Here is a 54,479-nt window from a genome sequence, read left to right as displayed (position 1 = left end):
GGGACACGGTGGAGAAGCTGCCCAGCGGCACGCCATCCTGCGAGATGTCGCGCAGCGTGTATTCCTGCCCCGAATACTGCGTCATGCCCGATGCCACGTTGAAGCTGCCCAGGTTGAGCTGGATGGTCTGGGCGCCCTGGCCGAAATCAGCGGCGAAGCTGACCACGGCCGGATCGCCGGATACGGCCGCGCTGCCCGTGAGGCCCGCGGCGGTGCCGAAGGACCCGATCGTTCCCGCCGGGGTGGCGGGGCTGGCCGCCGTGCCGAAATTCACCTCGATGGTACGGGTGGTAACGCCGGATGTGTCGTCCGGAATGTCCATGGACAGCTGCCACTGGTTGGTGCCCGTGTTGGTCCAGGTCATGTCCACCGCGTGCAGCCGGCCCAGGCTGTCATAGATCTGGATCTGCGCCGTCACGGGCACGGTGGTGGAATCCGCGGGCAGATTGGCAGAGAGGTTCACATTGCCTGTCGCGACGGGGTTGTAGACCGACTGATCCACGCGCAGCGGCTTGATGGTGGAACGGTCCGGATTGCCTTCGGAATCCGCGCCCCATCCCTGCAGGTAATAGCCCTGGCCGTTCACCAGATAGCCATCCGTGTTCATCTTGAAGTCGCCGGCGCGCGTGTAATAGGTGCGCGCGTCGAAGGTCGGCAGCCCGTTCTCCGCGCCGCGCGGCATGGCCACGGCGAACATGCCCTGCCCCGCGATCGCCATGGCCAGCGGGTTGTCGGATTGCTGCACCGTGCCCTGCACGGTGTTGGTGTAGTCCGGCCGCGCCGCCACCGATCCGGGCTGGTTCACGTGCAGGGTGGAACGCGTGACATAGGACACGAAGTTGGTGTCCGTGCGCTTGAAGCCGGTGGTCTGGCTGTTCGCCACATTGTCCGCCACATGCCCGAGTGCGCGGGACTGCGCGGCCAGGCCGCTGATGGCCGTGTTCATCGAGGCGTAGAGCGACATGCCGGGCTCCGTTGCGGGTTGGTGCCCCGGTCCGGGCGCAACCCCCATGCCAGCACCGCCGCCAGCGCCGGGGGGCCTGGGGTGCCGGGATGCGGCAAGGCTTGCCGCCCTGTCGGCGATGGATGCCGCCCCTGGCCCGGCCCGGGCTGGCAGGGCGCTTGCGCGGCGGCGCCCGCCCCGTGGCAGCACGGGCAAGCAGCCGGAGCAGAGCATGGACCCGCTGGGGATGCCGCCGATCACCCTGTCGCCGCGCGGTGCCGCCGCGACGGTCCCGCCCGGCGCCTTCGCCATGGCCATGGATGCGGCGACGGGCATCCTGCCCGCAGACCTCGCCCTGGTGGAGGCCGGCGCGTTGGAGGCCGCCATGCCGGGCGCCGCCCCGCCGGCGCGGCCCGCAGCGGGCCCCGTGCCGCCCTCGCCCCGGCCCGCGATCCCCGCCATGCCCGGAATGTTCGAGGAGGCCAGCCTCCCCGGTGCCGCGCCCCTCGCGACGGCCCCTATCCCCGCACCGGCCACGCAGCAGCCGGCACCGGCGCCGGCCTCCATCGCCGCCGCGCCGGATGCGGAAGCGGAGGAAGGCAGGGGGGATTCGGAGCCCCTCGCCGGGAAAGAGCCAACTCCGATGCCCACCCCCGCCGATATGGCCGCGCCACCCGCCTCCATCCTGGCAGGCGCGGCCCCCTCCCTTCTGCCTCCGCCCGAGCTGGCAGTGGGTATCCAGGCGCCGCCGGATGCGAGCCGCGAAGCCGGCGCATCACCTGCGGGCCTTCCGCTCGCGTCGCCTCCCGCCGCCGCGCCAGTGCAGCAAGCCGCGGCGGGATCGGCGGAAGCCGGGGAGCTGGTCCAGGAGCCGCCATCCCCCGTCACGGGGAGGCAGGCCGGGGCGGCGCCGGCGGCACGGGAAGCCCGTGCGCCGGCCCGGACCGCGCCGGCCGCCTCGCCGTCTGCCCCATTCCCCACGCCCGATGCCCAGGCCTCGCCGGAACCTCCCGGCGGCAAGCGGCTCCTCGCCTCGCTCGCCCCCAGCCACAAGCCGGACCTTCCGCAGGACAGGCTGGAGAGCACCGGTCCCGGCGGAGTAGCCATGCCCGGTGCGGAATCGCTCCTCTCCGGATCCTTTCAGCCCAGTCCGGCAGCGGATGGCATTCGGGCCCTGCTCCCTCATCCGGCAGCACCGCCCGCCCCTGCCCGCCCTGCGCCGCGGGCCATCCCGGCGGAGCAGGTGGCGCCTGTCGCCATCGCCCTCGCGCTCGGTGGCGGCGCGGAGGGGAGGATCTCGATCAGCCTGGATCCGGTGGAGCTGGGCCGGGTGGAGGTGGTCGTGGAGCGCCTGGGCGACGCCGCGCATGTCCAGGTGGCGGCCGAGCGCCCGGAAACCCTCGCCCTTCTGGCGCGCGACGGCGCGACGCTGGACCGCGCCCTGGGAGGCGCCGGGATCGGCGGCGAGGGCGGGCGCAGCCTCAGCTTCTCCCTGCTCGGTGGCGATGCCGGGGGCTCTGCCGGCGGGGCCATGGGCGACCAGGGCGAACGCCCGCGCGGCGGTGGCCAGGGCGCTTGGCGAGGCCCCGCTTCCGCCGGTGGGGAAGCGCCGGCCCGCCGCCACGCCCTTCTCGGCCTTCTCGACATCGCGATCTGAGGGAACCCAGCCATGGCCATTGCCGGTACCAGCAGCGCCACCGCGGGCAGCGAAACCGCCACGGGCGGCGCCCGCGCGCGGCTCGTGGGGAATTTCGACACCTTCCTCACCTTGCTAACGACGCAGCTGAAGAACCAGTCGCCCACCGATCCGCTGGATACGAACCAGATGACCGCGCAGCTCGTGCAGTTCGCCTCCGTCGAGCAGCAGATCGCGATGAACGCCAATCTGGGGCAGATGGTCTCGCTGCAGCAGACCGCCCAGCTCACGGCCGCCTCCCCCATGCTGGGGCGGCGCGTGGAGGTGGAGGGTGATGTCCTGCCCCTGCAGAACGGCAGTGCGACGGTCCGCCTGCCGGCTGCAGGCACGGCCCGGGTGGCACGCGTGGCCATCCTGGACAGCAATGGAAAGATGCTGCGCGAGGCGCAGGTCACGCTGGGCACGGAGAGCAAGGACTGGGTCTGGAACGGGCGCGACTCCACCGGGAAGCAACTGCCCGACGGCGCCTACCGCATTGCCGTCACCGGGGCGGGAGCGGATGGGGACGCGGTGCCGGCCAGCTTCAGCGTGGTGGGCACGGCGACGGCGGCGGAGCGCGTGGATGGCGCGCTGCGCCTGCGCATGGGAGCCGCGAGCTACGGCTTCGACAAGGTGCGCTCCGTCACCGCGGGCAGCTGAGCCGGGGCGGGTAACGCGCCCTTAACCCCTCCCGGCAAGGATTGCCGGGCCGGCAGGAGGCCGGCCTGAGGGGAAGGCACGATGCCAGAGCGCTTCATGGAAAAGGGCGCCATGCGGCAGGGAACAACCTGGCCGGGCGTGACCGCGCGGCCGGCGGGAAGCGGCCGCTAGATGGGCGCCTTCCTGGCCCAGCTCCGCGCCTTCGGCCCTGCCCGGCTCGGTGCCATGGCCGCCACCGCGCTCGCCGTGCTCGGGCTGCTTGCCTGGTTCGGCATGCGGGCGGGGCAGCCCGGCATGGCCGTGCTCTATTCCGAGCTGGACCCGCGCGATGCCGGGGCCGTGGTGGCCTCGCTGGAGCGGCAGAAGGTCGCCTATCGCCTCGGAACGAATGGCGGAACCGTGCTCGTGCCCGAGGAGCTGGTGCCACGGCTCCGCCTCTCCCTGGCGCGCGAGGGGCTGCCCGCCGGAGGTCATGTCGGCTGGGAGATCTTCGACCGCGGCGAGAGCCTGACCACCACCCCCTTCCAGCAGGACGTGAACCGGCTGCGCGCGATGGAGGGCGAGCTCTCCCGCACCATCCGCGGCCTCGCCGGGGTGCGGGCGGCGCGCGTTCATCTCGTGCTGCCGCGGCGGGAGGCGTTTTCGCGCCAGCCCGCCGAGGCGCAGGCGAGCGTGGTGCTGACCATGCAGGGCGTGCAGCGGCTGGACCGGGAGGGCGTGCAGGCCGTCCTGCATCTCGTCGCCACCGCCGTGCCGGGGCTGCAGGCGCGCAGCATCTCGATCGTGGACAGCCGGGGCGAGTTGCTGGCGCGCGGCGGCCAGGCGCTTTCCGGCCCTGCCGCGGCCGCGACGCAGGAGGAGTTGCGCCGCGCGGAGGCCCTGCGGATTGCCCGAGCCGTGGAGGAGATGCTGGAGCGCAGCCTGGGCGCAGGCCGCGTGCGGGCCGAGGCGGCGGTGGAGATGGATTTCGACCGCGTGCAGACCACCGAGGAGCGCTTCGACGCCGAGAACCAGGTACCGCGCAGCGTGCAGAGCAGCCAGGAGCAGTCGCGCGGGGCGGAAGGCGGGAATGTCTCGGTGGCCAACCAGCTTCCGGGCGCCGAGCCGCCGGGCGGCGCCGCCTCGCAGGAGAGCAAGTCGGAGGAGACGACGAATTACGAGATCGGCAAGACCGTGCGGAGCACGTTGCGCGAACATCCCGTGCTGCGCCGGCTCTCGGTCGCTGTTCTTGTGGATGGGGTCTGGGAAGGCACGCCGCCCGCCTTCCGCGAGCGCAGCGCGGAGGAGCTGGCCCGTATCGCCACCCTCGTCCGCAGCGCCATCGGCTTCGACGAGCGGCGCGGGGACCGGGTGGAGGTGGTTTCCATGCGCTTCGCCCAGCCCGAAGGCGGGGACAACCCGGCCGATGCCGGCCTGCTGGGGCTGGGCGTCGGCCCGGCCACACTGGCCCGCCTGGCGGAATCCGCGATCTACGCGCTGGTGGCGCTGATCGCCATCCTGCTGGTGATGCGTCCCATGGCGAGCCGGCTGACAGCGGTGCTGGTTCCGCAGCCCGCGCTGGCCGGCGGCGGCAGCGCGGCCACGGCGTTGCCCGGCGGCGCGGCCGGCACCACGGCCGCGCTGGCCGGTACCGCCGGTGTTGCCGGTATCGCCGCCCTGCCCGGCCCGGAGGGCGGGGCTGGCGCCGATGAGATGGTGAGCCTGGACAATGTGCAGGGCCAGCTCCGCGCCTCCTCCGTGGCGAAGGTGAACGCGTTGATGGACGCGCATCCGGATGAGGGCCTGGCCGTGATCCGCCGCTGGCTGGCGCCGGAGGAGGATTGAGCATGAAGCTGACCGGGCCGCAGAAGGCGGCGATCCTCATCCTCACCCTGGGCGACGCCCATTCGGAACGCCTCTTCTCCCGCCTGCATGAGGACGAGATCAAGGATGTCTCGGCGGCGATGGCCACGCTGGGGGCGGTCGATGCATCCGTGGTCGAGGACCTGTGCAAGGAGTTCTCCGACAGCCTCGGCGCCACGGGCAAGCTCATCGGCTCCTACGAGACGACGGAGCGGATGCTGCTGAAGACGCTTCCGCCCGATCGCGTGGCGCAGATCATGGAGGAGATCCGCGGCCCGGCCGGGCGCACCATGTGGGACAAGCTCGGCAATGTTTCGGAGGCCGTGCTCGCGAACTACCTGAAGAACGAATACCCGCAGACCGTGGCGGTCGTGCTCTCCAAGGTGCGGCCGGACCATGCGGCGCGCGTGCTCGCCCTCCTGCCGGAAGGCTTCGCCATGGAAGTGGTGATGCGGATGCTGCGCATGGAGACGGTGCAGAAGGAGGCGCTGGAAGGCGTGGAGCGCACGCTGAAGATGGAGTTCATGAGCAACCTGGCCCGCGCCAGCCGCCAGGACAGCCATGAGGTGATGGCCGAGATCTTCAACAACCTGGACCGCGCGGCCGAGGGGCGCATCATGGCCGCGCTGGAGGAGCGCAACCATGAGAGCGCGGAGCGCATCCGCGCGCTGATGTTCACCTTCGACGATCTCGGCCGGCTGGATGGCCCGGGCGTGCAGCTCCTGCTGCGCAGCGTGGACAAGGATAAGCTCGCGCTCGCCCTGAAGGGTGCGAGCGACACGCTGAAGGACCTGTTCTTCCGCAACTTGTCCGAACGCGCGGCGAAGATGCTGAAGGACGATATCGCGGCGCTCGGCGCCGTGCGGCTGCGCGACGTGGATGAGGCGCAGGCGATGATGGTGGCGATGGCCAAGGACCTCGCCGCCTCCGGCCAGATCCAGCTGGAGGACGGCCAGGAGCCGATGATCGCCTGATGTCCCTCCTCCTCAGCGGCCTTCGTGGCCTCGCCCTTCCCGATCTCGATGCACCGGTCGCGCCTCCGCCCGAGCCGCCGGCCTCGCCTGGCCTGGAGGACATGCTTGAGGCCGCTCGGCGGGAGGGCCATGCGGCGGGGCTGCGCGAGGGCGAGGCGCGCGGCCGTGCCGCCGAGCAGGCATCCCGCGATGCGCTGGCGGAGGAGGCACTCCGCATCGCGCTCACCCAGTTCGATGGCGCGGCCGCCGTGGCGCGCGACGTGGCGGCCCGGAACGCGCGCGCCCTGGCCGAGCTGCTGGTGGGCATGGTGGATGCCGCCCTGCCCGGAGCCGCCGCGCGGGAGGCACCGGCCCTGCTGGAGACTTTGATGCGCGGCCTCGGCCCGGTTGAGGACGCGCCCGCCGGCGCCACGCTGCGCGTGCCGCCTGCCCTGCTCGCGCATGCCCAGGCCCGCTTCGGCGCATTCGGGCTTCCGATCGAGGCGGATGCGGGGTTGCCGGAAGGCGATGCGCGCATCGTCTGGCGGAATGGCGGCCTCGATCTCGATCTGTCCCGCCGCCGTGCCGCCATCCGGGAAGCGCTGGCGGCGCTTCGGCTTCCCCTGGAGGATGATGCATGAGCAGCAGCGGCTTCGAGCCTGTGGCGGCCAATGAGGCCGGCGAGCCACGCCCGCCCGGCAGCAGCCAGGGGCTGGACGCGGTCTATGACATTCCGGTGCAGGTGAGCGCGGTGCTGGGCCGCGCGACGCTGCAGGTGAGCCAGCTGCTGAAGCTCGGCCGCGGCGCCGTGGTGGAGCTTGACCGCAAGCTGGGCGAGGCGGTGGACATCTATGTCAACAACCGCCTGGTCGCGCGCGGGGAGGTGGTGATGGTCGAGGACAACCGCCTCGGCGTCACCATGACGGAAATCGTCAAGGCGGACCGCGCGGGATGACGCGCCTCCTGATCATCGGCAGCCTGGAGGCGGAGCTGGGCCATGCGGCGCGGATCGCCACCTCCCGCGGGGCGCGGCTGCGCCAGGCGGATGGGGTGACATCCGGCATGGCGCTGGCGCGGAGCGAGGGCTTCGACCTCATCCTGTGCGACGTGCTGCATGACGTCTCCTGGCTCGTCTCCTCGCTTGAGGCGGAGCGCATCGCGTGCCCCGTGGTGGCCTGCGGGCGGAACGCGGATGCGGCGGCGGCGGTGCGCGCCATCCAGGCCGGCGCGAAGGAGTTCCTGCCCCTCCCCCCCGATGCCGAGCTGATCGCCGCCATGCTCCAGGCCGCCGCCGGCGAGGCCGAAGGGCCGGTCCACCGCGACCCCGCCATGGCCGCCGTTCTGCGCCGGGCCGAGGGTGTGGCGCGGGCGGAGGCAAGCGTGCTCATCACCGGCGAGAGCGGCACGGGGAAGGAGGTACTGGCGCGCTACATCCACGCGCATTCGCGCCGCGCGAACGGCCCCTTCGTCGCGCTGAACTGCGCGGCGCTGCCGGAGGCGCTGCTGGAAAGCGAGCTGTTCGGCCATGAGAAGGGCGCCTTCTCCGGCGCGGTGGCGGCGCGGCGCGGCAAGTTCGAGCAGGCCGATGGCGGCACGCTGCTGCTCGACGAGATCGGGGAGATGGACCCGCGCCTGCAGGCCAAGATCCTGCGCGCCCTGCAGGAACGCGAGATCGATCGCCTGGGCGGCGCCGGACCGGTGAGGGTGGATGTGCGCATCCTCGCCGCCACCAACCGGGATCTGGCCGCCGAGGTGGCGGCGGGGCGCTTCCGCGAGGACCTGTTCTTCCGCCTCAACGTCGTCGCGCTCCGCATTCCCGCCCTGCGGGACAGGCCCGACGACATCCTGCCCATCGCCGAGCGTTTCGCCCGCCGCTACGCGGAGGCGAACGGCCTGCCCCTGCGCCGCTTCGCCGCCGCCGCCCGCGCCGCCCTGCTTTCCCATTCCTGGCCCGGCAATGTGCGGGAACTGGAGAACACCGTGCATCGCGCCGTGCTGTTGGCGGAGGGCGAGGAGATCGGGGCCGAGGCGGTGGAGCTGCACGTTCCCGTCCCCCGTGCCCCCGGCGCCGCCCAGGCCAGCATGGCCGAGCCCCAGCCCGCGCGCCCCATCGGGGTGGCGGCGCTGGTCGGGCGCCGGATGGAGGATGTGGAGCGGGACCTGATCCTCGAGACCCTCACCCATTGCCTGGGCAACCGCACCCGGGCGGCGGAGATCCTCGGCATTTCCATCCGCACGCTGCGGAACAAGCTGCATGAGTACCGGGCGGCGGGAACGCCGGTGCCCGTCGCCCCCGGGCAGATGCCCGTGGCGCCCTTCCCCTATGCCGCCATGGGCTAGCGGCGCATGGAACTGCCCCCCTGGCTGCGAAATCTCGGCGGTTCCACGGATGTGGCGCTGGCGGTCGGCGTCGGGCTGCTCATCGTGCTGCTGGTGGTGCCGCTGCCCGTGCCGCTGCTGGATGCGGGTCTGGCGCTCTCCGTCACCCTGTCCGTGCTCGTGCTGATGACGGCGCTGTTCCTGCAACGCCCGCTCGACTTCACCTCCTTTCCCACCATCCTGCTGCTGACCACCCTGCTGCGCTTGGCGCTGAACGTGGCCACCACGCGCACCATCCTTACCCATGGGCATGAGGGGCCGCAGGCGGCCGGGCATGTGGTCTCGGCCTTCGGCGGCTTCCTGATGGGTGGCGACGTACTGGTGGGCATGATCGTCTTCGCCATCCTGCTCGTCGTGAACTTCATGGTGGTCACGAAGGGCTCGGGCCGCATCGCGGAGGTGGCGGCGCGCTTCAGCCTGGATGCCATGCCAGGCAAGCAGATGGCCATCGATGCCGACCTTTCCTCCGGCCTCATCGACGACAAGGTGGCGCGGCAGCGGCGCATCGACCTGGAGGCGGAGAGCGGCTTCTACGGCGCCATGGATGGCGCGGCGAAATTCGTGCGCGGCGATGCCATCGCCGGGCTGATCGTCACCGGCATCAACCTCCTCGGCGGCATCGCCATCGGCGCGGGGCGGCACGGGCTGCCCTTCATGGAGGCGATCTCCACCTTTGCCTCGCTCACCGTGGGCGATGGCCTCGTCTCGCAGATCCCGGCCCTGCTCACCTCGGTGGCCGCCGGCATCGTGGTGACCAAGGGGGGCACGGAGGGCACGGCGGACAAGGCGCTGGTGAAGCAGCTGGGCCTGGCCAAGCCGCTCTGGATCGTGTCGGGTGCCGCGGCGATGCTGGGCTTCCTGCCCGGCATGCCGCTGATCCCCTTCCTGCTGCTCTCGGCGGGCTTCGCCGCCGGGGCCCGGAGCCGCGGCAAGGCCGACGGGGCGGCCGAGTCCGCCGCGGCCGCCCCGCCGGCCATCGCACCCGAGACGCCGATCACCGAGACGCTGCGGATCGACCTGCTGCGGGTGGAGCTGGGCTACGGCCTGCTCTCCCTGGCCGCCGGCGAGGGGCCGCGCCTGACCGAGCAGATCCGCAACCTGCGCAGGACCATCGCGCAGGAGATGGGCTTCGTGCTGCCCAGCGTGCGGCTGCAGGACAACCTGCACCTGCGCCCGCATGAATACGTGGTGCGGGTAAAGGAGATCGAGGCCGGGCGCGGGGAGCTGCGCATCCCGATGCAGCTGGCCATCGATCCCTCGGGCAACCGACCGGACATGCCGGGCGAACCCTGCGAGGAGCCCACCTTCGGCCTCCCCGCCCTATGGATCGAGGAGCACCGGAAGGAGGAGGCGCTGGCGCGCGGCTGCACCGTGGTGGATGGGGCCGGCGTGCTGGCGACGCATCTCACCGAGATCGTGCGCGAGAACATGCCGGAGCTGCTGAGCCATGCGGAGGCGCAGAAGCTGCTGGACGACCTGCCGCAGGAGCATGCCAAGCTGCTGGCGGACCTGATCCCGAACCAGATCACCACCGGCGGCGTGCAGCGCGTGCTACAGGCATTGCTGGCCGAGCGCGTTTCCATCCGCGATCTTCCCACCATCCTGGAAGGCATCCAGGAGGGGCTTTCCTCCGGTGCGCGGGGCGTGCCGGCCCTGGTAGCGGTGGTGCGCACGCGGCTCGCGCGCCAGCTTTCCGATGCGGCGCGCGGCCCCGCCGGCTACGTGCCCCTGATCGCGCTCTCGGCCGAATGGGAACAGGCCTTCGCGGAGGCGCTGATCGGGCCGGGCGAGGAGCGCCAGCTCGCCATGGCCCCGTCCCGGCTGCATGACTTCATGAACCGGGTGCGGGACGCCTTTGACCGCGCGACCGCGCAGGGCGAATCCCCCGTGCTGGTCTGCAGCCCCGCGCTGCGGGCCCATGTTCGCGCCATCGTCGAGCGCTTCCGCCCCGCGACCGCGGTGATGGCGCAAACCGAGATCCACCCCCGCGCGCGCATCCGCACGGTGGGGGCAGTGTGAACTTCACCTTCCGTTAACCCGCGCGGGCCAGCATTCATCCATGCGGCTTCGAGTCTTCCGTGCAGCCAGGATGGCCGATGCCATGGCGGAATGCCGCCAGGCGCTGGGCCCTGACGCGCTGATCCTCTCCACCCGGCGCACCGCTGCCGGGGTCGAGGTCACGGCCGCGCTTGAGCCGGCGGAGGAACCGCCGCCGCCCCCGCCCCTGCCCCCGAGTATCCCTGCCTCCGATCCGCTGGCACGGCACAACATGCCCGCCGCCTTGCGCGCGCGCCTTGGCGGGGGCGGCGCGACCGCCCTGGCGGCGGCGCTTCGCTTCGCAGCCCTGCCGGATGCGGCGCGGCAGCCCCTGGCCCTGGTGGGACCGCCCGGGGCGGGAAAGACCCTCAGCTGCGCCAAGCTCGCCACGCGGCTGGTGCTGGGCGGCGCTGCGCCGCTTGTCGCCACCGCCGATTCCCAGCGGGCCGGGGCGGCGGAGCAGATGGCGGCTTTCACGCGGGTCCTCGGCGTGCCGCTGGCCTCCGCGGCAAGCGGGGCCCAGTTGGCGGCGGCGCTGGCCCGCCGGGTGCCTGGCCAGCCCATGCTGCTGGACACGGCGGGCTGCGACCCCTTCGACCCGCCCCAGGCCGAGCAGCTCCTGGCGCTTCTCCGCGTCACGGAGGCCACGCCGCTGCTCATCCTGCCTGCCGGGCTGGATCCGGAGGAGGCGGCGGAAACCGCCCGCGCCTTTGCGGCGCTCGGTGCCCGGCACCTCCTGCCCACGCGGCTGGACGCGGCGCGGCGGCTGGGCAGCGTGCTCGCGGCCGCCCTTGCCGGCCCCCTCGCTCTGACCGAGGCCGGCACCGGCCCCGGCGCCGCGGATGGCCTCACCCCCCTCACCCCCGCCTGGCTCGCGGAACGCCTGACCGGCCCCGCCCGCCCCGCGCAGGAAGCCGCATGAGAAAGCCGCGTCTGATCGGTGTCGCCTCGGGCAAGGGAGGGGTGGGCAAGACCGTGCTGGCCATCGGGCTGGCCCAGGCCTTGGCGCGGCAGGGGCGGCGCGTGCTGCTGGCGGATGGCGATCTCGGCCTGGCCAATGTGGATGTGCAGCTCGGTCTGGATGCACGGCACGACCTGATGGCCGTGCTGAACCGGGAGGTGACATTGGCGGAGGCGGCGATCGCGGCGCAAGGCGGGTTCGACGTGCTTCCTGGCCGCTCCGGCTCCGGTGCCCTGGCGGCACTCGATCCTGGCTGGATCGAACGCTTCCTCCAGCTTCTGCGCGGCGCCCCGCAGGATGACGTGGTGCTGGATATCGGCGCGGGGCTGGACCCCGTGCCGCGTCGCCTCTCCGCCGCCTGCGACCTGCTGCTGGTGGTCGCGACCGACGAGCCCACAAGCCTCACCGATGCCTATGCCGTGCTGAAGCTGCACGCGCGGGATGCGCCGGCGGCGGATGCGCGGGTGGTGGTGAACATGGCGGCGGATGCCGCCGGCGGGGCCCGCACCCATGCGGCGCTGGACCGGGCCTGCCGCGGATTTCTCGGGCGCGGCGCCGCCCTGGCCGGGGTGGTGCGGCGGGACGCGCGGGTGCGGGACGCCATCCGGCATCAGGCGCCCCTGCTCACCCGCCATCCCGGCTGCAACGCGGCGCGCGATATCGAGGCGCTGGCGGATGCGCTGCTGGTTGCACGCGCTGCGGCTTAGTCCCCGCCGCGCGGGATCAGCGCGGCGGAAGCCCGCTCCGCCTCGCGCCCGCTGGCGGCCAGGCCTTCGGCCACGCCGGCGCGGTCCTCTGCATTGCGGTTCTGGCTCATCTTGCGCTTGCCCTCCAGCCGCACGATCGGCAGGCGCAGCCCGACAATGCCGCGAAGCTGGGCGCGGATGAAGCTTTCCGGCGCATCCGACACCGCCCAGGGCTCCGCGCGCGGGCTTTCATGAAGATCCGTCAGGCGCGTGACCACCTGCAGGAGCCGTTCCGCATCATCGAAGAACTCGGCCGGGCCATAGGCATGGACGGCGACATAGTTCCAGGTGGGCACCACCTTCCCCGTCTCGCGCTTCGTCGCGTACCAGGAGGGCGAGACATAGGCATCCGGCCCCATGAAGATGGCCATGGCATCGCCGGTGGCGGCCGCCTTCCATTGCGGATTGGCGCGGGCGACATGGCCGTAGAGCACGCCCATCTCGCCTTCCGTCTCGTCCAGGAACAGGGGCAGCGGCGTCGCCAGCAGCCCGTCCGGGGTGGCGGTGACGAGACTCGCCAGGCGCGCCTCGCGCATCACCGCGTGAAGAAGGGTGGGGTCCTCCTCGCGGAAGGCGGGCGGGATGTACATGGCGGCTTCCTCCTGCCCCCCCAATCTGCGGCCTAATCCCGGCGGAGCACCAGCAGCGTTCCGGCCACGGGTGCCCCGCGTTCCTCGCGCAGCGCCACCTCCTCCCGCTCCACCGGACTCAGGCGCGTGGCGGCGGCGAGGGAGAGCACATGGGCGGGATCGTGGCGGTAGCGCATGCCCTCGCCCAGCGCGTAGGGCGCGCCCTGTCCGGTCTCCAGGCTGAAGGCGGCATGGCCGCCGGGGCGCAGGGAGGCGGCCATGGCGTTCAGCGCCGGGGCGAGGTCGCCCAGGTAGTTCAGCACGTCGGACGCCGCGACGAGGTCATAGGTCCCGCGATGCGCGGCCAGGTGGGTGACCAGCTCCGCCTCCTCCAGCGCCTCGTAGATGCCGCGCTGGCGAGCCACGTCCAGCATGCGGGGGGAGAGGTCCACGCCCACCATGTGCCGCGCCCAGGGGCGCAGCGCCTGGCCGGAAAGCCCGGTGCCGCAACCCGCGTCCAGCACGTCCAGCCGGCCCTCCGGCTCCAGCCCGGCCCGGCGCAGCAGCGCGGCCAGGGCATCGGGCGTCTGGTAGCCCAGCGTGCCCGTCAGCTCCGCCTCGAAACGCGGGGCGTAATTGTCGAACAGGGTTCGCACATAGTCCTGGGGCGGGCGGGCGGGCGCCTTGCCCTCCCCCAGCGAGGCCAGGAGGAAGCGGGCCTGCGCCGCCACCTCCCCGCCGGCGGACAGCGCGCGGCGGGCGGCCTCGGCCGCCGCGGCATGCGCGCCGCCCTCCCGCAGCCCATGCGCCAGGGCGAGCTGCGCCTCCGGATCCTGCGGCGTCAGCGCCACGGCCTCCCGCAGATGTGGCATGGCCTCCCCGACGCGGCCGAGGGCGCAGAGGGCCTGGCCCAGGTTGCGGCGGGAGATCGCGTCGGCCGGCCGCAGCGTGACGGCCTTGGTCAGCGCCTGCACCGCGCCCTCCAGCTGCCCGGCTTCCGCCAGGGTGGCCCCACGCGCGGCGAGGAAGATGGGGGATTCCGGGTTCAGCTCCACCGCGGCGGCGGAAAAGGCCAGCGCCGTCTCCATATCGCCCAACTGCCGCGCGGCGATGCCGATCAGGTTGATCGTGTTCGGCTCGCCGGGAACCAACTCGGCCGATTTGCGATAGAAGCCGAGCGCGCCCTGAAGGTCGCCCATCCTGTGGCGGGCCATGCCCTGCTGCACGAAGGCCATGGCCCTCTCCCGGGGGTCCTGGGGCGTGCTAGGCTGCTGCATCGGGTGCTCCGGAAAGGCCGGCATGGGAGGATTGATCCGCCAGGGGCGGGACCTGCGCGTGGATTTCGCGCGGGGGATCGCGCTGTGGTTTATCTTCGTGGACCACGTCCCGGGCAATGTGCTGGGCCGGTTGACGATCCGCAACCTGCTCCTCTGCGACGCCACGGAGATCTTCGTGCTGCTGGCCGGCTATGCCGCGGGCATCGCCTATGGCCGCCAGATGGAGCGGGAGGGATGGCTGCGCGCGGGCACCCGCGTGGCGGGGCGGTGCTTCACCCTCTATGTCGCCCATATCTTCCTCTTCGTGGTCTTCACGGCGCAGGTCGGGTACTCGGCCGCGACGCTGGACACCAGCGCCTATCTCGACGAGATGCATCTCGATCCGTTCCGGGACGAGCCCTATCTCGCGCTGCTGCAGGCGCTGTTCCTCGCCTACCAGCCCGCCTTCCTGAACATCCTGCCGCTCTACATCGTGGTGCTCGGGCTCTTCGCGCTGTCGCTTCCCCTGCTGCGACGCCCGGCCTGGCTGCTGGGCGCCTCGCTGCTGCTCTATGCCGTGGCGCGGCTCCTGCCCATGAACCTACCCTCCTGGACCGGCGGTGGCTGGTTCTTCAACCCCTTCGCCTGGCAGCTGCTCTTCGCCATCGGCGCCGTGCTGGGGCATGGCAGTGCGGGGAAAGGGCCGGCCGGACTGCCCTGGCGGCGTCCCCTGGGTGTCGCGGCCGCGCTGGTGCTGGTTCTTTCCTTCGCCATCACGCTGGTGATCTATCTGCGGCGGGACCTCATCACCCTGCTGCCCCTGCCCGTGGCCTCGGTGGTGGATGCGGTGGACAAGACCGCGCTGCACCCGTTCCGGCTGCTCTCGATCCTGGCCCTGGCCTATCTCGTCGCCCATGCGGTGCCGCGCGGGGCGGGCTGGCTGCGTGGCGTCCTGGCCCAGTCTTTCGTGCTGATCGGGCAGCAGGGCCTGCCCGTCTTCTGCGCGGGGATCTTCCTGTCCTTCCTGGGCCGGCTGGCGGTGGAATGGTCCGAGGGCTGGGCGATGCAGCTGGCCGTGAATGCCGTGGGGCTTGGCGCCATGGTGGCAATCGCGGCGGCAGTGGCCTGGGCCAGCCTCAAGCCCGCGCGATCAGCCTTGCCCGTTCATCCCGCTGCCGATACGGCTTGAGAGCCATGCCCCGCCCGGCTGCCCGATTCGCCCTCCTCATCGCCTTGCTGCTGGCAGCGGCGCCGGGGCAGGCCACGCCCTGCGGCGCGCCGGACGACCTGATCGAGCCCGTGCCGCTTCCGGCCACCGCGGCGGCCATCAAGGCCGGCGCCCTTCCCGTGCTGGTGGTCGGCTCGGCCAGCGTGGCCGGGCCTGGCAGCAGCGGCTCGGAAAGCGCCTATCCCACGCAGCTGGAACATATGCTCGCCCGCACCTTTCCCGGAACGCGGGTGGAGGTGATGGCGCAGGGCGGGCGCGGCATGACGGCGACGGACCATCTCTCCATCATCCGGGCCGCGCTGCGCCAGCGCCCCCGGGCCCTGGTCCTGTGGCAGGCCGCGACGGTGGAGGCCGTGCGGGGCGCCGATATCGGGGAGATGACCAATGCCCTGCAGGACGGGGCCGAGCGTATCCGCGCTGCCGGCGGGGACCTGATCTTCCTCGATCCCCAATGGTCCCGCTTCCTGCGCGCCAATGCGGATGTGGAAGCCTATCGGGATGCCCTGCGCGCCGCCGCCGCGGCGACCGGTGCCGGGCTGCTCAGCCGCTATGAACTGATGGGGGCCTGGGCCGAGGCCGGCACGGTGGATGTGGAACGCGCGCCGCGGGAGCTGAAGGTGGTGGAGGTGGACAAGCTGAACCGCTGCCTGGCCGAGTCCCTGACGGAGATGATCGCCGGCGGAGTACGCGAAGCGCGCCCCTGAGCGATGCGGGGCCAGCCCCTGTCGTTCCCCCCTACCCCACGCCGCGCGGGCTACTCCTTCCGCGCCTTCCGGATGGTGTCCTGCAGGGCCCGGAGGGCTTCCGGCACGCCGGCGCCCGTTGCCCCGGAGATGAGGAGCGGCTCCCTGCCCAGGACCCGGGTCAGGGCCTTGATGCGGGATGTCCGGGCCTGAGGCGTCATGGCATCCAGCTTGTTCAGCGCCACGATCTCAGGCTTTTCCGACAAGCCCCCGCCATATCCCTCCAGCTCCGCGCGGACGGTGCGATAGGCCTCGGCCGGGTCGGCCTGGGTGCCGTCGATCAGGTGCAGCAGCACCGCGCAGCGCTCGATATGGCCGAGGAAGCGGTCGCCCAGCCCCGCGCCCTCATGCGCGCCCTCGATCAGGCCGGGAATATCGGCCAGGACGAATTCCTCGGTGGCGGAAAGCCTGACCACGCCGAGCTGCGGATGCAGCGTGGTGAAGGGGTAGTCCGCGATTTTCGGCCGGGCCGCGCTGCTGGCCGCGAGGAAGGTCGACTTGCCCGCATTGGGCAGGCCGACCAGCCCGGCATCGGCGATCAGCTTCAGCCGCAGCCAGACCCAGCGCTCCTCGCCCGGATAGCCCTTGTCGGCGCGGCGGGGGGCGCGGTTGGTGCTGGTCTTGAAATGGGCGTTGCCATGTCCACCATCGCCGCCACGGCAGAGGATCTCCCTCTGCCCCGGCCTGGTCAGGTCAGCCAGCACGGTTTCCTTGTCATCGGCCAGGATCACCGTGCCGACAGGCACCTTCAGCACCACATCCTCGGAGGCGGCGCCGGTGCGGTCGGAACCCGCGCCATTGCCGCCCTTGCGGGCCTTGAAGTGCTGAGAATAGCGGTAGTCGATGAGGGTGTTCAGCCCTTCCACCGCCTCTGCGAAGACATTGCCGCCGCGGCCGCCATTGCCGCCATCGGGGCCACCGAACTCGATATACTTCTCGCGCCGGAAGGCGACCACGCCGTCCCCGCCGTCCCCGGCCTTCAGATAGACCTTTGCCTCGTCGAGGAACTTCATGGTCGCTGGACTTCCAAACGAAAACGGGGGCCGCGAGGGGCCCCCGTGATCCGCTTCGCTGTAAGCGGGAGCCTACTCGGCCGCGACGGCCAGCGGCTCCACCGAAACCGCCACGCGGTTGTCGGCCTTGCGCTCGAACTTCACATGCCCGTCCACGGTGGCGTGGAGGGAGTGGGTGCGGCCCACCAGCACGTTGCGGCCCGGCATCATCTTCGTGCCGCGCTGGGTCACGATGATATTGCCGGCGCGCACGGCCTGGCCGCCGAAGAGCTTGACGCCGAGGCGCTTGCCAGCGGAGTCGCGCCCGTTGCGGGAGGAGCCGCCCGCCTTCTTATGAGCCATCTGTCAGGTCTCCTGGTTCGGGCCGGGGATCAGAACTCGCCGATCCGCAGCACCGTCTGGTGCTGGCGGTGGCCGTTCTTGCGGCGGCTGTTCTGCCGGCGGCGCTTCTTGAAGATGATCACCTTGTCGCCGCGGTTCTGCTCGACCACGGTGGCGGTGATGGCGGCGCCCGGAACGGTCGGGGCGCCGATCTGCAGGCCGTTCTCGCCGCCCAGGGCCAGGATGTCGTGGAAGGTGATGGTGGCGCCGGCCTCGGCGTCCAGCTTCTCCACGGTCAGCACGGCATTCGGGGTCACGCGGTACTGCTTCCCGCCGGTGCGGATCACTGCGTAGGTCATGGGGATGCGGTCCGCCTCGTCTCGGCCTGGGTCTCGGTCAATCGGTCGTGCAAGAATCCGGCGTGGCCCACGCCCAGACGGGGGGCCGCACCGGAGAGGGGCGGCGTATAGCGGGGAGCGCGGCATGGAGTCAACCACGCGATGATTGCATCCCCCTTCAGGATACGTTGCACGGCGAAGCGGAGCGGACTATAGGGCCGACCACGCGCCGGAGAGGTGCCAGAGTGGCCGATTGGGCCGGTCTCGAAAACCGGAGTAGGGGCAACCCTACCGTGGGTTCGAATCCCACCCTCTCCGCCACCCCATCGCTGCCCGAGATTGACCAGCGGGACATTCTCTCGGCGGGCGCGAACGACTTTCCCGCGACAACCTTCGCAGGCCGGCCGCCTCAGGCCGTGCCGGCATGCGGACTACCAAGGCACCATACTCGGCAATGAATGCGCGCCCTCCTTCCCCGCCATCGTCACCCGCCGCGGAGATCGTGGTGGAGCGCCGAGGGTCCCGGACGGCGGGTTGGGGCTGGCGCCTGACCCGGGACGACGAGACCTTCAAGACCGGTCCTGGCGGCTATCGCAGCGCCGAGGAGGCCTATGCGGCCGCCCAGGCCGAGCTTGGCCGCGGCCCCCGCCTGCGCTGATCCGACGACATCAGGACCCTGGCGCCGCCAGCGTGGCGGCATGCCATGGCACCCCGGGGGCGATGCCTCCGGGGCGCAAGCCTCGTTCGCCTCCCCTCCTCGCCAGCCAGGCCTGAAGCCTGCTCCCGGGCACGGGCCCTGGCGGGCCCGCTGCTGCGGCACCGGCCGCATGCGGCTGAAGCGTGCTCCGCTGCGTTAGTGCACCGCCACGGCGCGGACCCCACATGCCTGACCCTGGCTTGCCCCACCTGCCCGGCTCGGATTGCCGCAGCATGCCCGCCGCCGGTCATGCGGAGGCGGCGCAGCCCCGCTTCGCCGGCGGGGTCCGGCACCTGTGGAATCTCGTTCGGACAGGAGGAGCGTGATGGATCGGGATCTTGGCGGCGGGGCGGATGCCCGCGGGCGTGAGGGAACGGCACACGGCCCGGTAAGGCGCATGCGGGCCATGCTCCTGGGAGGGCCGGCTCTCCTTCTCCTGGTCGGCTGCGCCCGGACGGAGATGATCAGCCTTCGCCACCCCGGCACGGGCCAGGTGACGCGCTGCGAGGCCTATCTGGGTTCCCCGGGGCTCGGCGTGCCGGAGTCCATTTTCCGCAGGACGACGGCCCTGAGTTGCCCGGCCGACTATCAGGCCGAGGGCTGGCAGCGCCTGGACCAGCCCGGCTGAACCCCGCCGTTCCCCGGCGGGCAGCATGGCCATCGGGCCTCCAAGGTCCTGCCCGATGAGGTTCGGAAATTCGCGAGGGCAGGACAGGCATCACGTGCCCCTGCCCCGGCGCGCCTGGCAGGCGGCCGAGGGGCCGTTGCGTCAGTGCCGATCGGTGGAAAGGCCGCTGAGGACTTCCTGGAAAAGGGCAGCCGCGAGAAGGTAGCGCTGGGCGGCCGCCACCTCCAGAAGCTCAGCCACGGCCACGCGGATGGCCTCGCCCTGCTCTGGCATTGCCGCTTCCCGCTCCATCGGCCGGAGCCCGGAAACGCACTCGTCGATCTTCATTCTCGCCGCCCATCCTTCAAACCGCCGCCCCGGGAAAGGCGGCGCCCTGGCGTTGTCAGCTCGCCAACCGGGCGTAGCATAGAACTTCCATCACGACGATGTGAAGCACAAAGGCTTGCCAGCAGCGCGAATCCCCGGCGCGGGCAGCGGCCCGATGGCCTGGCCCGTCCCCAATCTGCGGAAAGCCTTGTCGCGCCACGGCGGGTTCGGCCCAGGATCGCCGGGCGGCCTCATGCCGGCGCGATACCCTTCCGCCGGATGACGCTGCCCCAGCGCGCCGCATCGGCGCGGATCACCTGCGCGAGCCGCTCCGGCCTTTCCGAGACGGGTTCATGGCCAAGGGACAGGAGCTGCGACCGCAGGCTGTCCGAGGCGAGCACGGCCTGCACGGCCGCATCCAGCGCCGCGATGACATCCCCTGGGGTGCCGACCGGCGCCACGATCCCGTGCCAGCCCACGGCCCCTTCGGCCAGCGGCCCGGTCGCGATGATGCTGGGCACGGCGGGCAGCGCCCCCACGCGGTTCGGGGAGGAGACGAGCAGTCCCTGGAGCATGCCGTTGCGCACCATCACCGCAGCGGCGCCGATATTCACGAGCGCCGCATCGATGACCCCCGCCACCACATCCGTCACGGCCGGGGCGCCGCCGCGATAGGGCACATGGATCCAGCGGGCGCCGATCGCCTCCTGCATCTCCTCCCCCAGCAGATGCGCCAGGCTCCCGATTCCGGTGGTGCCCATGGTGACCGGACGGCGCCCCACCTCGCGCAGGAAGCCGGCCATGCCTTCCGCCGCCCAGCCCCGGCCCGCGCGCACCACCAGGATCTGCGGCACGCGCACCACCCAGGAGACGGCCACGAACCCCTCCACCGGGTCGAAATCGAGGCGCGGGAAGAGGGTCTTGTTGATGGACAGGCCATCCGAACCGGCCAGCAGCGTGTGCCCGTCCGGCCGGGCCCGCGCGGCTGCGTGGAAGCCCACATTTCCCGCCGCGCCTGGCAGGTTGTCCACCACGACGGGCTGGCCCAGCCTTTCCGACAGCGGGCGGGCAAGGATGCGGGCTGTCGCGTCCTGGCTGCCGCCGGGGGCCACGGGGACGATCAGGCGGATGGTATGGGCAGGCCGCCAGGGCGAAGCGGGGCCGGCCTGACGACCCTCCGCCGACACCCGGCCGGAGGAAAGGGCAAGCCCGGCGATCAGGCCCGGGAGATGACGACGCCTCATGCTGCGCCCTCCGCCCAAAGCGGAAGATTGCCCCAGCCGCGCCGGGATGCCAGGGCTAAATTGCGGTACTCTGCGGCGCAGGGCAGAGCAGCCATGCTGCCGCCCCCCAGCGCCGGAGGAACGGCCCGGCTTTTACCTTCGGGCCGGTTCCGGCCGCTGCTCCTCTCCTTCCTGCGCGTGGACAGAACCCCTCGGATCAGGCCCGCGCCACATGCACGGCCGGGCGCTCCCCGCCATTCCAGCGTCCTTCCAGCGCCCGCTCGACCTGCGCGGCCAGCTGCAGCAGCAGGCCGTCATTCGCCTGCCGCGCCTGGGCCTGGATGCCCAGCGGCAACCCGCTTTCCTGCCGGCCCAGCGGCATGGAGATGGCGGGGATGCCGCAGAGATTGGCGAGCGGCGTATAGGCGAAGTTGCGCCAAAGATTTCCGAACCAGTCATGCACCGAGGGATTGTCGCTGATCGTCAGATACTCCGTCGTGCCGATCAGCGGCGTCGGTAGGGCGGTGATGGGGGTGAGGATGATGTCCCAGTCCTCGAAGAAGGCGCCGAAGGCACGGGAGGTGGTGTTGAACACGGCCTGCATCCGCGCGCGTTCGGTGTAGGAGGTGTTCAGCCCCGCCTCCCAGATCCGGATATTGATCGGCTCCACCCGGTCCGCGGGCGGGCGGTCCAGCCCGTGCTGGGCCAGCAGGTTCGCCACGGTCTGCGCGAAATTGCTGATGTAACAAGTGGTCTGCGCCGCGAAGGCCGCACGGAAATCCACCTGCGGCAACGCCCATTCCACATGATGGCCGAGGCCTTCGAGGAAACGCCCCACGCGCTCCAGCTCCCGCACGAAATGCGGTGTCGCGCGGTAATCCCCCCATTCATGCGACAGCGCGATGCGCAGCCGCCCGGGGTCGCGGCGGATGAGATCCGTATAGGGCTCGGGCGCCGACCAATAGGGCATGAACTCCCCGGGCGCCCCGCCGCGGCAGCGGTCCACGAAAAGCGCGGTGTCGCGCACGCTGCGCGTGTGGCAGCCCTGGATGGAAACGAGGCCGGTGAGGTCCGAGGCATTGGGCGCGATGGAGAAGACGCCGCGCGAGGCCTTCAGCCCGATCAGCCCCGTGGCGCCTGCCGGGATGCGGATGGAGCCGCCGCCATCCGTGGCGTGGGAAATCGGCAGCACGCCCGCCGAGACCATGGCGGCCGTGCCGGCGGAGGAACCATTCGTCGTGTAATCCGTGTTCCACGGGTTGCGCGTGACATAGACGGCGGGATTCTCGGCCGAGCTGCAGCAGCCGAATTCAGGCGTGGTGCTGCGCCCGATGATGTTCAGTCCGGCCTGGCGGATGCGCCCGGCGAGAAAGCTGTCCGCCTGCGCGCGGTTCCCGCGCATGAGCAGGGAACCCATCTCCTGCAGCCGCCCCTTCAGCGTGGGGCCAAGATCCTTCATCAGATAGGGAACGCCGGCAAAGGGACCGGACGCGTCCATGCCATCCTTCAGCGGATCGGCGACGACATCCTCGAAGAGTTCGACGACGCCGCTAAGGGTGGGGTTCGTGCGGGCGATGCCCGCCGCGGCCTGCGCCGCCAGCTCCGCCGGGGTGACCTCGCCGCCCCGCACCCGTGCGGCGAGTGCCGTCGCGTCATGCCTGGCCCATTCGTCCCAGCTCATCGCCAATGTCATCGCCCCGCCGCACTCCAAGCCGTGCGGGGAGGCTAGAGCGGCCTCCCCGCCGGTCAAGGCGGCTAGACGGCCATCCACACCGTCTCGCCCTCGCCCTGCAGGCGGAGATCGAGATTCCATGCTCCATCGCCCATGGGCTTCGCGATGAGCGTGCCGCGCCGCGCCTCCGGCACCGCGCGCAGCACGGGGTCGGTCGCGTTCAGCGCCTCGCCCTCGAAGTAGAGGCGGGTGGAGAGGTGCTGCAGCAGCCCGCGCGCGAAGACGGCCAGCGCGACATGCGGCGCCTGCATCGCATTGCCGCCCGCATGCGGCCCCACCGGCACGGGGCCAGGCCTGAGCGTGACGAAGCGGAAGCGCCCCTGCTTGTCGGTCGCGCAGCGTCCATAGCCCTGGAAGGCGTTGGGATCTCCATTCTGGTCCGGATAGCGGCCGGCAGGATCGGCGTGCCAGATCTCCACCATCGCATCCGTCACGAGCGCACCCGTGCCATCGGTGATGGTGCCGGTGAGGGTGATGCGCTCGGCGCCCTCGGGCAGCGCATCGGCGAAGTGGCGCGTGGTGTCCGCCCATTCCGGGAAGTCCACCAGGTGCCAATAGGGCCCGGCGGTCTGGTGCGCGGAGGCGACGAGGGCGTTGGAAGGCGCGAGTTCCGGCGTCGCCTCAGTCATGATGGCCATCCTCCATCGGCGTCGCCTCGCGCCCGCGCAGCACGATGTCGAAGCGGTAGCCCAGCGCCCATTCGGGCTGGGTGATCTCAAGGTCGAAGGTCGAGACGAGGCGGTTGCGCGCGGCCTCGTCCGCCACGGTGTTGAAGATGGGGTCCAGCGGCAGCAGCGGGTCGCCCGGGAAATACATCTGGGTGATCATGCGCTGCGCGAAGCCGTGGCCGAACAGGCTGTAATGGATGTGGTTCGGGCGCCAGGCATTCGCATGATTCCGCCAGGGATAGGCGCCGGGGCGGATGGTGACATAGCGGTACCAGCCATCCTCATTCGTGAAGACACGGCCCATGCCGCGGAAGTTCGGGTCCAGCGGGGCGTCATGCGTGTCGCCCTCATGGTTGTAGCGCCCGGCGGCATTGGCCTGCCACACCTCCACCATGGCGTGGCGCACGGGGCGGCCATCCTCGTCCAGCACCCGGCCGGCGACGATGATGCGCTCGCCCATCGCGTGGCCCTTCCCGTTCTCCAGCACCGTCAGGTCCCCGGTCTCGGGGTAGCGCGCGGGGGTGAAGATGGGGCTGCTCGTCTCGGTCAGCGTGTGCGGCAGCTCCAGCAGCGGCTGCTGCGGATGGCGCGCGCGCGTGCTGCCATAAGAGGGCGAGTTCAGCGGCGGCTGGGTGGAAGCCCCCGGCCGCCGGAAGCCATGCACGATCTCGCTCATCGGGGCGTCTCTCTTCTCCGCTGCATCCGCGTCCTCACGCCGCCACCACGGGCCGGGGCGCGATGCCCGCGCCCAGCGCATAGGCACGGGGCAGGCCGACATAATTCTCCGCCACCACGGCCTGTGCCCTGGCCGATGCGCGGATGTAGCTCAGCTCCGCCACCTGCATGCGGCGGGCGAAGTCATCCATCTCCGGAAAGCGGTGGGTCAGTCCCGTGAACCACCAGGAGAAGCGCTCCGCCATCCAGACCCGTGCGAGGGCGCGTTGGGAATAGAGATCGAGCTCCGCCACGGTGCCGCTGCGGTAGCGGGCGGTGAGTGCCTCGGCCAGCAATCCCACATCGGCGGCGGCGAGGTTCAGCCCCTTGGCGCCGGTGGGCGGCACGATATGCGCGGCATCGCCCGCCAGGAACAGGCGCCCATGGCGCATCGGCTCGGCCACGAAGGAACGCAGCGGGGCGATGCTCTTCTCGATCGCCGGCCCGCGCGTCATGCGCGCGGCAGCCTCGGGGCCTAGCCGCAGCGCCAGCTCGTCCCAGAGCCGCTCATCGGGCCAGTCTTCCAGCTTCTCCGTCAGCGGCACCTGCACATAGTAGCGGCTGCGCGTGGGCGAGCGCATGCTGGCCAGGGCGAAGCCGCGATGATGGTTGGAATAGATCAGCTCGTCGTCGCAGGGGGGCACATCGGCCAGGATGCCGAGCCAGCCGAAGGGATAGACGCGCTCGAACACGCGCAGCAGATCGGCGGGCATGCTGGCGCGGCTCACGCCGTGATAGCCGTCGCAACCGGCCACATAGTCGCAGTCCAGCCGGTGCTCCGCGCCGCCATGGCGGTAGGTCACATGGGGGCGGCCGCCCTCCAGCTCATGCAGGGCCACATCCTCGGCCTCGAAATGCAGCGGGGCGCCGCGGGACTGGTGCGCCTGGATCAGGTCCTGCGTGACCTCCGTCTGCCCATAGACGGTGACGGAGCTGCCGCCGGTCAGCCCATGCATGTCGATGCGGAACAACTCGCCGTCCAGGGCCATGCGGAAGCCGTGATGCGGCAGGCCCTCGCGGTGCAGGCGGTCCGCCACCCCTGCCCGTTCCAGCAGTTCCACCGTGCCCTGCTCCAGCACCCCGGCCCGGATGCGGCCTTCCACATAGGACTGGGACTTTCGCTCCAGGACGACGCAATCAACCCCGGCGCGGTGCAGAAGCTGGGAGAGGAGAAGCCCGGCAGGGCCGGCGCCGATGATGGCAACCTGGGTGCGATCCCGCACGGCATTCCCCCCTTCCGGTCTTGTGCATGATATCAGACCCTGCGAGGGCGATTTCCATGCACGATCGAGGCAGATCCTTGGACTTTCCGGTCAGCCCTGCCCCGGCATCCCCGCCGCCCGAGCCGGGCTTCCCCTCCTTCGACCTCTATGGGGAGGCGGAGCCGCGCGCGCGCCTGGAACCGGTTCATCTGGAAGCCCTGGCCACGCGAAGCTCGCGGCATGACTGGAGCATCCGCCCCCATCGCCACCGCGACCTGTGGCAGTTCTTCTGGATCCGCCGCGGCGGCGGCACCCTGCTGGGCGAGGGACCGGAGCGGCGCTTCACCGCCCCCGTCCTGCATGTGATCCCGGCCGGCACCGTGCATGGCTTCCGCTACCATCCCAGCAGCGACGGGCATGTGCTCACCGTCGCCGCCGGCTTCCTGGGCCAGTGCGACCGCCTGGCGGGCGGCGCCCAGACCCCGCCCATGCTCACCAGCCTCGCGCCCGCCGTCGGGGAGGGGCTGGTGGAGGAGGTGAACGACGCCTTCGCCCGGATGGAGGCGGCCTTCCAGGGCTTCGGCCCGGAACGGGACGCGGCCCTGGCGGGTCATGTCCTGCTTCTCCTGGCCCTGCTGCGCCGGGGCCGGGACGCGGAGGCGGAGGCGGCCACGACCCAGGCCGCCCTCATCCGCCGCTTCCGCGAGGAGATCGAGCGCCATTTCCGCGACCATTCCGACCTGGATGCCCATTGCGCCCGGCTGGGAGTGAGCCGCAGCACCCTCACCCGCGCCTGCCGGGCCGTCACCGGCCGTTCGCCGCTCGATCTGGTGCATGAGAGGGTGATGGCGGAGGCCCGGCGCCTGCTCATCCACGGGGCGCGCAACGTCTCCGGCGTGGCCTATGCGCTGGGTTTCGAGCCCGCCTATTTCTCGCGCTTCTTCCGGCGGCGAGAGGGCATCTCGCCGGCCCGCTACCAGCGCCAGCATAGCGGTTGAGCCGAGCGGGCGCGGGCTAGCCCGCCAGGCGACCGGGCAGCCTCTCCAGCTCCTCCACCAGCGCGCGAAGCCCGCGATCCCGGGTTTTCTCCCGGCGAAGCACGATGCCGAGCTGGCGTGACAGGCCCGGGCGGAGGGGGCGCAGCGCGGTGCCGGGCGGGGCCGCGCCCAGAGAAAGCCCCGGCAGCACGGAAGCGCCGAGGCCGCTGGCCACGAGCCCCTTGATGGCCTCGATGCTCCCCAGTTCCATCGCCACATGCGGCGCCACGCCGGCCTGCGCGAACCAGGCATCCACCAGGCCGCGCATGGTGCCGCCGGATTCGTAGAGGATCAGCGGCAGGCGGGTCAGCGCGGCGGCCGTGACGGGCCCCGGATCATCCATGGCCAGCCCTTGCAGGAGCGCCTGGGGCAGCAGCGCCACCAGCCGGTCCTCGATCAGCGGCGTGACATGCAGGGCGCGGCTGCGCGGCGCCGGCAGGGTCACCAGCGCGATGTCCAGCTCCCCTTCCTCCACGCGGCGGGCGATTTCCGGCGTGTTGCCGGTAGCGACGGTGATCTCAAGGGCCGGATGGCGCCGCCGCACGGCGGTCAGCACGGGCGGAAGCAAATGGATGCAGGCGGTTGCGCCCGTGCCCAGCCGCACGCGCCCCGCATCTCCTTCCCGATGTGCCGCCGCGGCCGCCTCCACCTCCTCCGCCGCCGCAAGGGCCCGCCGCGCGGGCGCCGCCAGCGCCTCCCCGGCTGCCGTGGGCAAGGCACGGCCTGCGGCACGCTCCAGCAGGCGCAGCCCGGTGCGGCGCTCCATCTCGCGCAGCTGCTGGCTGGCAGCAGGCTGGGTCATGCCCAGCCGCCGCGCGGCAGCCGAGACGCTGCCGGTCTCGATGACGGCGAGATAGGTGCGCATCTGGCGGAGGGTCAGCGATTCCACAGGCGCAACTTATCCGAATGCGCGGCATCCAAAAGATTTTCTTTGGTCCAGCACCGCCTGGAATGACGATGAGAAGCGCCGCGGCAAGGGCCGCAACGCTTCCGAAAGCACTGAATTCCCATGCTGATGTCGCATCCCAACGCACCACGCCTGAAGAACCGGCCGTGAGCGCGGCGCAGGAGACCGGTGCGCTGCCCTGGCGCGTAGCGGGAACCCTTGCCATCACCCAGGTGATCCATTGGGGATCGCTCTTCTACGCCTTCTCCGTGCTCATGCCGGCTATGGTGGCGGAAACGGGCTGGCCGGTGGAACTGGTGGTCGGGGCCTTCTCCGCCGGGCTGCTCGCGGAGGCCGGAGCAGCGGTGCTGACGGGCCTGATGCTGGATCGGCTCGGCGCCGCCCGGGTGATGGCGGTGGGGTCGCTGGCCGCGGGCATCGGCCTCTGGCTGGCCGGGCAGGTGCAGGCGCCCTGGCAACTCTATGCCGTCTGGATCGGGCTGGGGGCCACCATGGCGGCCACCCTCTACCAGGCCGCCTTCGCCGCCATCACCGCCGCCTTTGGCGCCGGCGGGGCCCGGCGGGGCATCGCGTTCGTGGCCTTTGCCGGGGGGCTGGCAAGCACCATTTTCTGGCCGCTCACCAGCCTTCTGGTCGGGTGGCTCGGCTGGCGAGAGGCTTGCGGTGCGCTGGCGCTGCTGAACCTGGCCTGCGCGCTGCCGCACCGCCTGCTGCTGCCCGGCGCCGCCCCCGCGAAGCCCTCCGCCGCGGCACAGACCGTGGCCGGGCGTGAGTTCGGGCTGCCCTGGCGGCAGCCGCGCTTCTGGGCCCTGCTCTTCGTCTATGCGGCGCTGGGACTCTCCAGCTCCACCATCGCCGTGCATCTCGTACCGCTGCTGCATGAGCGCGGGCTCGGAGATTCCGCGGCGGCCATCGCGTCGCTTGTCGGCATCGCGCAGGTGGCCGGGCGCGTGGCGGAATTCGCGGGGGGCGGGCGGCTTCCGGTGGGCACGGTCGGGCTGATCGCGACCGGCGCGCTGCCGCCGGTTTTCCTCGCCCTGGCGCTGCTCTCCGATCCGCTCCCGCTCGCCCTGGCCGTCGGCCTGTATGGCGCGGCCAATGGCGTGATGACGGTGGTGCGCGGGGCCCTGCCGGCGCTGATGTTCGGCACGGCGCGCTATGGCGCGATCAGCGGCATCCTCTCCGCCGCGGGCGCCTTCTCCCGCGCGGCGGGGCCGATCGGCATGGCATGGCTCTGGCAGCGCCTCGGCGGCTATGCGGAAGGCATGGTCGCCATCGCGCTGCTCTCTGCCCTGTCGATGATCGCACTGGCGGCAGCGACGGGCGGCAGGCGGGCACCCCAGGAATGAAGGGGCGCCCGGCTCAGGCGGCCTGCGCGGCCAGGGCCGCGGCCGGCGGCATGGATTGCAGGCGCAGGGTGAAGGTCGCCCCCTCCCCGGCGCGGCTGGCAACGGTGATGTCGCCGTCATGCAGCCGCGCCACCTGGCGCGCGAAGGCCAGGCCGATGCCCGTGCCCGGCATGGATTGCACATTGCTGGCCCGGTAGAAGCGCCCGAAGAGATGCGGCAATTCCTCCGCGGGCACGCCGAGACCGCGGTCGCGGATGGAAAGCACGGCGGCACCGCCCGGCCCGGTCCAGCCCCGCACCTCGACCGGCGATCCCGGCGGCGAGTATTTCACCGCATTCGACAGCAGGTTCGCCACGGCCTGCTCCACCAGCGCGGGATCGCAGCGGAGCACGGGCAGCGCATCCACCTTCACGTCCAGGCACGCGGCCGGCTCCGCTTCCGCCTGCACGGCGCAGAGCTCCGCCACCAGCAGCGCCAGGTCGCATTCCCTGGCATTGGGGGTGAGCTCCCCCGCCTCCAGCCGCGCGGCATTCAGCGTGCTCTCCATCAGCCGCACGAGCCGGCGCGCGGCATCGCGGATGCGGCCGGTGCGGGCGACGATCTCCTCCGCATTCATCGCGTCTCCGCGGCGGGCCATGCGCTGGGCGCTGGAATCGATGATTGCCAGCGGCGTGCGGAACTGGTGCGAGACCACGGAAACGAAGCCGCGATACAGCCGGCCCAGCTCCCTCTCCCGCAGCAGCGAGGCCTCCGCCCGGATCGCGGCCCGCCAGCCCTGGACAAGGAAGCCCACGAGCACGACGCCGCTCGCCACGATACCCAGGCCGCAGAAGGCGAGTTGCCGGAGCACGCGCTGGCGCTCCTCCTCCATGCGGGTGATCTGCTGCAGGTCGGACAGCATTTCCTGGTTGCTGATGCGCCGCAGCGTGGCGACCAGCGGCTCCACCGCCGCGCGCAGCACGCCCTCGGTCCCCGCATCGCCGGGCGCGAGCGCCACAATGTCGGAACGCAGCGCGAGAATGGCGCGTGCATGCGCCCTCACCGCCTCCAGCGCCTCCACCCGCGCCAGGCGCCGCGCCAGCACGCCCTCGCGAAGCGCGCCGATACGCACGGCCAGCACGTTGAAGCGCAGCGCCATCTCGTCCGGCCCCACCGCGGGGTTGCCGGCCAGGCGCCGCCCTGCCGTATCCAGCAGGCGCACCGCCTCGATCTGCGTGTGGCCGAGTTCCCAGACCAGGTTCTCGCCCACCTGCACCTGCAGGTCGCGCTCCACATAGATCAGGCGCTGGCAACCCAGGGCGAAGAAGACAACGCAGGAAACCACCGCCAGCCCGGCGAGCAGCGGGCCGCCCCGCCGCCGGATTCCCGCCGCGAGGCGCTTCACAGCAGGCGCAGCTCCCGGATCTGCCACACGCTGCGATGGTCGTAGAGCGGCGAGCGCAGGGCCGGCACGGAGTCGCGCGGATAGACGATCCAGGCCGGCCCCTTGTTGTCCGGCGTGAGGTCGGCGCCGTTCACGCGCAGGGCGAGGAGCACGTCGTGCCGCTCGGCATCGCTCCGGGGGATCCGCGCCTCGTAGTCGTCCAGTGCCATGGCCTGGATGGTGGTGCCGGTCGCGCCGACGCGGGCCAGCAACTCGCGCAGCAGCACGCCCTCGAAGTCCAGCACGCCATCGGTCCAGGCGGTGGAGGTCCGCAAGCGCCGGAGGCCGAGGGCCAGCAGCATCTCGCGGTCGAACAGCGCCAGGCCGTCCCGGTTCGTGTTCGCCACCGCCCCGCTGATGGTGAGGATCACGCGCCCCTTTGGCTCGGGCAGCCCGGCCGCGCCCGCGCCATGCGGCAGGACCGCCCCGATCAGCCCGGCCAGCCCCAGGCGGCGCGGGATGGAGACGGGAAAGGGCATGAAGGGCATGACCAGATGGACCGGGGTGATGGCGTAAGCCCGATCCTATCGCACTCCCCCGGGATGCGCGACCGCCGGTCCTGGCATGCCGAATGGCCCGCGCCGGGCGATGGATGGGGCTCGGCATGCGCGCCGGGCGGCGCTAACGTGCTTCGCAGAGAGAAACGTCCCGCAGCAAGGCAGCAACACCATGCCTCATGCCCTTGCCCACCCCAGGCCGGCGCCGTCCGCGGCGGGTGGGCCCGCCGCGACTTGACCCCGGACACGGGCACATCGGAGATCGGGCAAGCCCTTGCGAAGGGCACGGCCCCGGCGGAGGGGCGGCCGGACCGGACGCAGCCGCATGACCTGGCCAGCGAGGCGCTCTTCCAGGCGCTCGGCGACAACGCCTATGAGCTGGACGAGAAATTCCGCTTCCTCACCTTCAACCAGGCCTGCGCCAGCTATTACGGGGTGGAGATCAAGGCCGCGCTCGGGCGTTGCATCTGGCAGGTGCTGCCACAGACCCGCGGCACCTGGCTCGATCAACTGCTGAAGGAGGTGATGGCCAGCCGCCGTCCCAGGCGGATCGCGCGGGCGGGGCTGGTCCATCCGGAACGCTGGATCGAGGTGACGGCCTTCCCGACCGCCCGCGGGCTCGGCGTCGCCTTCCGCGACCGCAGCGCCGAGCACCAGGCGACGGAGGCTCTGCGGGAAAGCGAGTCCCGACTGCGGCTCGCCGTCGAGGCCGGGCGCATGGGAGCCTGGGAATACCATATCACCGAGCGGCGCGTGGCCGGGTCGCGGGAGCTGAACCAGCTGCTCGGTTTCCCCGCGGATTCGACGCCGGGCATCGAGGAAATCCATGCGCGCTACTGGCCGGGCGAGCAGGAACGGGTGCAGGCCATTGGCGAGGCGGCGATGGCGCGCGGCGAGCGCTTCCTCGAGGCCGAGTACCGCTATCTCCGGCCGGATGGCTCCCTGCGCTGGCACCTGATGCGCGCGGAGGTGCGTTTCGGCGCGGATGACCAGCCCGAGAGAATCGTCGGCGTGCTGCTGGACATCACCGAGCGCAAGGAGGCGGAGGAGCGCCAGTCGCTTCTCATGCGCGAGGTGGACCACCGGGCGAAGAACGCGCTGGCCGTGCTCCAGGCGGCCGTGCGGCTGACCCAGGCGCAGGATCTGGAAAGCTACAAGCGGGCGCTCGAAGGGCGCGTCTCGGCCCTCGCCCGGGCCCAGTCGCTGCTGGCGGATGAGCGCTGGGCGGGCACCAATCTCCGGGCGCTGCTCACGGGGGAGCTGGACATCTTCCTCAAGCAGGGCCAGCGCGCCACCTTGCGCGGGCCTTCCGTGGCGCTGCCGGCGCGCGCCGCGCAGCCCCTGGCCATGGCCTTCCATGAGTTGGCGACCAATGCGGTGAAATACGGGGCGCTCTCGACACCCACCGGGAAGGTCGCCGTGTCCTGGCGCCTGGAGATGGTGGACTCGCCGGTTCTTCACTTGCGCTGGGAGGAGAGCGGCGGCCCGCCCGTGGAGCAACCCGGCGGCCGGGGTTTCGGCTCGCGCCTGCTCGAGGGGACGGTGCGGGGCCAGCTACGCGGATCGGTCACCCTGGAATGGGAGAGGACGGGCCTGGTCTGCGACATCGCCGTCCCGCTCTCCCCGGGCGCGGAGGCAGAAGGGGCCAGGGCCGACGACGCCGGCAGGCGATGACGGCCGGGCCTGCCAGCCCTCTGGCCACCCCCCTCTGGAAGCGGCGCCCGCTGCCGGGTTCAGCGGCGGCCGGGGATCAGCCGATGGATGCAATCAGGGCAAAAGCCACAAAGCCGCCGAGGACCAGCACGCCTACCAGCCCTAGGGCGAGCATGCCGTCCGGCGCGCGCCCTGCGGGAGCGCCGGTGCTCTGCGCCTTGCTCCCGGCCCCTGGAGTATCTGCCATCCTGCTTGATCCCTTCCAGCCTGATACGCCGTTAACGCTGCCGCCCCGCCGCCGTTGAGGTCGGCCAGGAGACCCGCGCCGGCCCGGAAGAAAAAAAGACGTGCCGATCACAAAACACAACCAGTGGTAGCATTCTTATTGGATTGCTCCCGGCATTCGGGAGATAAGCGGCGCTCTTTCCGGCCGCTGATTCCGCAAGGATCTGGCAGCCGGGATGCCCACCCGGCGCGTCACGAAGGACCTCGTCTTGCCTGCGTCTGCCAGCCCCCGGCCGTCACGCCGCGCGCGCCCTTTCCGCCAGCTTGCGGGCGGCACGTTGATCCTGCTCGCCATGTTTGCCCTGTGCTTCGAGGGCTGGGCCGAGTGGCAGAGCCGCGATGCCCGGATCCGGGAGGTGCAGGCCAGCGCCGGAAACCTCGCACGCGCGCTCCTTCGGGACCTGGAGGAGGACATTGCCAGGGCCGATGCGGCCGCGGCCGGCATTGCCAGCCAGCTCGCCGAGATAGGAACGGGGCCGGCCGCACTGGCCGAGACGGGGCGGCTGATCCGCCGCTCCACCCTGGAACACCCGCGGCTTCGCAACCTCTCCGTCTATGGGCCAGACGGCATGTTGCTGGTCACCTCCCTGCGTGGCACGGAGACGGGGATCAGCATTTCGGACCTCGACTACTTCCGTGCCCATCGGGAGGATGCGGAGCTTGGCTCCAAGCTCGGGACCGCGACCCGGAGCCGGCTCGACGGCCAGTGGGTTGTCACCATTTCCCATCGCTTCGACGAAGGGAGCGGCCGCTTCGGCGGGGTGGTCGTGGCCGCACTCGACGGCGCCTCCCTCACGCGCGCGCTCTCGGGCTTTGCGATCGGAGGGAGCGGCGCGGTCGCCCTGCTCCGAACCGATGGGCGGCTGATCGCGCGCTTCCCCAATGACGAGGCGATGCTGGGCAGCCCGATCCTGGGCCGGACCGCCTTCCGCGAGAGGCTGCATCAAGGACGATCCGGCACCTTTCGCTATCTGTCGCCAGTGGATGGGCTGGAGCGGATCGGCGCCTATGAGACCGGCCAGCGATATCCGCTGGCCCTTTCTGTTGGATACGGGCTGGATGAAGCCCTGGCCGGCTGGACCCATCGCGCCATCCTGCGCGGCCTCTCCGTGCTGGTGCTCGCTACCCTCCTGCTTCTTCTCGGGGCCGCGTGGCTGCGCCAGGCCCAGCTCCGGCGCCACGCCGAAATCGTCCTGGCGGCCGAGGAGGAACATGCCCGCCTGGTCTCGGAGCATGTCACGGAGCTGATCCTGCGCCTCGGCCCGGATGGGCGGGTGCACCAGGCCTCCGCCGCATCCCTTCGCCTCCTGGGCCTTCCGCCACGGGCGCTGAAGGGCCGCGTGCTCGAGGGCCTGGTCGAGCCCGAGGACCGCCCGGCCTTCCGCGCCGCCTGGGAGACGGCCATCGGCCCGGCCTCCCGGGCCGATGCGCTGGCCCGCATGCCGCGCCCGGACGGAAGCTACCGCTGGATCGAATTCAGCTTTCGTCGCCTTGAAGCAGAGGGCAGCCCCGGTGCCTGGCTGGCGATCGCGCGCGACGTGACCGAGCGGAAGGCGCTGGATGATCGCATGGCAGCGCTGGCCGCCACCGATGGGCTGACCGGCCTGCCCAACAGCCGGCGCTTCCACGAGGCGCTGGACATCGAATGGAACCGCAGCGCTCGGGAGGGATGCGCCATGGCGGTGCTGCTGCTCGACCTGGACCGCTTCCGGCGCTTCAACGAAAGCTGCGGCAACCTCGCCGGAGACGATGCCCTGCGCCTCGTGGCCGCGACGCTGGACCTGACCATCCGCCGCCCCGCCGACCTGGCGGCCCGGCACGGTGGGGACAGCTTCGCCATCCTCCTTCCCGCCACCGATGGGCCAGGAGCGCGGGAGGTGGCCGAGCGCGTCCGCATGGCCGTGGCCGCCGCCGCCATCCCCCATTCGGCCAGCGAGAGCGGACGCATCACCGCGAGCCTGGGCCTCGCGGCCGTCCAGCCCATGCCGGCCACCCTGCCGGATTCCTCCATGCTCCTCGGCGCGGCCGAGGCCGCGCTGCATGAGGCGAAGCGGATGGGCGGGGACCGCGTGGTGGAGGCGCCCTCGATCACCGTGATCCAGTCGCGCCGCGCCGCACGGCCCTGAGGCATCAGCCCGGCGCGCGATAGGCAGGGAAGAAGCCCTCGTCCTCGCGCCCGGCGGAGAGACGCGCATAGGACGCGCCGTCCAGCACATGGCCGCAGAGATGCGCGACGCGGGACGCGTTGGCGAATCCCCGCTTGAACCGGGCGAGCCCGTCATCCGCCGCTTCGGACAGCCCCGCGCCGCCGCCGAGATCGATCGCCTCGTGATCCGCGAAATCTTCGATCGCCGCGGCGTAAAGGCCGAAGGGAGCCTTCGCCGCGTAGCCCGCAGCGCTGGTCGCCGCGAGATGGCTGTAGGCGTTGCGCCCATCCGTGACCCAGAGATGCATGGCGATCACCTCCCCCGACGCTGATTCGGCCAGGAAGGCCCGCAGGCCCGGCATCTCCGCCAGGGCCGCGAAGGATGCACGCGGGAAGGCATGAATCCCGGCGATGCCATGCCGGCGTGACAATGTGGCGTAGAGCCGGCACCAATCCTCCAGATGGTCGCGCAGCGCCGCCTGGCGGATCCGGCATCGACGCCCGGCGATCCGGATGCGCTGGCGGTGATGGGGCGTGGGCGCGAAAGGGCCAGCGCGGCGCTCGATCGACCAATGGGTCTTGAACGGTCGCACCCGCCCGAAGCTGCGCGAGAGCCGCGCGGGCGGGATGCCGGCGAAGGGATCGCTGACCGCGACAACGCTGACCGCCCCCGCCTCCCGCAGGAGTTCCAACCCGCTGCCCAGCTGCGCTCCCTCCCCCAGCACGCAGAGCGGATAGGGGGACGCCGCGTCCCGCGCCCCCTCCGGTGCATGGCGCAGCAGCATGGCCGTGCCCCAGGGCGACACCCAGAAGGGTTCGCCGATATGAGGCAGGGCCGCGGCATAGGCCATGCTGGCATAGGGATGGACCGCCCCCATGCCGCTCATGCCGTCGCGCGCAGGGCCGCAGCGCGGCGAGGACGCGGCGGCGCGGCGCCCTGCCCCGCCAGCCGCTGGGCCACGCCGCAGATATACGCCACCTGGGTCGCCGTCATGTCGCGCCAGAAGGGAAGGCCGATGACGCGCCGGGCAAGGAAATCCGTAACCGGCAACGGATCGCGTGGGCAATCGGCATAGGCGGGATGGCGATGGCACCCATCCCCCCACCAGCGCAGCGTGCCGATCCCCTCCCGCGCGAGTTCCGCCGCATCCTCAGGTCCCTCCGCAGGCCAGAGCACGGAGAGGGTGGCGCTGATCCAATCCCCGCCGAAGCCCGGTGAGAGCGCGATCCGGGCATCATCCGCCAGCGCCTCCGCGTAATGGCGCGAAATGGCCTGCCAGCCCGCACGCGTTTCCGGCCAGGCATCCAGCGCGGCAAGGCCGATGGCCGCGGTATATTCCGACATTTTCGCATTGGTGCCGGCCACCATTGCCTCGCGCGAGCCGAGGAAGCCGAAATTGGAAAGCCGGCGAAGCCGCTCCATCCATTCCGCATCCTGCGACAGCACGGCGCCGCCTTCCCCGATGCCGAAGGCTTTGGTCGCGTGCAGGCTGACGATCACCGGGCTGCTGCCGGGGCGCATCGGCCCACCTGCCCGCAGCGCATCGAAGGCGGCGGCGGCATCGATCACCACGGGAATGCCGGTGCGGGCAGACAGCGCGTCCCAGCGCGCGGTGTCGAGCGGCATGCCGAAGGGCGCGACGACGAGGATGGCCCCGATCTCGGCCAGATCCTCCCGCGCCGCCACGGCGTCCGGGTCCAACGCCCATGTGGCGGGATCGACATCGGCGAAATGCGGCACCAGCCCCGCCTCCCGCGCAGCGCCCGCCGTGGCGACGAAGGTCCAGGCCGGAATCAGGCATTTCCGCCCGGGCGCGACGCGGCTGGCGCGCAGCGCAAGCGCGAGCGCCAGCGTGGCATTCGCCGTCAGCGCCACCGCTTCCGGCGCCACGCCCCAATGCGCGGCCAACCGCGACTGCAGGCGCAGCCAGAGCAGGCCGTGATTGGCATACCAGTGGTTCGCATCGATCTCCTGCAGATAGGGCAGGATGGCGCGGGCATCCGGCAGGCGCGGCCGGGCGACGGGAATGGCGGGCGCCGCGAAGCCCCGCGCCATGATCGGGCTCGCTGGCCGCGCCTTCGGCACCATGCTTGCCAGGGCCGTGGGGCCGAAGGGAGGTGTGGCGTCCAATGGCATGATGGCGCTCCTGATCATCCTGACCGGGCACCGCCCGCCTGCGCGGACGGCCAGAACGCAAGCCTAGGCGGGAAAGCTTTCCAGCCGGTTTCCGGCGCGCAGGAGATCCGCGAGGTCGATCATCCCCTGCAGGAAGCGTCGCGGGCCAAAGTCTTCATCGGCCACGGCCAGCGCCGCATCGGTCAGCGGGCCGTGGTCGGTGGCATCATGGAAGATGGCGGCGATGCGCGCCGCCAGCTCCGGCGCGGTCCAGTCCAGTCCGAAGAAGCTCGGGAGCGCCGCGAAGCGCGCGCGGGTGAAGGCATTGCTGTCGGACAGCACGCAGGCACGGGCGGCGAAGCCATTCGGGATCCGCTCATGCACGCCATGGGCGAAGTTCGGATTGGTGCTGACGAGGAACTGCGTTGCCGCGTAGAGCCCCGGCAACTCCGCCGCCGGAATGGCGGGCCGCCAGCCCGCCCGCGCACCATCCAGGGGCAGGTGGTCCCAGCCGCGGCCGATGATCACTGCATCCAGCGGCAGCAGGGCGCGCGCGAAGGCATTGGCGCGCAGGGCCCGCAGTTGCAGGTCCACCTGGAAGGCGATGGCGAAGAGAAGCTCCAGCCTTTCCTCCAGATGCAGCCCATGCGCCTCGCAGGCGCCGAGCACGGTGTGCGTGATATCGCCGGTCGGTTGGCGCGCGGCCTCCGCCGTCGCGTCGTGCAGCACGGCGCGCAGCGGCGCGGGCCAGTTGCGCCATTCGGCCTGCCGCCGCTCCGGGTCCTCCCCCGTCTTCACGAACACCATGCGATGCGGCCGCCGGGCCCAGGGAATCCTGTCCCGCGCCGGATTGGGCAGCACGCCATGCGGCAGCAGCGCCGAGATCTGCGGCGAGCGGATGAAGCGCCGCTGCACATCCAGCCAGTCCCGGTACATGTAGCCATTCGCCACGAAGCGGGAGGCGACGCGGTGATTGGCCGGAAGCTGGCAGGGCGTGTCCGCCAGGGTGGAGATGAAGGGGACCTGCAGCATCTCCCACAGGTTCTCGCCGCCAACCTCGAGCCGGGCCCCGATCCCGGCCGCGCCCCAGGCGAAGGCGATTCCCTCCCGCGCCAGGGGCTGGAGCGCATCGGCCCAGCCGGGCTGGTGCAGGTCGATGACATGGCCGCGCAGCCCCATGGGCGCGAGCGGCTCCATGATGGCGCGGCTGAAATCGGCGAGGATGCCGTTCTCGTTCTCGCCGACGAAGGCGACGACATGGCGTGCCATTCTGGCCTGCCTCCTGCTGGCGGGCCGAAGGCGGCCCGGGCCAGGATGGCGCCGCGCGGTTAAGCCGGCGTGAAGCCGGGCAGCCGGGTGCGGGAGGCCGCAAGCCGCGCAAGGCCCGGCGCAAGCCCCGCCGCGAAGGCCAGGGCAGCAGGGGCGGCCTCCAGCCCGTATGCGATCAACCCGGCCCAGCGCATCGGCCGGTGCAGCCTTTCCCCCAGCGCGGCGTGGAAATGCGGGGCGGATCGCCCGGCCAGGATGGCCTGCGCCGCGGCCTCCCCGCCGGCCAGCGCCATCGCCACGCCATCCCCGGCCAGGGACGGGATGACGGCGAACTGGTCCCCCACCCGGTACAGCCCGGGCTCGGCCGCCGCGCCGTCCCGATGAAGGAAGCCATAAGGGATGCGCGCCACGGTCAGGGGCCGCGGCCATGCCGGCTCCGCCCCGCGCAGCCAGGACGCCGCGAGCGCCGATCCGGCCGAGACACGGGCCAGCAGCGCGGCGGGATGGCGCGCCTCATCCCCCGCCTGCCAGAGCGCGGCGCAGAGATTGGCGCCGCCATCCGGCCGTGGCTGCAGCCCCGCATAGCCGCCGGCAAAGGGCAGCAGGAGGACCGCCCCTTCCAGCGGCGTGGCCAGCCGCAGCGGCAGCTTCAGCCCCACTGCACCGCGCCTGCCCGGGCGCGCATGCCCGCGCAACTCGTGCTTGCCGGTCGCCAGCACCAGCGCGGGCGCATGCAGCACGCCCCCATCGGAGAGCCGCGCCATCCAGCCCCGCCCATCGCGCCCCGCCGCCGCCACGGCGCGGCCGCGCAGGACCGTCGCGCCAGCCTCGCTGGCCAGGCTCAGCAGCGCTTCGTCGAGCGGGGCGCGGGGAATGCTCCAGGCCTGGAAGGGCAGGTTCCATCCGGCGTCGCGCGGCCCCGCGGCCAGGCGCGCACGGCCGATCGGCGCGGCGCCAAGATCGGCCAGGGAAAGCCCCAGACGCGCCAGAGCCTGCGCCGCATCCGGCCCCAGGAATTCCCCGCAGACCTTTTCCCGCGCCCTTGCCTCGCGCTCCACAAGCGTCACCGAGGCCCCCGCGCGCGCGAGGGTGATGGCCGCCGCTGCCCCGGCCGGGCCGCCGCCGACCACCAGCGCATCCATCACGCCGTGCCGCCCGCAAGGGTCCAGCGGAATGGAAAGGCCCAGCGCAGCCGCGCCGGCACCCCCGCCTGCGCCGCCAGCCTCCTCCAATCCGCGCGTGAAAACCCGCGGGCGATGGAAACGGTGCTGTCATGCACCACCATCGGGTCCATCCGCAGCAGCCGCACCCCGGCCCAGACCACGCCCCAGGGCAAGGGATGCCGGTGGAGGTCGCTGATGAACCAGCCCAGCCGCGCGCGGGATTCCATCCAGCGCAGGAACAGGACGAGCTGCGGCTCATCCAGGTGATGCGTGAACAGGGCGCAGATCACCGCGTCGAAGCGCTCGGCGGGGTCCAGCTCGAACAGATCCGCCGTGATCCAGCGCACGGGCAGGCCGGGATGCCGCGCCCGCGCATGCGCCTCCGCATGGGGGGAGCGATCCAGCGCCGCCAGATCCAGCGCCACGCCGCGCCGCGCACCCCAATCCGCCACGCGCGCCAACATGTCGCCGCCGCCCGCGCCCACATCCAGCACGCTCATGCGCCGCGCGCCCGTGCGCCGGGCCAGCGCATCCAGCCAGCGCAGGGTCGGGCGATAGGCCAGGCTCATGCGGTTGATGCGCTCAAGGTCATGCAGCGCGGCGGAGAAGGCGGCGAAATCCTGCGCCGCGTCATCCATGATCTCCGGTGCGGAGGAGCGCGCCCGCAGCATCACACCGTCATGAATCGCATGGTCTCGGCCGAGAGACCGGGGCCGAAGGCCATGGCGATGCCGCGCCGGCCGGCCTCGCGCGCTTCCAGCATGCCGCGCAGCACGAACATCACGGTCGGGGAGGACATGTTTCCATGCTCCTCCAGCACCGCGCGCGATCCCGCCAGCGCGCCCTGGGGCGGGCGGCAGGACTCCTCTACCGCATCCAGCACCGAACGCCCGCCGGGATGGATGGCCCAGAGATCGAAGGCCTCGGGCTCCGCACCGTCCAGCAGGGCGGGCAGGCGCGGCGGCAGCGCGCGCGCCAGGCTTTTCGGCACCTCGCCGGAGAGGACCATATCGAAGCCGTTGTCGCCCACGCGCCAGGCAATCTGCTCCTCGGCTTCCGGCAGCAGGGCGCAGCGGAAGCCATCGAGGCGCAGCCCCGCCGGATCGGCGCTGACCAGCGCGGCGGAGCAGCCATCCCCGAAGAGCAGGAAGCAGAGCAGCTGTTCCACCTCCGGGCGCTCCTGCAGATGCAGGGTGCAAAGCTCCAGGTTCACCACCAGCACCCGCGCGCTGGAATCGGCCCGCACGGCGTCCCGCGCCAGCCGCAGCGCGACGATTGCGGCCTGGCAGCCCATGAAGCCGACATTGGTGCGCGCCACCGTCTCATCCAGGCCGAGATGGGCGCTGATGGCATGGTCCAGCCCGGGCGCAGCGAATCCGGTGCAGGAGGCCACGATGAGATGGGTGATGCCCTCCACGGGGCCCAGCGCATCCAGCGCCCGGAAGGCCAGGCCCGGCGCCTCGGCCTCCCAGCGCGCCATGCGGGCGCGGGTGGAGGGGAATCCGCCCGCGGCGTAGAATCCTTCGGCATCCACATGGCCCGGCCGGCCATCCGGCGGCAGCACGCTCCAGCGGCGGGCGATGCCGGCGCGGTCCGCCATGCGGGAGAAAAGCCGCCGCTCCCTCGGATCGGCGATCAGCCCCTCGGCGAAGGCCCGGAAGGTGCCATGCACCTCATGGCCCGGTGTGGCGGTGCCGATTCGATTCAGGAAGACAGGGGGCATCGCCTGTCAGGTCGTGGCGCCCGCCCGGATTATCAGGGGCAGGCCGCCGCCGCGGGCGGACACGTCCCCGTTAGGAGCCTAGCGCCAGGTCGGACCCGGCGCCTTGCGGACGCGGCGCATCACCTCTTCCGCCGAGGCGATGCTTCCCTCCCAGAACTCGTCGATCAGGTCGCGATTCGCCATCACCCATGCGGAGACGCGCTCGAAGTCGCTCTGCCCGAGCCCGCCGCTCACCTGCATGACGATGGGCTCGACCATGAGGATGGTCAGGCGCTCCGTATCCAGCCGCGTGCCCGGGGTGACGCCGACAAGGATGTTCTCGTCGCCATGGCCCCGCCGCAGCCAGACCACCTGGGGCAGGCCGGTCAGGTGGGAGCGGATCCGGATCATGTCGTCTACGATCTGGTCCGCCTGTCCGCCCTCCGCCTGCTCCTCGCGGCGCGGGCGGCGATCCTCGCGACCGCGCTCGTCACGGCTCCGGTCCTCGCGGGGGCGCTCGTCTCTCTGCCGCTCGTCCCGAGGCCTCTCGTCGCGAGGCCTTTCGTCGCGGGGGCGCTCATCGCGCTGGCGGCCCTCGCGGCGCGGCTCATCCTGGCGTGGCTCGCGCGGCGCCTCCACCGCGGCGGGCGCGGGCTGGGCTGGCGCGGGCGGAACCGCGACCGGGGCCACCACCGGCACGGCTTCGGGCGCCCCGGCGGCCGGGGGCTGCACCGCCGCCGCGGGCTCGGGCGCCACCTGCTCCTGCGCGCGGCGAACGCTCACGCCATCATCGTCCACGGCCAGCTCGATCGAAAGATCGGCTTCGAACACCATCCGGAGCGCGGCTTCGAAGGCCGCACGGAACGCGGCGGCATCCATGCCCGGCGTGCCGAAGCGGATCATCAGCTCGGGCCAGGGCGTGGTGACGGTGGCATCCTCGCCGATGCGGGCAAGGGATTCGCGCGTCCAGCCATGCGCGTCCATCGCCTCGGCGGAAGCCGAGACGGCGCGCAGGATGGCGCGGTCCAGCGGCACCGCATGCTCGGCCAGGCTGGAGAGGAAGCGGGCGTTCAGCTTCACCTGCGCCGCCCAGCCACCGCCGCGCGGGCGGCTGCGGGCGTCCAGCACGGACAGCTCCGGCCCGTCATCGAGCGACACCGAGATCCGGGCGGCCATCATGCGCTCCACCTGCTCGGCAAGCGGCGCGGCTGCGCCCTCGCTCAGGCCCAGCTTCGCGGCCAGCTCGGCGGCATTGGCGCCCACTGCCACAGTGGGGCTACCGGCGCGCAGCGCGGTGTCGCAGAGATAGGCGAGGAGCAGGCGCAGCCCCGGGCCATCCGGCAGCGTGTCGCCGGCCGTGCCGGGCGCGATGCGCAACGCGGCGCCGGCGCCCTCACGGCGCCAGGCTTCGGCGAGCGGCTCCACCGGAAGGCCCAGCCGGCAAAAAGCCGCATGGTGCCACTGCACGGATTCGGGCGCGGACGCGTGATCGGCTGCCGCCGTGACGGCTGGGTCGGTACGGGTCGTCATGGACGGCAGGAATCAGAACTCGAAAGGGATGAGGTTGAGGGCCGCGTCGCAGTTGCCCCCAGGGCAGGGCGGCCGTCGTCCTACGCAGATAATCGCCGCGCATCCCCGCGGCAAGCCCGGCAGGGCAATGATCGCCCCGCTTGCGCCCCATGAGGCTCTTTATGTTGGTTCCGGAGGCACGAAGGGCCTGGCCAGGCGGGTCCTGCCCGCCTCATCCTCCCGCGGCGCCTGCCTGCCGGAGGGCATCGGCCCGGCTCCCTCGGAGCCAGGCCGGCGTGGCGGCCCCCTTTCCGGGGCGCCGCCGGGGCCGTCAGACGGCCTCCTTCAGCTCCTTGGCGGGGCGGAAGGCGATCTTCTTGGAAGCGGCGATCTGGATCTGCTCGCCCGTGGCGGGGTTGCGGCCCGTGCGTGCCGGGCGGGACTTCACCTCGAGGATGCCGAGGCCGTTGATGCGGATCTTCGCACCTTCCTTGAGGTGGTCGGCGAGGGACTGAACGAAGTCGTTCACGATCGTCTCGGCCTGCTTCTTGGGCATCTCGTGGCTCTCCGCCAGGGAAGCCGCGAGCTGCTTCAGGCTCACCACCGCCGGGGCGGCCGCCGCCGCACCCTTCGCGGGGGCCTTCGCCGCCGGAGCCGTTGCCGCGGGCTTCTTGGGTGCCGCTGCCTTTGCCATCTGATCCGCCTGTCTGTTGCGCGTGGTGGGCGAAATCACCACGAAGCGGCCCGGTCAACAATAGGGATGCCGCGATTCCTCAATGGGGCCGGGCGAAACGGGCATCCACGCCACACCCGCGCCCCCTGCCCGCCCACCCTCGAATCGGCTTCAGGATTCCGGAACGTTCCGCCTGAGCTCCGCCAGCCACGCCGCCGCGGACGAATCGGAGGGCGCCCGCCAATCCCCCCGGGGCGAGAGCGAACCGCCCGCCGAGACCTTCGGCCCGTTGGGCATGGCCGAGCGCTTGAACTGCGCGAAGCCGAAGAAGCGGGACAGGAAGACCTCCAGCCAACGCCGGATGGTGGCGAGGTCGTATTCCGCGCGCCGGGCATCCGGAAAATGCGGCGGCCAGTCGCCCCGCTTCGCATCGCCCCAGGCATGGTGCGACAGATAAGCGATCTTCGACGGCCGGAAGCCGTAGCGCAGGACATAGAACAGGTTGAAATCCTGCAGCCCATAGGGGCCGATCTTCGCCTCGGTGCTCTGGATGGCGCCGCTCGCATCCGCCGGCACCAGCTCCGGCGAGATCTCGGTGGCCAGCACGTCTCGCAGCACGTCGGAAACCTCGGCTTCGAAGATCCCCTCCTCCGCCACCCAGCGGATGAGGTGCTGGATCAGCGTCTTCGGCACGCCGCCATTGACGTTGTAGTGCGACATCTGGTCGCCCACGCCATAGGTGCACCAGCCCAGCGCGAGTTCCGAGAGATCGCCCGTGCCGAGCACGATCCCGTTCTCGTTGTTCGCCGCGCGGAAGAGATAGTCCGTGCGCAGCCCGGCCTGCACGTTCTCGAAGGTCACGTCATAGACCGGCTCTCCGCCCGCGAAGCGATGGCCGAGATCGCCGAGCATCTGCTTCGCCGCGGGCCGGATATCCAGCTCGCGCGCGGTGATGCCGAGCGCGGCCATCAGCCGGTGCGCGCTGGACTTCGTGCCCTCGCTCGTGCCGAAGCCGGGCATGGTGAAGCCGATGATGTCGGTGCGCGGGCGCTGCATCAGGTCCATCGCGCGCGCGGCGACGATCAGCGCCTGCGTCGAGTCCAGCCCGCCCGAGACGCCGATGACGATCTTCGGGTTGCCGATCGCGCCCAGCCGCTGCGTCAGGCCCGAGACCTGGATCGCATAGGCCTCGTAGCAATCCTGGTTCAGCCGGCGCGGATCGGCCGGCACGAAGGGGAAGCGCTCCACGCGCCGCTCCAGGCCGAGGTCATCCATCGGCGGATCGAGCCGGAAGGCGATGCGCCGGAACGGCTTCGCGTTGACGCGGCGATTGTCGTCGAAGGTGCCCTGCCGCGCGCGCTCCTGCCGCAGCAGGTCGAGATCCGTGTCCGCGAAGACAATCTGCTGCCCCGCGGGAAAGCGCTCACTCTCGGCCAGGGTCGCGCCGATCTCGAAGATGGAGACCTGCCCGTCCCAGGCGAGATCCGTGGTGGATTCCCCCGGCCCCGCCGCCGCATAGACATAGGCCGCGATGCAGCGCGTGGACTGGGAGGCGCAGAGCAGGCGCCGCGTCTCCGCCTTGCCGATCGTGATGTTGCTGGCGGACAGATTCGCCAGGATCACAGCCCCGGCCAGGGCGCCGGCATTGCTCGGCGGGTCAGGCACCCAGAGATCCTCGCAGACCTCCGCATGTATGGTCAGGCCGCGAAGATCCTCGGCCTCGAAGATCAGGTCGGGGCCGAAAGGCGCCTCGATCACCTGCCCGGCCGGGCCGATGCGGATCGTCCCGCCCTCCGTCCCGGCGCCGGAGGCGAAATACCGGTGCTCGTAGAACTCGCGGTAATTCGGCAGGTGGACTTTAGGCACGACGCCCAGCAGCCGGCCGCGGTGGATGGCCAGCGCCGTGTTGTACACCCGCCCGTTATGCCGCAGCGGCGCCCCCACCAGCAGCACCGGCAGCAGGCCGGCGGATTCCGCGACCAGCCGCGCCACCGCATCCTCCACGGCGTCCAGCAGCACGTCCTGCAGCAGCAGGTCCTCGATCGCGTAGCCCGAGACGCAGAGCTCGGGGAATACGGCCACCGCCGCGCCGCGCGCGTGGCAATCCCGCGCGGCGGCCAGGATGGCGGTGGCATTGGCCTCGGGATCCGCGAGGCTGATGCGGGTGGTGCAGGCCGCCAGCCGGGCGAAGCCGTGGCGGTAGAGGGATTGGAAACTCATCTCGGGCAAACGATCCAGAAGCCGCACCGTTGACAGGGCCGCACCATCGCCCCCGCCCGCGCCCAAGCGCAAGCCAGGGGGCGCACACGGAAACCGGCGCTCAGTAGGGGCGCCGCCCCGGCAGGTTCCCGGCTGGCCGGTACCGGCAGACCAGCGCCGCCCGCCCACGGGCCTGCGCCAGGCCGCAGCCCAGGGTGGTGGAGTCGCGCCAGACCATCTGCGTGTAGTGGCCCACCGCGCCGAAATCCTCCTCCCGGCGCCCCGCGCGGCGGAAGGCCTCCCGCTCGGCGAGCCAGCCGCCGACCATGCGCTCGACCGTGTAGGCACCGGCCGTGCCTATCCAGATGTTCTCTCCATCCGCGCGGCCCGGCGCATGCACCAGCCGCCCGGATCGGGCGAGGGACAGGGCCCATTGCCCGGCTTCCTCCGCCATGCCGGCATCCCAGCGAAGGGGCGGAACCCCCAGGCAGGCGCGCTCCGCATTATGGAGGGAGAGGATGCTCGCCGCCTGTTCCGGCGTCGGCCCGGGCACGGCGCAGCCCATCAGAAGCGGCACCCAGCCGAGGGAGACGAGCCAGCGAGGCAACCGGAACGAAGCCCTCCTGCCGGAAGCCGGACGACCATCCCGCCATCCGCGCGTTAGTCTTGCCGGAACTCTGCCACCTGTGCACGGCCGGCGCTGCGCCCGGCCCGCCCGATGCCTCCGGAACCTCCCGATCATGCCTGACACCATCGCCCGGACCGAGCCGGAGATGCCCAGCGCCGCCCAGCACCCCGCCGCCACACCGCCGCCCATGCGCCCAGCCTCGCGCCGCACGGTCTTCACCGGGGCCATCCTCTGCATCCTGCTCGCATCGCTGGACCAGAACATCGTCAACACCGCCCTGCCCCGGATGGTGTCCGACCTCGGCGGGATGGCGCATCTCTCCTGGGTGGTCACGGCCTTCATGCTCACCTCCACCGTCACAACGCCGCTCTACGGCAAGCTTTCGGACAGCTATGGCCGGCGGCGGCTGTTCCTGGTTGCGATCGTGATCTTCCTGGCGGGGTCGCTGCTCTGCGGCACCTCGGACAGCATGGGGGAGCTGATCCTGTTCCGCGCCCTGCAGGGGCTGGGGGCCGGCGGGCTGCTGGTGCTGGCCCAGGCCTCGGTCGGCGACATCGTCCCGCCGCGCGAGCGCCCGCGCTACCAGGGCCTCTTCACCGGAACCTTCGCCCTGGCCAGCGTGGCGGGCCCTCTTCTGGGCGGCTTCATCACCTCGGCCCTGTCCTGGCGCTGGATCTTCTACGTGAACCTGCCGCTCGCCACGGTGGCGCTGCTGCTCATCGGCTTCGGCCTGCGCACCCCGCGTTCCGGCCGCCGCCAGCCGCTGGACCTGGCGGGCGCCGCGCTGATGGCGGGCTTCACCGCCAGCCTCCTCCTCTTCCTGGCCTGGGGCGGGGCGGAGTTCCCCTGGGTCTCCGCCATCTCGGCCGGGATGGCGGCGCTCGTCATCGCGCTTCTTGCGGCGTTTCTCTGGCGGGAGCGCCGGGCGGAGGACCCGCTGATCCGGCTCGGCCTGTTCCGCAACCCGGTCTTCGCGCGGGGCGTCGCCACCGGCGGGATGATGACCTTCGCCATGCTCGGCTCCACCGTCTTCCTGCCGCTCTACTTCCAACTCGTCCTGGGGATGGACCCGGCGCATGCGGGCATGATGATGCTGCCGCAGGTCGGCTGCATGGTCCTGTCCTCGGTGCTCGGCGGCAGGGCGGCGTCCCGCCTTGGGCGGAACAAGGGCTTCCTGCTGGCCGGGCTGGGCCTGGAAGCCGTGGCCCTCGCCGGCCTCGCCCTTCTTGCCTGGATGGCCGCGCCCCCTTCCCTCTTCCTGGTCGCCATGGGCGCGCTCGGCCTGGGGATGGGCATGGGGATGCCGAACCTCACCACGGCGGTGCAGAACGCCGTGGCGCACAAGGAACTCGGCGCCGCCACAGGGGCCATGACCTTCATCCGCTCCCTCGGCGGCGCGGTGGGGGTGGCGGCCTCCGGCGCCATCCTCTCCGCGCGGCTGGCGGGGCCCGTGGATGTGGAAGCCATGACCCGGGGCGGGGCAGAGGCCCTTGCCGCTCTCCCGCCCGAACAGCACGCCCTGCTGGCCGAGGCCTATCGCACCGCGCTCACCGGCTGCTTCACCCTCAGCGGCGTCGTGATGACCGCCGCCTTCCTGCTGGTGATGGGCCTGCCCGAGCAGAAGCTGCGGGCATCGCTGGAGGAACGCCCGGCCTGAACCCCCTTCCTCCCCCTGCGTTCCCATGGCGAGGAGGGCCATGCCCATGAATGAGAACGAGGAATCCGAGGAGGAGCGCCGCCTCCGCCTCGAGCGCCAGCGCGTCGGGCCGGAGGAGGAGGTTCGCAAGACCGTCCGCCGGGCGGAGGAGAAGATGGAGACGGCGGAAGACCAGGCCATCCATCCCCCCGGGGCCACGGACAGTCGCTGAACCGGGGCCGGCGCAGGCCTGTCGCCGGCTTGCCCGGCCCGTGGTAACGCGCGCCCATGGCCAACCCGTCCCTTGCCGCCGCCCGCCGCATCGTCGTGAAGATCGGTTCCGCCCTGGTGGTGGACCCGGAGACGGCGGCGCCGCGCGCGGAATGGCTGGCCTCGGTTGCCGCCGATGCCGCGCGGCTCCGGGCGGGTGGGGCAGAGGTGGTGATCGTCTCCTCCGGCGCCGTGGCCCTCGCCCGGCACGCGCTGGGCCTGACACGCCGGGCCTTGCGGCTGGAGGAAAAGCAGGCGGCGGCCGCGGTGGGGCAGATCCGCCTCGCCGGCGCCTGGCAGGGTGCCCTCGCGGCCCATGGGATGACCGCCGCCCAGGTGCTGCTGACCCTGGAGGACAGCGAGGACCGCCGGCGCTACCTGAATGCGCGGGAGACGCTGAAGACCCTTCTCCAGCTCGGCTGCGTCCCGGTCATCAACGAGAACGACACGGTGGCCACGGCCGAGATCCGCTTCGGCGACAATGACCGGCTGGCCGCCCGCGTGGCCGAGATGATCGAGGCCGATGCCCTCGTCCTCCTCTCGGATATCGATGGCCTCTACACCGCCGATCCGCGCCGCGATCCGGAAGCCCGGCATCTCCCCGTGGTGGAGCGGGTGACGGATGAGATCATGGCCATGGGCGGCGATCCCCCGCCCGGCTACTCCTCCGGCGGCATGCGCACGAAGCTCATCGCGGCCCGCATCGCCACCGGGGCGGGCTGCGCCATGGCCATCGCGCTCGGCAAGGAACCGCATCCGCTTTCCGCCATGCTCGGCGGCGCCCGCTCCACCTGGTTCCTGCCGGCGCCCGAGGGGCGTTCCGCGCGCAAGAGCTGGATCGCGGGTTCCCTCGCGCCGCTCGGACGGCTGGTGGTGGATGAGGGCGCGGCCCGTGCCCTGGCCGAGGGCCGCTCCCTTCTCCCTGCCGGGGTGCGGCAGGTGGAAGGCGAGTTCGACCGCGGCGATGCCGTCAGCGTGCGCGCGCCGGACGGCCGGGAGCTGGCCCGCGGCCTCTGCGCCTATGACTCCGAAAGCGCCCGCCGGATCGCCGGTCGCCGCAGCGCGGAGATCGAGCCCATTCTCGGCTGGCGCGGGCGGGATGTGATCATCCACCGGGACGACCTGGTGCTGGTCTGATCCGGCGCGGCCGACCCTAGCCGATCCGCGTGTAGTCCAGCCCACGGGCAAGCCAGCAACCGACCGTGGCGCCGGAAACCCGGCCGGAGGCGTCCCGGCGGAAAGCCAGGGTCCAGTCGCCCGGCGGGGTATGGTCCAGGGCGCGATGGCAGGGCAGCGCCCAGAGATCCGGTCCGATCGGGTCCAGCAGCTCCATCCGCCCCTGGCCGAGGAAGCCGGAAAAGCCGCCATAGGGGATGCCGCCCGAATCGGTCATGGTCAGCTCCGCCTCCAGCTCCGCGCAGCGATAACGGCCGGCGATGTCGGGCCTGGCGCTTCCGCGCGCCGGGCGCAGCAGGGTGGACTGGTTTTCCTGGGGCCGGTCCATCCACAACCCCTCCCGCCCGGGCCGGAGCCGGGTCCGCTGGCGCCCCGCCGTGCCATCCGGCTGCATCTCCAGCCGCTCCGCCGAATGGCCGTAGCGCAGCCGCAGCGCCCCATCCGGCAAGGCGTCGATCCGCACGGAAAGCCCGGTTTCCGGCTCCAGATAGGCGCCCAGCCAGTCCGGGGCGGGCGGCGGCGCGGCGGGCGCGGGGCGTTCCTCCCCCAGCGCGGCCGCCAGTATATCCAGCGCGGCGCCATGGGCATCGGAGAGGTGGTTGAACATCACCACGACGGAGAGCCGCTCGGAGGCTAGGTGCAGGCGGTGGCTCCGCCAGCCGCGCAGCGCGCCGCCATGGCCGGTCAGGGCGCGGCCGAACTCCGTGCCGCGGCCCAGGCCGAAGCCGTATTCGGCCGGCCGGCCATCCGCGAAGCGGGCCGGCGCCGAAAGGCGGTTGTACAGCCCGTCCGGATCATCCCGCGTCGCGTCGATCCAGCGCTCCCAGGCAATCATGTCGTCCAGGCAGGCGCCGAGCCCGGCATCCCCGGTCCAGAGGATGTTGTTTACCGCGGCGCGGAAGCCGGTGGCCTGGCTGCCCTCGTAGCCTTCCGTGCCATCGGGCAAGGCGCGCGTATCGGCGGCCAGGAAGGCGCTTTCCATCCCCGCGCGGTCGAAGATCCGGGCGCGGAGGCGCTCGCCGAAGCCCTCGCCCGTCCGCGCCTCCAGCATGTCCGAGAGGATGCGGAAATTCTGGTTCACGTAGGAATAGCGCGTGCCCGGCGCGAAATGCAGGGACCGCGTGGAGCCGATCAGCCGCGCGGCCTCCGTATCACCGAAGGGCGCCTCCACCGGCGAACCCTGCAACATGGCCACGGCCCAGTAGTCCCGCAGGCCAGATTGGTTGTGGCAAAGATCCAGCACGGCGGGCGCCGGGCCTTCCAGCAGCGGCAGCATGGCCCGCAAATCGCCATCCAGTGCGGTGGGATCGGGGAAGGCATCCAGCAGCAGCGCGCAGGTGAACTGCTTGGTGATGGAGCACATGCGGAACAGGCTGCGCGGCGTGAAGGGGATGCGCCGCTCGGCATTCGCCCAGCCCCAGCTGTGCCGCGCCAGCACCTCGCCATCCTTCACCACGGCCACCGCCCCGCCCGGCCCTGGATAGGCACGCGGCAGGGCGGCCAGGCAGGGGTCAAGGCGGGTGGACCGGAGCGGTGTCATGCCCCAAGTCTTGGAAGGCGGCGGGCGGGCCGTAAAGCGCGCCCGCCCCGGGATGTTGCGCGCGGCGCTGCGGCAGGTTGAAGGAGGCTTATTACCGGATGCAGGATAAGGACCCGGTGCCCCAGGCGGGCCCCGGCCCTGGCCCCGCGGGGCCGGAGGAATCCCTGGCGGGCACGGCCACGCCGCCACCGCAGCTGATGACGCGCGAGCATCTGCTCAGTGGCGCGGTGGAGCGCATGGTGCGCGAATCCGGCAGCCGCACCCTGCTGACGGATGAGCAGCGCGAGGCGTCGCTGCGGGACACGCTGGCGGCGCGGCCCGCCGATGCGGATGCCGTCTGGCTCTTCGGCTATGGCTCGCTGATCTGGAACCCGACCATCCATTACGCGGAAAGCCGCGTCGCCTCGGTGGAGGGATGGAAGCGCGCCTTCTGCCTCTCCACCCCCGCCGGGCGGGGCACGCCTGACAACCCCGGCCTGGTCCTGGCCCTGGACAAGGGCGGGCGCTGCACCGGCGTCGCCTTCCGCATCGCGGAGGAGGTGCTGGAAGACGAGCTCTCCATCGTCTGGCGGCGGGAGATGCTGACGGGCGCCTATATCCCGCATTGGGTGCCGCTCCGGGGCGAGGATGGCGTGGCGTTCGGGCATGGCATCGCCTTCACCATCAACCCGCGCGGCCCCCAGTATTGCGACCTGCCGGAGGACGAGATCATCCGCCGCCTCGCCACCGCGCGCGGGCAGCTCGGCAGTTCCTCCGAATACCTGTTCCAGACCCGGGACGGGCTTCGCAGCCTTGGCATCCAGGACCCGCTGGTGGACCACCTGTCCCAGGCCGTGCTGAAGGCGCAGGGGGCCGGCTGAAGCGCGGGCCGGCAACCCGGCGGGGTTGCTCCGTGCGTCCGGCGGCCCCGCTACGCTTCCCCTGGCCGCCCGGCGGCGCTACCGATGCCGCATGAACGCGATCGCCGATCCCGCGACCGATGCCGCCGCCATCGCCCGCGCCGCGCTGGAGGAGGCCGCCCGTGCCGCCCGCGCCGCCGCAACTTTCCTCGCCCGTGCCCCGCGGCCGGTGAAGGACCGCGCCCTGGCGGAGGCCGCCGCCGCCCTGCGCAGCCGGCAGGACGAGATCCTCGCCGCCAATGCCAGGGACCTGGCCGGTGCCCCGGACCTGACGGATGCCTTCCGCGATCGCCTCACCCTCAACCCCGCCCGGGTGGAAGCCATGGCACGCGGGCTTGAGGAGGTGGCCGGCCTGCCCGATCCCGTGGGCCGCGTGTTGGCCGAGTGGACGCGCCCCAACGGCCTGCTGATCCGCCGCGTGGCCCAGCCCATCGGCGTGGTGGGCATGATCTATGAGAGCCGCCCGAATGTGGGCGCCGATGCCGCCGCCATCTGCCTGAAGGCCGGCAGCCCCGTGATCCTGCGCGGCGGGCGGGAGAGCCTGCACAGCGCCGCCGCCATCCATGCCTGTATCGCGGATGGCCTGCGGGCCGCCGGCCTGCCCGAGGCCTGCGTGCAGGTGGCCCCGAACACGGATCGCGCCTTCGTCGGCGCCATGCTCGCCGCGGCCGGGCTGATCGACCTCATCATCCCCCGCGGCGGCAAGGGGCTGGTGACACGGGTGCAGCAGGAATCCCGTGTCCCCGTCCTCTCCCACGCCGAGGGGCTCTGCCACACCTATGTGCACGAGGCCGCCGATCCCGCGATGGCGCGCAGCATCCTGGCGAATGCCAAGATGCGCCGCACCGGCATCTGCGGCTCCACCGAGACGCTGCTGATCGACCGCGCCGCGGCCGCTGCGCTGCTGCCGCAGCTTGTCGCGGATCTGCGCGCCCTCGGATGCGACTTCCGCGCCGATGCCGCCGCCCGCGCCATCCTGCCGGAGCTGAAGCCCGCCACGGAGGCCGACTTCTCCACGGAATGGCTGGACGCCATCCTCAACATCGCCGTGGTGGATGGGGTGGAAAGCGCCCTCGGCCATATCCGCCGCCATGGCAGCGAGCATACCGAGGCCATCATCACGCAGGACGAATCCGCCGCGCGGCACTTCCTCGATGGGCTCGGCTCCGCGGTCGGGATGTGGAACGCCTCCACCCAGTTCTGCGATGGCGGGGAATTCGGCTTCGGCGCGGAAATCGGCATCGCCACCGGGCGCCTGCATGCGCGCGGGCCTGTCGGCCTGGAGCAGCTTTGCACCTGGCGCTACCATGTGATCGGAACCGGGCAGATTCGTCCCTGATTCGGGGTACCTGTCCGGCAGGCCACGGGAAAACCCCGGGCCGCGGGAGGAGATCACGACCCATGCGCCGCATTGCGCTTCTGGCCCTGTCCCTGGCCCTTCCCGCCGCCGCGGCGGGCGCTGCCTGCCCGAGCGACGCCGATGTGGCGCGGCTGGCGGCCGATATCCTCGCCCGCCGTCCCGCCCAGGCCTATCCGGGCCTGAGCATGGAGGACGCGGCCTGCGCGCGGGAAAAGCTGGTGGCCATTCTCGCCCAGCACCACGGCCCCGCCGTGGGCTACAAGGTGGGGCTGACCAATGCGGCGGCGCAGCAGCGCTTCGGCGTGCCCAACCCGGTGCGCGGCACCATCTTCTTCGCCACCACCCGCGCCCAGGGCACCGCCGCGAAGCCCGCCGAGATCCCGGCCGCCTTCGCCGCCCTCCCCAATGTGGAGAGCGACCTGCTCGTGCGCGTGAAGGATGAGGGCATCAACGAGGCCGGTTCGGACCATGTCGCCATTCTCCGGCACCTGGACCAGGTGATCCCCTTCATCGAGATGCCGGACCTGGTGCTCGCCCCTGGCCAGATGAACGGGCCCAACCTTGTCGCCATCAATGTCGGCGCGCGGCTCGGCGTGCTGGGGGAGCCCATCCCGGTCCAGGCGACGCCCGAATTCGCGGCGCGGCTGGGCAGCATGACCGTCACCCTCGCCACCGACCAGAAGGAGCTCTCCCGCGCGCCGGGCACGGCGCTGCTCGGCCACCCGCTGAACGTCATCCCCTGGCTGGTGGCGGATCTGAAGCGCGATGGCCGCCAGCTGCGGGCGGGCGACATGATCTCCCTCGGCGGCTTCTCGCCCGCCCTGCCCACCGAGGCCGGGCGGACGGTGACCGCCACCTATGAAGGGCTGGCCGAACAGCCCGTGACCGTTTCGGTACGAACCCCCTGATCCACCCGGCCAACCCTGCGCGGGGGCGCTGCTAGCCCCCGTGCCGCCCCCCGTCCCCCGCGCCTGGCGCGAGAAGCCCCCTGCCGAACGCCCGCCCAAGGGCTACCGGGCGCCCGGCCGATGGGGCGATGGCCGCCGGCTGCGGATCGGCCTGCTCGGTGGCTCCTTCAACCCTGCCCATGCCGGCCACCGCCACGTGGCCGAGATGGCGCTGCATGTGCTGCGGCTGGACGAGGTCTGGCTCCTGGTCTCGCCCGGCAATCCGCTCAAGCCCCGGGCGGGCATGGCGCCCTTCGCCGAGCGGCTGGAATCCGCGCGCCGCATCGCCAATGGCCGACGCATCATCGCCGCCGATATCGAGGCGCGGCTGGGCCTTCGGGAAACCGAGCGCACCCTGGCGCGGCTGCGCCGCCTGTTCCCACGGGCCCGATTCGTCTGGATCATGGGCGCGGACAACATGATCCAGCTGCCGCGCTGGCGGCGCTGGCGCCGGCTGGCGCGCGGCACCCCCATCGCCGTGCTGCCGCGCCCGGGCTATACGCGCCGCGCCCTGCATGGCGCGGCCGCCACCGTGCTGCGCCGGCACCGACGGCCTTGCGGCGCCCTCCTGTCCGGGGCATCCCCCGGCCCAGGCGGCCACGCGCCCTGGTGCATGGTGCCCGCCCGCGAACACCCGGCCAGCGCCACCGCCATCCGCGCGCTGCGGGCCAAGCGGGCGGGCGCAACCGCGCCCGCGCCCGGCCATTCACAACACAGCATCCCGGCACCCGCCTCCGGCGTGCCGGCGGAAGCCGACTGAACCCCTCGCGCCGAGCGGCGCCGCAACCACAGGAGCGAGCCATGGCCCGCACCCCGAAGACCCCCTCCCGCCCCGCGCGCGGCACCACCGGCGCAGGCAAGGCCCCGGCCAGCCGAGGCGCGGCGGACAAGCCCACAAGGGCTGCATCGAAGCCCGCGGCTCCGAGCCGCGCGAAGGCGCCCGCTGCGCCGAGCCGTTCGAAGGCTCCCGCGGCCGCTTCCCGCGCCAAGCCCGCCGCCCCGAGCCGCGCCCCGGCGCCTTCGCGCGCCAAGCCGGCCGCCGCCACAAGCCGCAGCACGGCTCCGGCGCCGTCCCGCGCCAAGGCCGCGCCCGCCCCGTCTCGGGCGAAGGCCCCGGCCAGCCGGGCGCAGGCGGCTTCCCCCAGCCGCGCCAAGCCCGCCGCGCCCAGCCGCACGAAGGCCGCCGCCGCGACCCGCACCCCCGCGCCGAGCCGCGCGTCGGCGGCCCCGGCCCGCCCCAAGGCGGCGCCCGCATCCCGCA

General features: G+C 72.0%; 53 protein-coding genes and 1 tRNA gene (1 of these 54 running past the window's edge). 27 read left to right on the top strand and 27 right to left on the bottom strand.

What is annotated here, in order from left to right; all coding sequences use genetic code 11:
• Window positions 1-964: the 5' portion of a flagellar hook protein FlgE gene (flgE, locus tag J8J14_RS12015; protein WP_209379749.1), read on the bottom strand. Its footprint begins 335 nt before the window's first position; only the first 964 of its 1,299 coding nucleotides appear in the window; its start codon is at window positions 962-964; the stop codon falls past the left edge of the window.
• A gap of 211 nt (window positions 965-1,175) precedes the next feature.
• On the opposite strand from flgE, the gene fliK reads away from it, so the two are divergent.
• From fliK to J8J14_RS11965, 10 genes are all read left to right on the top strand, one after another.
• Window positions 1,176-2,600, top strand: a complete 1,425-nt coding sequence (gene fliK / locus J8J14_RS12010; protein ID WP_209379748.1) for a flagellar hook-length control protein FliK — start codon at window positions 1,176-1,178, stop codon at window positions 2,598-2,600.
• A gap of 12 nt (window positions 2,601-2,612) precedes the next feature.
• The gene (locus tag J8J14_RS12005) at window positions 2,613-3,278 is read left to right on the top strand and encodes a flagellar hook assembly protein FlgD (protein WP_209379747.1); all 666 of its coding nucleotides are present in this window, start codon (window positions 2,613-2,615) and stop codon (window positions 3,276-3,278) included.
• Window positions 3,279-3,449: 171 nt separating this feature from the next.
• Window positions 3,450-5,102, top strand: coding sequence for a flagellar basal-body MS-ring/collar protein FliF (fliF, locus tag J8J14_RS12000; RefSeq protein ID WP_209379746.1), 1,653 nt, complete (start codon window positions 3,450-3,452; stop codon window positions 5,100-5,102).
• 2 nt (window positions 5,103-5,104) lie between these two features.
• Entirely contained in the window at window positions 5,105-6,094 is a 990-nt protein-coding gene (gene fliG / locus J8J14_RS11995; RefSeq protein WP_209379745.1) for a flagellar motor switch protein FliG, read from the top strand.
• Window positions 6,094-6,714: a FliH/SctL family protein gene (locus tag J8J14_RS11990; protein WP_209379744.1), complete on the top strand. Its 621-nt coding sequence runs from the start codon at window positions 6,094-6,096 to the stop codon at window positions 6,712-6,714. The genes fliG and J8J14_RS11990 overlap by 1 nt, the downstream gene beginning before the upstream one ends.
• Window positions 6,711-7,028 carry a flagellar motor switch protein FliN gene (fliN, locus tag J8J14_RS11985; protein WP_245215706.1) on the top strand — a complete coding sequence of 106 codons (318 nt, stop codon included), beginning with the start codon at window positions 6,711-6,713 and terminating at the stop codon, window positions 7,026-7,028. Before J8J14_RS11990 ends, fliN begins: the two co-directional genes overlap by 4 nt.
• Window positions 7,025-8,413 carry a sigma-54-dependent transcriptional regulator gene (locus J8J14_RS11980; RefSeq protein WP_209379743.1) on the top strand — a complete coding sequence of 463 codons (1,389 nt, stop codon included), beginning with the start codon at window positions 7,025-7,027 and terminating at the stop codon, window positions 8,411-8,413. Before fliN ends, J8J14_RS11980 begins: the two co-directional genes overlap by 4 nt.
• A 6-nt stretch (window positions 8,414-8,419) precedes the next feature.
• Window positions 8,420-10,471, top strand: coding sequence for a flagellar biosynthesis protein FlhA (gene flhA, locus J8J14_RS11975; RefSeq protein ID WP_209379742.1), 2,052 nt, complete (start codon window positions 8,420-8,422; stop codon window positions 10,469-10,471).
• A gap of 40 nt (window positions 10,472-10,511) precedes the next feature.
• Complete coding sequence (locus J8J14_RS11970) at window positions 10,512-11,411, top strand: P-loop NTPase family protein (protein WP_209379741.1); 900 nt, start codon at window positions 10,512-10,514, stop codon at window positions 11,409-11,411.
• On the top strand, window positions 11,408-12,157 hold the full coding sequence (locus J8J14_RS11965) for a nucleotide-binding protein (RefSeq protein ID WP_209379740.1): 750 nt from the start codon (window positions 11,408-11,410) through the stop codon (window positions 12,155-12,157). The genes J8J14_RS11970 and J8J14_RS11965 overlap by 4 nt, the downstream gene beginning before the upstream one ends.
• Here the strand turns inward: J8J14_RS11965 and J8J14_RS11960 are convergent.
• Together J8J14_RS11960 and J8J14_RS11955 are read right to left on the bottom strand one after the other, a co-directional pair.
• A complete protein-coding gene (locus tag J8J14_RS11960; protein WP_209379739.1) occupies window positions 12,154-12,786 on the bottom strand; it encodes an FMN-binding negative transcriptional regulator in 633 nt (210 codons plus the stop codon). The two genes, J8J14_RS11965 and J8J14_RS11960, sit on opposite strands and share 4 nt — an antisense overlap.
• Before the next feature lie 32 nt (window positions 12,787-12,818).
• Window positions 12,819-14,000: a methyltransferase domain-containing protein gene (locus J8J14_RS11955; RefSeq protein ID WP_245215705.1), complete on the bottom strand. Its 1,182-nt coding sequence runs from the start codon at window positions 13,998-14,000 to the stop codon at window positions 12,819-12,821.
• Window positions 14,001-14,064: 64 nt separating this feature from the next.
• Between J8J14_RS11955 and J8J14_RS11950 the strand changes: the two genes are divergently transcribed.
• Both J8J14_RS11950 and J8J14_RS11945 read left to right on the top strand, forming a co-directional pair.
• The gene (locus J8J14_RS11950; RefSeq protein ID WP_209379738.1) at window positions 14,065-15,210 is read left to right on the top strand and encodes an OpgC family protein; all 1,146 of its coding nucleotides are present in this window, start codon (window positions 14,065-14,067) and stop codon (window positions 15,208-15,210) included.
• Window positions 15,211-15,215: 5 nt separating this feature from the next.
• Window positions 15,216-15,953 (top strand): SGNH/GDSL hydrolase family protein, encoded by a 738-nt coding sequence (locus J8J14_RS11945; protein ID WP_209379737.1) that lies wholly within the window; start codon window positions 15,216-15,218, stop codon window positions 15,951-15,953.
• A 50-nt stretch (window positions 15,954-16,003) separates the two neighbouring features.
• On the opposite strand, the gene obgE is transcribed toward J8J14_RS11945, so the two are convergent.
• The 3 genes from obgE to rplU all read right to left on the bottom strand — a co-directional run bounded on the left by obgE (window position 16,004) and on the right by rplU (window position 17,685).
• Entirely contained in the window at window positions 16,004-17,005 is a 1,002-nt protein-coding gene (gene obgE, locus J8J14_RS11940) for a GTPase ObgE (protein ID WP_209379736.1), read from the bottom strand.
• A gap of 72 nt (window positions 17,006-17,077) precedes the next feature.
• Entirely contained in the window at window positions 17,078-17,347 is a 270-nt protein-coding gene (gene rpmA, locus J8J14_RS11935; RefSeq protein WP_209379735.1) for a 50S ribosomal protein L27, read from the bottom strand.
• Window positions 17,348-17,376: 29 nt separating this feature from the next.
• Window positions 17,377-17,685, bottom strand: a complete 309-nt coding sequence (gene rplU / locus J8J14_RS11930) for a 50S ribosomal protein L21 (protein WP_209379734.1) — start codon at window positions 17,683-17,685, stop codon at window positions 17,377-17,379.
• 210 nt (window positions 17,686-17,895) lie between these two features.
• On the opposite strand from rplU, the gene J8J14_RS11925 reads away from it, so the two are divergent.
• The 3 genes from J8J14_RS11925 (at window position 17,896) to J8J14_RS11915 (ending at window position 18,989) form a co-directional block, all read left to right on the top strand.
• Window positions 17,896-17,985, top strand: a tRNA-Ser gene (locus J8J14_RS11925).
• Between the two features lie 184 nt (window positions 17,986-18,169).
• Window positions 18,170-18,322 carry a hypothetical protein gene (locus J8J14_RS11920; protein WP_209379733.1) on the top strand — a complete coding sequence of 51 codons (153 nt, stop codon included), beginning with the start codon at window positions 18,170-18,172 and terminating at the stop codon, window positions 18,320-18,322.
• Between the two features lie 364 nt (window positions 18,323-18,686).
• A complete protein-coding gene (locus J8J14_RS11915; protein ID WP_209379732.1) occupies window positions 18,687-18,989 on the top strand; it encodes a hypothetical protein in 303 nt (100 codons plus the stop codon).
• Window positions 18,990-19,130: 141 nt separating this feature from the next.
• On the opposite strand, the gene J8J14_RS11910 is transcribed toward J8J14_RS11915, so the two are convergent.
• From J8J14_RS11910 to pobA, 6 genes are all read right to left on the bottom strand, one after another.
• Window positions 19,131-19,316: a hypothetical protein gene (locus tag J8J14_RS11910; RefSeq protein WP_209379731.1), complete on the bottom strand. Its 186-nt coding sequence runs from the start codon at window positions 19,314-19,316 to the stop codon at window positions 19,131-19,133.
• A gap of 230 nt (window positions 19,317-19,546) precedes the next feature.
• Window positions 19,547-20,539 carry a Bug family tripartite tricarboxylate transporter substrate binding protein gene (locus J8J14_RS11905; protein WP_209379730.1) on the bottom strand — a complete coding sequence of 331 codons (993 nt, stop codon included), beginning with the start codon at window positions 20,537-20,539 and terminating at the stop codon, window positions 19,547-19,549.
• 196 nt (window positions 20,540-20,735) lie between these two features.
• Window positions 20,736-22,199, bottom strand: coding sequence for an amidase (locus J8J14_RS11900; protein ID WP_245215704.1), 1,464 nt, complete (start codon window positions 22,197-22,199; stop codon window positions 20,736-20,738).
• Between the two features lie 74 nt (window positions 22,200-22,273).
• Window positions 22,274-22,879: a protocatechuate 3,4-dioxygenase subunit alpha gene (gene pcaG, locus J8J14_RS11895; RefSeq protein ID WP_209379728.1), complete on the bottom strand. Its 606-nt coding sequence runs from the start codon at window positions 22,877-22,879 to the stop codon at window positions 22,274-22,276.
• Window positions 22,872-23,594, bottom strand: a complete 723-nt coding sequence (pcaH, locus tag J8J14_RS11890) for a protocatechuate 3,4-dioxygenase subunit beta (protein ID WP_209379727.1) — start codon at window positions 23,592-23,594, stop codon at window positions 22,872-22,874. The genes pcaG and pcaH overlap by 8 nt, the downstream gene beginning before the upstream one ends.
• Before the next feature lie 34 nt (window positions 23,595-23,628).
• Window positions 23,629-24,855 carry a 4-hydroxybenzoate 3-monooxygenase gene (pobA, locus tag J8J14_RS11885; protein ID WP_209379726.1) on the bottom strand — a complete coding sequence of 409 codons (1,227 nt, stop codon included), beginning with the start codon at window positions 24,853-24,855 and terminating at the stop codon, window positions 23,629-23,631.
• Window positions 24,856-24,932: 77 nt separating this feature from the next.
• Between pobA and J8J14_RS11880 the strand changes: the two genes are divergently transcribed.
• Window positions 24,933-25,832: a helix-turn-helix domain-containing protein gene (locus tag J8J14_RS11880; RefSeq protein ID WP_209379725.1), complete on the top strand. Its 900-nt coding sequence runs from the start codon at window positions 24,933-24,935 to the stop codon at window positions 25,830-25,832.
• Between the two features lie 16 nt (window positions 25,833-25,848).
• On the opposite strand, the gene J8J14_RS11875 is transcribed toward J8J14_RS11880, so the two are convergent.
• Entirely contained in the window at window positions 25,849-26,760 is a 912-nt protein-coding gene (locus J8J14_RS11875) for a LysR substrate-binding domain-containing protein (protein ID WP_209379724.1), read from the bottom strand.
• 164 nt (window positions 26,761-26,924) lie between these two features.
• Between J8J14_RS11875 and J8J14_RS11870 the strand changes: the two genes are divergently transcribed.
• Window positions 26,925-28,127: an MFS transporter gene (locus tag J8J14_RS11870; RefSeq protein WP_209379723.1), complete on the top strand. Its 1,203-nt coding sequence runs from the start codon at window positions 26,925-26,927 to the stop codon at window positions 28,125-28,127.
• A gap of 13 nt (window positions 28,128-28,140) precedes the next feature.
• On the opposite strand, the gene J8J14_RS25620 is transcribed toward J8J14_RS11870, so the two are convergent.
• Both J8J14_RS25620 and J8J14_RS11860 read right to left on the bottom strand, forming a co-directional pair.
• Complete coding sequence (locus tag J8J14_RS25620) at window positions 28,141-29,511, bottom strand: sensor histidine kinase (RefSeq protein ID WP_209379722.1); 1,371 nt, start codon at window positions 29,509-29,511, stop codon at window positions 28,141-28,143.
• Window positions 29,508-30,029 carry a molybdopterin-dependent oxidoreductase gene (locus J8J14_RS11860; protein ID WP_209379721.1) on the bottom strand — a complete coding sequence of 174 codons (522 nt, stop codon included), beginning with the start codon at window positions 30,027-30,029 and terminating at the stop codon, window positions 29,508-29,510. The genes J8J14_RS25620 and J8J14_RS11860 overlap by 4 nt, the downstream gene beginning before the upstream one ends.
• A gap of 252 nt (window positions 30,030-30,281) precedes the next feature.
• Between J8J14_RS11860 and J8J14_RS11855 the strand changes: the two genes are divergently transcribed.
• Window positions 30,282-31,721: an HWE histidine kinase domain-containing protein gene (locus tag J8J14_RS11855; RefSeq protein ID WP_209379720.1), complete on the top strand. Its 1,440-nt coding sequence runs from the start codon at window positions 30,282-30,284 to the stop codon at window positions 31,719-31,721.
• Window positions 31,722-31,797: 76 nt separating this feature from the next.
• On the opposite strand, the gene J8J14_RS11850 is transcribed toward J8J14_RS11855, so the two are convergent.
• Window positions 31,798-31,947 carry a hypothetical protein gene (locus tag J8J14_RS11850; protein ID WP_209379719.1) on the bottom strand — a complete coding sequence of 50 codons (150 nt, stop codon included), beginning with the start codon at window positions 31,945-31,947 and terminating at the stop codon, window positions 31,798-31,800.
• Window positions 31,948-32,161: 214 nt separating this feature from the next.
• Here J8J14_RS11850 and J8J14_RS11845 point away from each other — a divergent pair, with 214 nt between their 5' ends.
• Window positions 32,162-34,111 carry a sensor domain-containing diguanylate cyclase gene (locus J8J14_RS11845; protein ID WP_209379718.1) on the top strand — a complete coding sequence of 650 codons (1,950 nt, stop codon included), beginning with the start codon at window positions 32,162-32,164 and terminating at the stop codon, window positions 34,109-34,111.
• Window positions 34,112-34,115: 4 nt separating this feature from the next.
• On the opposite strand, the gene J8J14_RS11840 is transcribed toward J8J14_RS11845, so the two are convergent.
• From J8J14_RS11840 to J8J14_RS11795, 10 genes are all read right to left on the bottom strand, one after another.
• Entirely contained in the window at window positions 34,116-35,018 is a 903-nt protein-coding gene (locus tag J8J14_RS11840; protein WP_209379717.1) for a GNAT family N-acetyltransferase, read from the bottom strand.
• Window positions 35,015-36,268, bottom strand: a complete 1,254-nt coding sequence (locus J8J14_RS11835) for a DegT/DnrJ/EryC1/StrS family aminotransferase (protein ID WP_245215703.1) — start codon at window positions 36,266-36,268, stop codon at window positions 35,015-35,017. The genes J8J14_RS11840 and J8J14_RS11835 overlap by 4 nt, the downstream gene beginning before the upstream one ends.
• Before the next feature lie 63 nt (window positions 36,269-36,331).
• Window positions 36,332-37,516, bottom strand: coding sequence for a hypothetical protein (locus tag J8J14_RS11830; RefSeq protein WP_209379716.1), 1,185 nt, complete (start codon window positions 37,514-37,516; stop codon window positions 36,332-36,334).
• A 59-nt stretch (window positions 37,517-37,575) separates the two neighbouring features.
• A complete protein-coding gene (locus J8J14_RS11825) occupies window positions 37,576-38,658 on the bottom strand; it encodes an NAD(P)/FAD-dependent oxidoreductase (protein ID WP_209379715.1) in 1,083 nt (360 codons plus the stop codon).
• Window positions 38,658-39,350, bottom strand: coding sequence for a methyltransferase domain-containing protein (locus tag J8J14_RS11820; RefSeq protein ID WP_209379714.1), 693 nt, complete (start codon window positions 39,348-39,350; stop codon window positions 38,658-38,660). The genes J8J14_RS11825 and J8J14_RS11820 overlap by 1 nt, the downstream gene beginning before the upstream one ends.
• The gene (locus tag J8J14_RS11815; protein ID WP_209379713.1) at window positions 39,350-40,402 is read right to left on the bottom strand and encodes a type III polyketide synthase; all 1,053 of its coding nucleotides are present in this window, start codon (window positions 40,400-40,402) and stop codon (window positions 39,350-39,352) included. Before J8J14_RS11815 ends, J8J14_RS11820 begins: the two co-directional genes overlap by 1 nt.
• Before the next feature lie 78 nt (window positions 40,403-40,480).
• Window positions 40,481-41,911, bottom strand: a complete 1,431-nt coding sequence (locus tag J8J14_RS11810) for a replication protein RepA (RefSeq protein ID WP_209379712.1) — start codon at window positions 41,909-41,911, stop codon at window positions 40,481-40,483.
• 310 nt (window positions 41,912-42,221) lie between these two features.
• Window positions 42,222-42,584 (bottom strand): HU family DNA-binding protein, encoded by a 363-nt coding sequence (locus tag J8J14_RS11805; protein ID WP_209379711.1) that lies wholly within the window; start codon window positions 42,582-42,584, stop codon window positions 42,222-42,224.
• 150 nt (window positions 42,585-42,734) lie between these two features.
• Window positions 42,735-44,783: an NAD(+) synthase gene (locus J8J14_RS11800; protein WP_209379710.1), complete on the bottom strand. Its 2,049-nt coding sequence runs from the start codon at window positions 44,781-44,783 to the stop codon at window positions 42,735-42,737.
• 100 nt (window positions 44,784-44,883) lie between these two features.
• Window positions 44,884-45,369 carry a CAP domain-containing protein gene (locus tag J8J14_RS11795; protein ID WP_209379709.1) on the bottom strand — a complete coding sequence of 162 codons (486 nt, stop codon included), beginning with the start codon at window positions 45,367-45,369 and terminating at the stop codon, window positions 44,884-44,886.
• 133 nt (window positions 45,370-45,502) lie between these two features.
• Here J8J14_RS11795 and J8J14_RS11790 point away from each other — a divergent pair, with 133 nt between their 5' ends.
• From J8J14_RS11790 to proB, 3 genes are read left to right on the top strand one after another with little or no spacing between them, the layout of a single operon-like run.
• Window positions 45,503-47,047 (top strand): MDR family MFS transporter, encoded by a 1,545-nt coding sequence (locus tag J8J14_RS11790; RefSeq protein ID WP_245215702.1) that lies wholly within the window; start codon window positions 45,503-45,505, stop codon window positions 47,045-47,047.
• Between the two features lie 46 nt (window positions 47,048-47,093).
• Window positions 47,094-47,258, top strand: a complete 165-nt coding sequence (locus J8J14_RS11785) for a hypothetical protein (RefSeq protein ID WP_209379708.1) — start codon at window positions 47,094-47,096, stop codon at window positions 47,256-47,258.
• Window positions 47,259-47,314: 56 nt separating this feature from the next.
• Window positions 47,315-48,433, top strand: a complete 1,119-nt coding sequence (proB, locus tag J8J14_RS11780; RefSeq protein WP_209379707.1) for a glutamate 5-kinase — start codon at window positions 47,315-47,317, stop codon at window positions 48,431-48,433.
• A 16-nt stretch (window positions 48,434-48,449) separates the two neighbouring features.
• Here proB and J8J14_RS11775 read toward each other — a convergent pair whose 3' ends face one another.
• Window positions 48,450-50,012: a D-aminopeptidase gene (locus J8J14_RS11775; protein WP_209379706.1), complete on the bottom strand. Its 1,563-nt coding sequence runs from the start codon at window positions 50,010-50,012 to the stop codon at window positions 48,450-48,452.
• A gap of 98 nt (window positions 50,013-50,110) precedes the next feature.
• Between J8J14_RS11775 and J8J14_RS11770 the strand changes: the two genes are divergently transcribed.
• From J8J14_RS11770 to J8J14_RS11750, 5 genes are all read left to right on the top strand, one after another.
• Entirely contained in the window at window positions 50,111-50,872 is a 762-nt protein-coding gene (locus tag J8J14_RS11770; RefSeq protein ID WP_209379705.1) for a gamma-glutamylcyclotransferase, read from the top strand.
• Window positions 50,873-50,963: 91 nt separating this feature from the next.
• Window positions 50,964-52,250, top strand: coding sequence for a glutamate-5-semialdehyde dehydrogenase (locus tag J8J14_RS11765; protein WP_209379704.1), 1,287 nt, complete (start codon window positions 50,964-50,966; stop codon window positions 52,248-52,250).
• Window positions 52,251-52,312: 62 nt separating this feature from the next.
• Entirely contained in the window at window positions 52,313-53,179 is an 867-nt protein-coding gene (locus J8J14_RS11760) for a 2-keto-4-pentenoate hydratase (RefSeq protein WP_209379703.1), read from the top strand.
• Window positions 53,180-53,318: 139 nt separating this feature from the next.
• Entirely contained in the window at window positions 53,319-53,978 is a 660-nt protein-coding gene (locus J8J14_RS11755; protein WP_245215716.1) for a nicotinate-nucleotide adenylyltransferase, read from the top strand.
• Window positions 53,979-54,019: 41 nt separating this feature from the next.
• Window positions 54,020-54,479 (top strand): hypothetical protein (locus tag J8J14_RS11750; RefSeq protein ID WP_209379701.1); only part of this gene is annotated, 460 nt, incomplete at its 3' end.

Source organism: Pararoseomonas baculiformis (assembly GCF_017813395.1).
GTDB classification, from domain to species: Bacteria; Pseudomonadota; Alphaproteobacteria; order Acetobacterales; family Acetobacteraceae; genus Roseomonas; species Roseomonas baculiformis.
This window is presented reverse-complemented; position numbering and strand designations above follow the sequence as displayed.

What these genes read in the sequence shown, in the direction of transcription:
- flhA (WP_209379742.1), top strand. Translation starts at nt 8,420, where the DNA reads ATGGAACTGCCCCCCTGGCTGCGAAATCTCGGCGGTTCCACGGATGTG.
- J8J14_RS11900 (WP_245215704.1), bottom strand. Translation starts at nt 22,199, where the DNA reads ATGAGCTGGGACGAATGGGCCAGGCATGACGCGACGGCACTCGCCGCA.
- J8J14_RS11980 (WP_209379743.1), top strand. Translation starts at nt 7,025, where the DNA reads ATGACGCGCCTCCTGATCATCGGCAGCCTGGAGGCGGAGCTGGGCCAT.
- J8J14_RS11965 (WP_209379740.1), top strand. Translation starts at nt 11,408, where the DNA reads ATGAGAAAGCCGCGTCTGATCGGTGTCGCCTCGGGCAAGGGAGGGGTG.
- J8J14_RS11760 (WP_209379703.1), top strand. Translation starts at nt 52,313, where the DNA reads ATGCGCCGCATTGCGCTTCTGGCCCTGTCCCTGGCCCTTCCCGCCGCC.
- J8J14_RS11835 (WP_245215703.1), bottom strand. Translation starts at nt 36,268, where the DNA reads ATGCCATTGGACGCCACACCTCCCTTCGGCCCCACGGCCCTGGCAAGC.
- J8J14_RS11770 (WP_209379705.1), top strand. Translation starts at nt 50,111, where the DNA reads ATGCAGGATAAGGACCCGGTGCCCCAGGCGGGCCCCGGCCCTGGCCCC.
- fliN (WP_245215706.1), top strand. Translation starts at nt 6,711, where the DNA reads ATGAGCAGCAGCGGCTTCGAGCCTGTGGCGGCCAATGAGGCCGGCGAG.
- J8J14_RS12005 (WP_209379747.1), top strand. Translation starts at nt 2,613, where the DNA reads ATGGCCATTGCCGGTACCAGCAGCGCCACCGCGGGCAGCGAAACCGCC.
- J8J14_RS11815 (WP_209379713.1), bottom strand. Translation starts at nt 40,402, where the DNA reads ATGCCCCCTGTCTTCCTGAATCGAATCGGCACCGCCACACCGGGCCAT.
- J8J14_RS11960 (WP_209379739.1), bottom strand. Translation starts at nt 12,786, where the DNA reads ATGTACATCCCGCCCGCCTTCCGCGAGGAGGACCCCACCCTTCTTCAC.
- pcaG (WP_209379728.1), bottom strand. Translation starts at nt 22,879, where the DNA reads ATGACTGAGGCGACGCCGGAACTCGCGCCTTCCAACGCCCTCGTCGCC.
- J8J14_RS11785 (WP_209379708.1), top strand. Translation starts at nt 47,094, where the DNA reads ATGAATGAGAACGAGGAATCCGAGGAGGAGCGCCGCCTCCGCCTCGAG.
- proB (WP_209379707.1), top strand. Translation starts at nt 47,315, where the DNA reads ATGGCCAACCCGTCCCTTGCCGCCGCCCGCCGCATCGTCGTGAAGATC.
- J8J14_RS11905 (WP_209379730.1), bottom strand. Translation starts at nt 20,539, where the DNA reads ATGAGGCGTCGTCATCTCCCGGGCCTGATCGCCGGGCTTGCCCTTTCC.
- rpmA (WP_209379735.1), bottom strand. Translation starts at nt 17,347, where the DNA reads ATGGCTCATAAGAAGGCGGGCGGCTCCTCCCGCAACGGGCGCGACTCC.
- J8J14_RS11955 (WP_245215705.1), bottom strand. Translation starts at nt 14,000, where the DNA reads ATGGCCTTCGTGCAGCAGGGCATGGCCCGCCACAGGATGGGCGACCTT.
- J8J14_RS11850 (WP_209379719.1), bottom strand. Translation starts at nt 31,947, where the DNA reads ATGGCAGATACTCCAGGGGCCGGGAGCAAGGCGCAGAGCACCGGCGCT.
- rplU (WP_209379734.1), bottom strand. Translation starts at nt 17,685, where the DNA reads ATGACCTACGCAGTGATCCGCACCGGCGGGAAGCAGTACCGCGTGACC.
- J8J14_RS11840 (WP_209379717.1), bottom strand. Translation starts at nt 35,018, where the DNA reads ATGAGCGGCATGGGGGCGGTCCATCCCTATGCCAGCATGGCCTATGCC.
- J8J14_RS11800 (WP_209379710.1), bottom strand. Translation starts at nt 44,783, where the DNA reads ATGAGTTTCCAATCCCTCTACCGCCACGGCTTCGCCCGGCTGGCGGCC.
- J8J14_RS11915 (WP_209379732.1), top strand. Translation starts at nt 18,687, where the DNA reads ATGGATCGGGATCTTGGCGGCGGGGCGGATGCCCGCGGGCGTGAGGGA.
- J8J14_RS11820 (WP_209379714.1), bottom strand. Translation starts at nt 39,350, where the DNA reads ATGCTGCGGGCGCGCTCCTCCGCACCGGAGATCATGGATGACGCGGCG.
- J8J14_RS11830 (WP_209379716.1), bottom strand. Translation starts at nt 37,516, where the DNA reads ATGGCACGCCATGTCGTCGCCTTCGTCGGCGAGAACGAGAACGGCATC.
- J8J14_RS11790 (WP_245215702.1), top strand. Translation starts at nt 45,503, where the DNA reads ATGCCTGACACCATCGCCCGGACCGAGCCGGAGATGCCCAGCGCCGCC.
- J8J14_RS11805 (WP_209379711.1), bottom strand. Translation starts at nt 42,584, where the DNA reads ATGGCAAAGGCAGCGGCACCCAAGAAGCCCGCGGCAACGGCTCCGGCG.
- J8J14_RS11845 (WP_209379718.1), top strand. Translation starts at nt 32,162, where the DNA reads ATGCCCACCCGGCGCGTCACGAAGGACCTCGTCTTGCCTGCGTCTGCC.
- obgE (WP_209379736.1), bottom strand. Translation starts at nt 17,005, where the DNA reads ATGAAGTTCCTCGACGAGGCAAAGGTCTATCTGAAGGCCGGGGACGGC.
- J8J14_RS11945 (WP_209379737.1), top strand. Translation starts at nt 15,216, where the DNA reads ATGCCCCGCCCGGCTGCCCGATTCGCCCTCCTCATCGCCTTGCTGCTG.
- J8J14_RS11765 (WP_209379704.1), top strand. Translation starts at nt 50,964, where the DNA reads ATGAACGCGATCGCCGATCCCGCGACCGATGCCGCCGCCATCGCCCGC.
- J8J14_RS11970 (WP_209379741.1), top strand. Translation starts at nt 10,512, where the DNA reads ATGCGGCTTCGAGTCTTCCGTGCAGCCAGGATGGCCGATGCCATGGCG.
- fliK (WP_209379748.1), top strand. Translation starts at nt 1,176, where the DNA reads ATGGACCCGCTGGGGATGCCGCCGATCACCCTGTCGCCGCGCGGTGCC.
- J8J14_RS11810 (WP_209379712.1), bottom strand. Translation starts at nt 41,911, where the DNA reads ATGACGACCCGTACCGACCCAGCCGTCACGGCGGCAGCCGATCACGCG.
- J8J14_RS11860 (WP_209379721.1), bottom strand. Translation starts at nt 30,029, where the DNA reads ATGCCCTTTCCCGTCTCCATCCCGCGCCGCCTGGGGCTGGCCGGGCTG.
- J8J14_RS11950 (WP_209379738.1), top strand. Translation starts at nt 14,065, where the DNA reads ATGGGAGGATTGATCCGCCAGGGGCGGGACCTGCGCGTGGATTTCGCG.
- J8J14_RS11910 (WP_209379731.1), bottom strand. Translation starts at nt 19,316, where the DNA reads ATGAAGATCGACGAGTGCGTTTCCGGGCTCCGGCCGATGGAGCGGGAA.
- pcaH (WP_209379727.1), bottom strand. Translation starts at nt 23,594, where the DNA reads ATGAGCGAGATCGTGCATGGCTTCCGGCGGCCGGGGGCTTCCACCCAG.
- J8J14_RS11775 (WP_209379706.1), bottom strand. Translation starts at nt 50,012, where the DNA reads ATGACACCGCTCCGGTCCACCCGCCTTGACCCCTGCCTGGCCGCCCTG.
- fliG (WP_209379745.1), top strand. Translation starts at nt 5,105, where the DNA reads ATGAAGCTGACCGGGCCGCAGAAGGCGGCGATCCTCATCCTCACCCTG.
- fliF (WP_209379746.1), top strand. Translation starts at nt 3,450, where the DNA reads ATGGGCGCCTTCCTGGCCCAGCTCCGCGCCTTCGGCCCTGCCCGGCTC.
- J8J14_RS11825 (WP_209379715.1), bottom strand. Translation starts at nt 38,658, where the DNA reads ATGGATGCGCTGGTGGTCGGCGGCGGCCCGGCCGGGGCAGCGGCGGCC.
- J8J14_RS11990 (WP_209379744.1), top strand. Translation starts at nt 6,094, where the DNA reads ATGTCCCTCCTCCTCAGCGGCCTTCGTGGCCTCGCCCTTCCCGATCTC.